General features: G+C 68.3%; 65 protein-coding genes (1 of these 65 cut by a window edge). 21 read left to right on the top strand and 44 right to left on the bottom strand.

The window, feature by feature from the left end:
- Positions 1-640: the 5' portion of a VIT family protein gene (locus NDR87_RS31970; RefSeq protein WP_251917572.1), read on the bottom strand. Its footprint begins 77 nt before the window's first position; the window shows 640 of its 717 coding nt (coding positions 1-640); its start codon is at positions 638-640; its stop codon lies off the left edge, out of view.
- 64 nt (positions 641-704) lie between these two features.
- Here NDR87_RS31970 and NDR87_RS31975 point away from each other — a divergent pair, with 64 nt between their 5' ends.
- The 4 genes from NDR87_RS31975 (at position 705) to NDR87_RS31990 (ending at position 2,719) form a co-directional block, all read left to right on the top strand.
- On the top strand, positions 705-950 hold the full coding sequence (locus NDR87_RS31975; protein ID WP_251917573.1) for a hypothetical protein: 246 nt from the start codon (positions 705-707) through the stop codon (positions 948-950).
- Positions 951-1,070: 120 nt separating this feature from the next.
- Complete coding sequence (locus NDR87_RS31980; protein WP_251917574.1) at positions 1,071-1,253, top strand: hypothetical protein; 183 nt, start codon at positions 1,071-1,073, stop codon at positions 1,251-1,253.
- 12 nt (positions 1,254-1,265) lie between these two features.
- Complete coding sequence (locus NDR87_RS31985) at positions 1,266-2,183, top strand: helix-turn-helix domain-containing protein (RefSeq protein ID WP_251917575.1); 918 nt, start codon at positions 1,266-1,268, stop codon at positions 2,181-2,183.
- The gene (locus tag NDR87_RS31990; RefSeq protein ID WP_251917576.1) at positions 2,180-2,719 is read left to right on the top strand and encodes a dihydrofolate reductase family protein; all 540 of its coding nucleotides are present in this window, start codon (positions 2,180-2,182) and stop codon (positions 2,717-2,719) included. The genes NDR87_RS31985 and NDR87_RS31990 overlap by 4 nt, the downstream gene beginning before the upstream one ends.
- A gap of 12 nt (positions 2,720-2,731) precedes the next feature.
- Here the strand turns inward: NDR87_RS31990 and NDR87_RS31995 are convergent, their stop codons facing one another.
- Positions 2,732-3,229, bottom strand: coding sequence for a CGNR zinc finger domain-containing protein (locus tag NDR87_RS31995; protein ID WP_251917577.1), 498 nt, complete (start codon positions 3,227-3,229; stop codon positions 2,732-2,734).
- Between the two features lie 25 nt (positions 3,230-3,254).
- Between NDR87_RS31995 and NDR87_RS32000 the strand changes: the two genes are divergently transcribed.
- The gene (locus NDR87_RS32000; RefSeq protein WP_251917578.1) at positions 3,255-3,428 is read left to right on the top strand and encodes a hypothetical protein; all 174 of its coding nucleotides are present in this window, start codon (positions 3,255-3,257) and stop codon (positions 3,426-3,428) included.
- A gap of 150 nt (positions 3,429-3,578) precedes the next feature.
- On the top strand, positions 3,579-3,971 hold the full coding sequence (locus NDR87_RS32005; protein WP_251917579.1) for a hypothetical protein: 393 nt from the start codon (positions 3,579-3,581) through the stop codon (positions 3,969-3,971).
- On the opposite strand, the gene NDR87_RS32010 is transcribed toward NDR87_RS32005, so the two are convergent.
- From NDR87_RS32010 to NDR87_RS32035, 6 genes are all read right to left on the bottom strand, one after another.
- Complete coding sequence (locus tag NDR87_RS32010; protein WP_251917580.1) at positions 3,968-4,240, bottom strand: Ada metal-binding domain-containing protein; 273 nt, start codon at positions 4,238-4,240, stop codon at positions 3,968-3,970. The two genes, NDR87_RS32005 and NDR87_RS32010, sit on opposite strands and share 4 nt — an antisense overlap.
- Positions 4,237-4,962: a 2OG-Fe(II) oxygenase gene (locus NDR87_RS32015; protein ID WP_251917581.1), complete on the bottom strand. Its 726-nt coding sequence runs from the start codon at positions 4,960-4,962 to the stop codon at positions 4,237-4,239. The genes NDR87_RS32010 and NDR87_RS32015 overlap by 4 nt, the downstream gene beginning before the upstream one ends.
- The gene (locus tag NDR87_RS32020; protein ID WP_251917582.1) at positions 4,952-5,437 is read right to left on the bottom strand and encodes a methylated-DNA--[protein]-cysteine S-methyltransferase; all 486 of its coding nucleotides are present in this window, start codon (positions 5,435-5,437) and stop codon (positions 4,952-4,954) included. The genes NDR87_RS32015 and NDR87_RS32020 overlap by 11 nt, the downstream gene beginning before the upstream one ends.
- Positions 5,438-5,621: 184 nt before the next feature.
- Positions 5,622-6,041, bottom strand: coding sequence for a DUF6098 family protein (locus tag NDR87_RS32025; RefSeq protein ID WP_251917583.1), 420 nt, complete (start codon positions 6,039-6,041; stop codon positions 5,622-5,624).
- Positions 6,038-7,492, bottom strand: a complete 1,455-nt coding sequence (locus tag NDR87_RS32030) for an ornithine decarboxylase (RefSeq protein ID WP_251917584.1) — start codon at positions 7,490-7,492, stop codon at positions 6,038-6,040. The genes NDR87_RS32025 and NDR87_RS32030 overlap by 4 nt, the downstream gene beginning before the upstream one ends.
- A 49-nt stretch (positions 7,493-7,541) precedes the next feature.
- Positions 7,542-9,002, bottom strand: a complete 1,461-nt coding sequence (locus NDR87_RS32035; protein ID WP_251917585.1) for an NAD(P)/FAD-dependent oxidoreductase — start codon at positions 9,000-9,002, stop codon at positions 7,542-7,544.
- A 70-nt stretch (positions 9,003-9,072) separates the two neighbouring features.
- Between NDR87_RS32035 and NDR87_RS32040 the strand changes: the two genes are divergently transcribed.
- On the top strand, positions 9,073-10,083 hold the full coding sequence (locus NDR87_RS32040) for an AraC family transcriptional regulator (RefSeq protein WP_251917587.1): 1,011 nt from the start codon (positions 9,073-9,075) through the stop codon (positions 10,081-10,083).
- On the opposite strand, the gene NDR87_RS32045 is transcribed toward NDR87_RS32040, so the two are convergent.
- A complete protein-coding gene (locus NDR87_RS32045) occupies positions 10,037-11,071 on the bottom strand; it encodes a hypothetical protein (protein ID WP_251917588.1) in 1,035 nt (344 codons plus the stop codon). The genes NDR87_RS32040 and NDR87_RS32045 overlap by 47 nt on opposite strands.
- An 82-nt stretch (positions 11,072-11,153) precedes the next feature.
- On the opposite strand from NDR87_RS32045, the gene NDR87_RS32050 reads away from it, so the two are divergent.
- Positions 11,154-11,759 (top strand): TetR/AcrR family transcriptional regulator, encoded by a 606-nt coding sequence (locus tag NDR87_RS32050; RefSeq protein WP_251917589.1) that lies wholly within the window; start codon positions 11,154-11,156, stop codon positions 11,757-11,759.
- A 16-nt stretch (positions 11,760-11,775) separates the two neighbouring features.
- Here NDR87_RS32050 and NDR87_RS32055 read toward each other — a convergent pair whose 3' ends face one another.
- On the bottom strand, positions 11,776-14,310 hold the full coding sequence (locus NDR87_RS32055) for an ATP-dependent Clp protease ATP-binding subunit (RefSeq protein ID WP_286014279.1): 2,535 nt from the start codon (positions 14,308-14,310) through the stop codon (positions 11,776-11,778).
- 195 nt (positions 14,311-14,505) lie between these two features.
- Between NDR87_RS32055 and ctaD the strand changes: the two genes are divergently transcribed.
- From ctaD to NDR87_RS32075, 4 genes are all read left to right on the top strand, one after another.
- The gene (gene ctaD, locus NDR87_RS32060; protein WP_251917590.1) at positions 14,506-16,251 is read left to right on the top strand and encodes a cytochrome c oxidase subunit I; all 1,746 of its coding nucleotides are present in this window, start codon (positions 14,506-14,508) and stop codon (positions 16,249-16,251) included.
- Between the two features lie 16 nt (positions 16,252-16,267).
- Positions 16,268-16,813 (top strand): YdcF family protein, encoded by a 546-nt coding sequence (locus tag NDR87_RS32065; RefSeq protein WP_251917591.1) that lies wholly within the window; start codon positions 16,268-16,270, stop codon positions 16,811-16,813.
- A 26-nt stretch (positions 16,814-16,839) separates the two neighbouring features.
- Positions 16,840-17,484: a class II aldolase/adducin family protein gene (locus tag NDR87_RS32070; RefSeq protein ID WP_251917655.1), complete on the top strand. Its 645-nt coding sequence runs from the start codon at positions 16,840-16,842 to the stop codon at positions 17,482-17,484.
- A 106-nt stretch (positions 17,485-17,590) separates the two neighbouring features.
- Complete coding sequence (locus tag NDR87_RS32075; RefSeq protein ID WP_251917593.1) at positions 17,591-18,088, top strand: hypothetical protein; 498 nt, start codon at positions 17,591-17,593, stop codon at positions 18,086-18,088.
- Positions 18,089-18,146: 58 nt separating this feature from the next.
- Here the strand turns inward: NDR87_RS32075 and NDR87_RS32080 are convergent, their stop codons facing one another.
- The 3 genes from NDR87_RS32080 to NDR87_RS32090 are packed head-to-tail and all read right to left on the bottom strand — an operon-like array spanning position 18,147 to position 19,835.
- Positions 18,147-19,001: a helix-turn-helix transcriptional regulator gene (locus NDR87_RS32080; RefSeq protein WP_251917594.1), complete on the bottom strand. Its 855-nt coding sequence runs from the start codon at positions 18,999-19,001 to the stop codon at positions 18,147-18,149.
- Positions 18,998-19,504 carry a DUF6879 family protein gene (locus tag NDR87_RS32085; protein ID WP_251917595.1) on the bottom strand — a complete coding sequence of 169 codons (507 nt, stop codon included), beginning with the start codon at positions 19,502-19,504 and terminating at the stop codon, positions 18,998-19,000. The genes NDR87_RS32080 and NDR87_RS32085 overlap by 4 nt, the downstream gene beginning before the upstream one ends.
- Before the next feature lie 4 nt (positions 19,505-19,508).
- Positions 19,509-19,835: a hypothetical protein gene (locus tag NDR87_RS32090; protein ID WP_251917596.1), complete on the bottom strand. Its 327-nt coding sequence runs from the start codon at positions 19,833-19,835 to the stop codon at positions 19,509-19,511.
- Positions 19,836-20,017: 182 nt separating this feature from the next.
- Here NDR87_RS32090 and NDR87_RS32095 point away from each other — a divergent pair, with 182 nt between their 5' ends.
- The gene (locus NDR87_RS32095; RefSeq protein WP_251917597.1) at positions 20,018-20,185 is read left to right on the top strand and encodes a hypothetical protein; all 168 of its coding nucleotides are present in this window, start codon (positions 20,018-20,020) and stop codon (positions 20,183-20,185) included.
- Between the two features lie 98 nt (positions 20,186-20,283).
- Here the strand turns inward: NDR87_RS32095 and yidC are convergent, their stop codons facing one another.
- The 14 genes from yidC to trpS form a co-directional block, all read right to left on the bottom strand.
- On the bottom strand, positions 20,284-21,054 hold the full coding sequence (yidC, locus tag NDR87_RS32100) for a membrane protein insertase YidC (protein WP_251917598.1): 771 nt from the start codon (positions 21,052-21,054) through the stop codon (positions 20,284-20,286).
- Between the two features lie 114 nt (positions 21,055-21,168).
- Positions 21,169-21,771 carry a hypothetical protein gene (locus tag NDR87_RS32105; RefSeq protein WP_251917599.1) on the bottom strand — a complete coding sequence of 201 codons (603 nt, stop codon included), beginning with the start codon at positions 21,769-21,771 and terminating at the stop codon, positions 21,169-21,171.
- A 13-nt stretch (positions 21,772-21,784) separates the two neighbouring features.
- Positions 21,785-22,741: an MlaD family protein gene (locus tag NDR87_RS32110; RefSeq protein ID WP_251917601.1), complete on the bottom strand. Its 957-nt coding sequence runs from the start codon at positions 22,739-22,741 to the stop codon at positions 21,785-21,787.
- Positions 22,738-23,793 (bottom strand): MlaD family protein, encoded by a 1,056-nt coding sequence (locus NDR87_RS32115; protein ID WP_251917602.1) that lies wholly within the window; start codon positions 23,791-23,793, stop codon positions 22,738-22,740. Before NDR87_RS32115 ends, NDR87_RS32110 begins: the two co-directional genes overlap by 4 nt.
- A complete protein-coding gene (locus tag NDR87_RS32120; protein ID WP_251917603.1) occupies positions 23,790-24,875 on the bottom strand; it encodes an MlaD family protein in 1,086 nt (361 codons plus the stop codon). Before NDR87_RS32120 ends, NDR87_RS32115 begins: the two co-directional genes overlap by 4 nt.
- The gene (locus NDR87_RS32125) at positions 24,875-25,891 is read right to left on the bottom strand and encodes an MlaD family protein (protein ID WP_251917604.1); all 1,017 of its coding nucleotides are present in this window, start codon (positions 25,889-25,891) and stop codon (positions 24,875-24,877) included. Before NDR87_RS32125 ends, NDR87_RS32120 begins: the two co-directional genes overlap by 1 nt.
- Positions 25,879-26,880 carry an MlaD family protein gene (locus NDR87_RS32130; RefSeq protein ID WP_251917605.1) on the bottom strand — a complete coding sequence of 334 codons (1,002 nt, stop codon included), beginning with the start codon at positions 26,878-26,880 and terminating at the stop codon, positions 25,879-25,881. The genes NDR87_RS32125 and NDR87_RS32130 overlap by 13 nt, the downstream gene beginning before the upstream one ends.
- On the bottom strand, positions 26,877-27,902 hold the full coding sequence (locus NDR87_RS32135) for an MlaD family protein (protein ID WP_251917606.1): 1,026 nt from the start codon (positions 27,900-27,902) through the stop codon (positions 26,877-26,879). Before NDR87_RS32135 ends, NDR87_RS32130 begins: the two co-directional genes overlap by 4 nt.
- 6 nt (positions 27,903-27,908) lie before the next feature.
- On the bottom strand, positions 27,909-28,778 hold the full coding sequence (locus tag NDR87_RS32140) for an ABC transporter permease (RefSeq protein ID WP_251917607.1): 870 nt from the start codon (positions 28,776-28,778) through the stop codon (positions 27,909-27,911).
- 1 nt (position 28,779) lies between these two features.
- On the bottom strand, positions 28,780-29,625 hold the full coding sequence (locus tag NDR87_RS32145) for an ABC transporter permease (protein ID WP_251917609.1): 846 nt from the start codon (positions 29,623-29,625) through the stop codon (positions 28,780-28,782).
- A gap of 274 nt (positions 29,626-29,899) precedes the next feature.
- A complete protein-coding gene (locus tag NDR87_RS32150; RefSeq protein ID WP_372494356.1) occupies positions 29,900-30,991 on the bottom strand; it encodes a calcium:proton antiporter in 1,092 nt (363 codons plus the stop codon).
- A gap of 47 nt (positions 30,992-31,038) precedes the next feature.
- Positions 31,039-31,476 (bottom strand): MarR family transcriptional regulator, encoded by a 438-nt coding sequence (locus tag NDR87_RS32155; RefSeq protein WP_251917610.1) that lies wholly within the window; start codon positions 31,474-31,476, stop codon positions 31,039-31,041.
- 9 nt (positions 31,477-31,485) lie between these two features.
- Positions 31,486-32,121 (bottom strand): methyltransferase domain-containing protein, encoded by a 636-nt coding sequence (locus NDR87_RS32160; protein WP_251917611.1) that lies wholly within the window; start codon positions 32,119-32,121, stop codon positions 31,486-31,488.
- On the bottom strand, positions 32,118-33,164 hold the full coding sequence (gene trpS / locus NDR87_RS32165; RefSeq protein ID WP_251917612.1) for a tryptophan--tRNA ligase: 1,047 nt from the start codon (positions 33,162-33,164) through the stop codon (positions 32,118-32,120). Before trpS ends, NDR87_RS32160 begins: the two co-directional genes overlap by 4 nt.
- A 262-nt stretch (positions 33,165-33,426) precedes the next feature.
- On the opposite strand from trpS, the gene NDR87_RS32170 reads away from it, so the two are divergent.
- Positions 33,427-34,080 (top strand): YitT family protein, encoded by a 654-nt coding sequence (locus NDR87_RS32170; protein ID WP_251917614.1) that lies wholly within the window; start codon positions 33,427-33,429, stop codon positions 34,078-34,080.
- Here the strand turns inward: NDR87_RS32170 and NDR87_RS32175 are convergent, their stop codons facing one another.
- The 3 genes from NDR87_RS32175 to NDR87_RS32185 are packed head-to-tail and all read right to left on the bottom strand — an operon-like array spanning position 34,081 to position 35,809.
- Positions 34,081-34,728, bottom strand: a complete 648-nt coding sequence (locus NDR87_RS32175) for a pentapeptide repeat-containing protein (RefSeq protein ID WP_251917615.1) — start codon at positions 34,726-34,728, stop codon at positions 34,081-34,083.
- A 35-nt stretch (positions 34,729-34,763) separates the two neighbouring features.
- Positions 34,764-35,162 (bottom strand): nitroreductase/quinone reductase family protein, encoded by a 399-nt coding sequence (locus NDR87_RS32180; protein WP_251917616.1) that lies wholly within the window; start codon positions 35,160-35,162, stop codon positions 34,764-34,766.
- A 26-nt stretch (positions 35,163-35,188) separates the two neighbouring features.
- Complete coding sequence (locus NDR87_RS32185) at positions 35,189-35,809, bottom strand: NAD(P)H-binding protein (RefSeq protein WP_308212176.1); 621 nt, start codon at positions 35,807-35,809, stop codon at positions 35,189-35,191.
- Positions 35,810-35,861: 52 nt separating this feature from the next.
- On the opposite strand from NDR87_RS32185, the gene mmuM reads away from it, so the two are divergent.
- Entirely contained in the window at positions 35,862-36,779 is a 918-nt protein-coding gene (gene mmuM / locus NDR87_RS32190; protein ID WP_251917658.1) for a homocysteine S-methyltransferase, read from the top strand.
- Here mmuM and NDR87_RS37785 read toward each other — a convergent pair.
- The 4 genes from NDR87_RS37785 to NDR87_RS32210 form a co-directional block, all read right to left on the bottom strand.
- A complete protein-coding gene (locus NDR87_RS37785) occupies positions 36,736-37,686 on the bottom strand; it encodes a M56 family metallopeptidase (protein ID WP_251917617.1) in 951 nt (316 codons plus the stop codon). The genes mmuM and NDR87_RS37785 overlap by 44 nt on opposite strands.
- Before the next feature lie 40 nt (positions 37,687-37,726).
- Complete coding sequence (locus NDR87_RS32200) at positions 37,727-38,098, bottom strand: BlaI/MecI/CopY family transcriptional regulator (protein WP_251917618.1); 372 nt, start codon at positions 38,096-38,098, stop codon at positions 37,727-37,729.
- Positions 38,099-38,494: 396 nt separating this feature from the next.
- Positions 38,495-39,409 carry a LysR family transcriptional regulator gene (locus NDR87_RS32205; RefSeq protein WP_251917619.1) on the bottom strand — a complete coding sequence of 305 codons (915 nt, stop codon included), beginning with the start codon at positions 39,407-39,409 and terminating at the stop codon, positions 38,495-38,497.
- Positions 39,410-39,476: 67 nt separating this feature from the next.
- Complete coding sequence (locus NDR87_RS32210) at positions 39,477-41,495, bottom strand: MDR family MFS transporter (protein WP_251917620.1); 2,019 nt, start codon at positions 41,493-41,495, stop codon at positions 39,477-39,479.
- 202 nt (positions 41,496-41,697) lie between these two features.
- Between NDR87_RS32210 and NDR87_RS32215 the strand changes: the two genes are divergently transcribed.
- From NDR87_RS32215 to NDR87_RS32225, 3 genes are read left to right on the top strand one after another with little or no spacing between them, the layout of a single operon-like run.
- Positions 41,698-42,573: an oxidoreductase gene (locus tag NDR87_RS32215; protein WP_251917621.1), complete on the top strand. Its 876-nt coding sequence runs from the start codon at positions 41,698-41,700 to the stop codon at positions 42,571-42,573.
- A gap of 49 nt (positions 42,574-42,622) precedes the next feature.
- Positions 42,623-43,018 (top strand): transcriptional regulator, encoded by a 396-nt coding sequence (locus NDR87_RS32220; protein WP_251917622.1) that lies wholly within the window; start codon positions 42,623-42,625, stop codon positions 43,016-43,018.
- Positions 43,015-43,392 (top strand): DUF3817 domain-containing protein, encoded by a 378-nt coding sequence (locus NDR87_RS32225; RefSeq protein ID WP_251917623.1) that lies wholly within the window; start codon positions 43,015-43,017, stop codon positions 43,390-43,392. Before NDR87_RS32220 ends, NDR87_RS32225 begins: the two co-directional genes overlap by 4 nt.
- Positions 43,393-43,474: 82 nt before the next feature.
- Here the strand turns inward: NDR87_RS32225 and rdgB are convergent, their stop codons facing one another.
- The 9 genes from rdgB to clpS all read right to left on the bottom strand — a co-directional run bounded on the left by rdgB (position 43,475) and on the right by clpS (position 49,629).
- Positions 43,475-44,083, bottom strand: coding sequence for an RdgB/HAM1 family non-canonical purine NTP pyrophosphatase (gene rdgB / locus NDR87_RS32230; protein ID WP_251917624.1), 609 nt, complete (start codon positions 44,081-44,083; stop codon positions 43,475-43,477).
- Complete coding sequence (gene rph, locus NDR87_RS32235) at positions 44,083-44,847, bottom strand: ribonuclease PH (RefSeq protein ID WP_251917625.1); 765 nt, start codon at positions 44,845-44,847, stop codon at positions 44,083-44,085. Before rph ends, rdgB begins: the two co-directional genes overlap by 1 nt.
- Positions 44,848-44,868: 21 nt before the next feature.
- A complete protein-coding gene (locus NDR87_RS32240; RefSeq protein WP_251917626.1) occupies positions 44,869-45,633 on the bottom strand; it encodes a cyclic nucleotide-degrading phosphodiesterase in 765 nt (254 codons plus the stop codon).
- 68 nt (positions 45,634-45,701) lie between these two features.
- Positions 45,702-46,409: a rhomboid family intramembrane serine protease gene (locus tag NDR87_RS32245; protein WP_251917627.1), complete on the bottom strand. Its 708-nt coding sequence runs from the start codon at positions 46,407-46,409 to the stop codon at positions 45,702-45,704.
- Positions 46,410-46,453: 44 nt separating this feature from the next.
- Complete coding sequence (locus tag NDR87_RS32250) at positions 46,454-47,416, bottom strand: cysteine synthase (protein WP_251917628.1); 963 nt, start codon at positions 47,414-47,416, stop codon at positions 46,454-46,456.
- A gap of 4 nt (positions 47,417-47,420) precedes the next feature.
- On the bottom strand, positions 47,421-47,699 hold the full coding sequence (locus NDR87_RS32255) for a MoaD/ThiS family protein (protein ID WP_251917629.1): 279 nt from the start codon (positions 47,697-47,699) through the stop codon (positions 47,421-47,423).
- 45 nt (positions 47,700-47,744) lie between these two features.
- Complete coding sequence (locus NDR87_RS32260) at positions 47,745-48,155, bottom strand: M67 family metallopeptidase (RefSeq protein WP_308212177.1); 411 nt, start codon at positions 48,153-48,155, stop codon at positions 47,745-47,747.
- Positions 48,156-48,692: 537 nt separating this feature from the next.
- Positions 48,693-49,262, bottom strand: a complete 570-nt coding sequence (locus tag NDR87_RS32265; protein WP_251917631.1) for a DUF2017 domain-containing protein — start codon at positions 49,260-49,262, stop codon at positions 48,693-48,695.
- Between the two features lie 22 nt (positions 49,263-49,284).
- Positions 49,285-49,629, bottom strand: coding sequence for an ATP-dependent Clp protease adapter ClpS (gene clpS / locus NDR87_RS32270; RefSeq protein ID WP_251917632.1), 345 nt, complete (start codon positions 49,627-49,629; stop codon positions 49,285-49,287).
- Positions 49,630-49,766: 137 nt separating this feature from the next.
- Here clpS and NDR87_RS32275 point away from each other — a divergent pair, with 137 nt between their 5' ends.
- Both NDR87_RS32275 and NDR87_RS32280 read left to right on the top strand, forming a co-directional pair.
- Positions 49,767-51,080, top strand: coding sequence for a nicotinate phosphoribosyltransferase (locus NDR87_RS32275; protein ID WP_308212178.1), 1,314 nt, complete (start codon positions 49,767-49,769; stop codon positions 51,078-51,080).
- Positions 51,081-51,103: 23 nt separating this feature from the next.
- Positions 51,104-51,670 carry a nicotinamidase gene (locus NDR87_RS32280; protein WP_251917633.1) on the top strand — a complete coding sequence of 189 codons (567 nt, stop codon included), beginning with the start codon at positions 51,104-51,106 and terminating at the stop codon, positions 51,668-51,670.
- Here NDR87_RS32280 and NDR87_RS32285 read toward each other — a convergent pair.
- Positions 51,655-52,533 (bottom strand): alpha/beta fold hydrolase, encoded by an 879-nt coding sequence (locus NDR87_RS32285; protein ID WP_251917635.1) that lies wholly within the window; start codon positions 52,531-52,533, stop codon positions 51,655-51,657. The two genes, NDR87_RS32280 and NDR87_RS32285, sit on opposite strands and share 16 nt — an antisense overlap.
- A 112-nt stretch (positions 52,534-52,645) precedes the next feature.
- Between NDR87_RS32285 and NDR87_RS32290 the strand changes: the two genes are divergently transcribed.
- A complete protein-coding gene (locus NDR87_RS32290; protein WP_251917637.1) occupies positions 52,646-54,697 on the top strand; it encodes an ATP-dependent DNA helicase in 2,052 nt (683 codons plus the stop codon).
- Positions 54,698-54,798 lie beyond the last annotated feature (101 nt).

The raw sequence follows: 54,798 nt of genomic DNA on the forward strand, positions 1-54,798 counted from the left end.
TCGTCGCGCGCCACACCGGCGCCTCGCCCAGTCGGGCCCCCACGGCACCGGTGACCGCCAGCGCCGCCAGCACCGCGGCGACGGTCACCGGAACCCGCACCGCGGGCGGGGCCAGAATCGCCAACAGCGGAAGTAGCGCCCCGAGCGTGAACGACAGCGCCGAGGACAGTGCCGCCTGCCACGGATTGGTCAGATCGCTCGGGTCGATGCCCAATTCGGCCTCGGCGTGCGCGGTGAACGCGTCGTTCTCGGTGAGCTCCTCGGCGACCTTCCACGCCGTCGCGGGCGAAAGCCCCTTGCCCTCGTAGATCGCCGCCAGCTCGGCCAGCTCCTGCTCCGGCATCTCCGCGAGCTCGCGCCGCTCCACCGCCAGCACCGCCCGCTCGCTGTCGCGCTGTGTACTCACCGATACGTACTCCCCCAGTGCCATCGACACCGCCCCCGCGGCCAGCCCCGCCACCCCCGCGGTCGCGATCACCCCCGCACTCGTCGTGGCCGCCGCCACCCCCACCACGATTCCGGCCACCGACACGATCCCGTCGTTGGCCCCCAGCACCCCCGCCCGCAACCAATTCAACCGCGCCGCAAGTCCATTCCCGTGCGGCTCGGAATGCGCGACAACGCCCTGCTCACTTTGCACGCCCCCCAACCTAACGATTTACGGCGCACACTTCCAGCAAAGCAAGCCTCAGCAAAATAAGGTAATGCATTGCAAGCCAAGGCTTTACAAACCTAACCCGCTCCCCCTCGGCAACGGCAAATCGGTGGCCGAAAGCTGTTATCTCAGGCCATTATTGGCATCCGTGAAGGAAAGACTCGAAGTGATCAGCGCCGCGAACGAGCGGATCGTCGCCGCGGGCGGCAATCGCGATCCGATCGGGCGCGAGGTCCGGATCGGCGATCCGGTGCGGGCCGCCGTGGCCGACCATGCACGCCGAATGCGCCAGTGATCGCGCGGGACCGCCCGGAGTTGGTGGGCGGATACCGGGCGCGGTGGCAACGCGGGCCGAGCGGGTGCTCGAGGTCGCGGGCGGGTATCGGCGGCTCGTGCTGGGGGCCTGGGATGCGGGGTGTTCGGCAATGATCCGACCGTGGTGGCCGGAACCTTCCGGCGGCTGCTGGACGGGCAGTTCGACGAGGTGGGCTTCGCGATTCTGGATCGCGCGCCGGGGGCAGTGCGGGCGACATTCGAGTCCCTCTTCGCCCGATCGGACTGCGCAAGAACTGTCAAGCGGTGCGGCTGTTCGGCGTAGCAGACTCGTCTCGTGACGAACGGACGGGACAGGCTGCGAGAACTGCTGGACGCGGTGCTCGACGAGGGGAATATGACGCTGGGGGAGATGGCGTCGGATGTCTATGCCTCGCCCTATCATTTCGCGCGGCAGGTGGCCAAGGGGGCCGGGGAGGCGCCGGTGGCCATGCGGCGGCGGGTGCTGCTGGAGCGGGCCGCGTGGCAGTTGAGCAACGGCGACAGCGTGACCGACGTGGCGTGGGCGGCGGGGTACGACTCGGTCGAGGGGTTCAGTCGTGCGTACAGCCGGGCGTTCGGGCATCCGCCGAGTGCGACGCCGGCGCGGCCGAAGACCCGATGGTTGCCCGCGGTGAACGGAATCCACTTCCACCCGCCGATGTCGCTGTGGCTGGAGGGGGAACCGCGCGGGCGGCCCGATATGGATCCGACGTCGGTGCTGGTGCACCACGATCTGGACGACACCCGAGAACTGCTGCGGCTGGCAAGGGGGCTCGACGAGCAGAGCTACCGGCGCCGGCGCGGCACCGGCACGGTCCTGGCCTGGGACGGACCCGAGGATTCCATCGCGACGGTGCTCGATCTGCTGATCTGGACCAAGGAGGTCTGGCTGGCCTCGATCGAGGGTTCGGATCAGCCCGAGCGTCAACCGGACGACCTGCCCACGCTCACCCGGCGACTGGACGAGGTGGCCCCGCGCTGGCTGGACACCGTGCGCGAGATCGATCGGCGCCGCGGCTGGGGCGACCGGCTCATCGATGCGCTGTGCGAGCCGCCGGAGAGCTTCGTACTCGGCAGCGTCCTGGCCCACATCCTCACCTATTCGGCGTACCGGCGCCTGCTGGCGCGGCAGTGGCTGCGCGCCGAACTGCCGACCGATGCCGTGGAGCAAGGCGATCCCATCATGTGGCTACGAAGGAGAGAACATCCATGACCCGCACCATCTACTACACCGGCGTCACCCTCGACGGCTTCATCGCCACCCCCGACCACTCCCTGGACTGGCTGGTCACCCGCGACAACGACCCCGACGGCCCGATGGGCGTCAACATCTTCCTGCCCACCATCGGCGCGATCGCCATGGGCGCCAACACCTATCAGTGGATCCTGGACCACCACCCCGACGACCCCTGGTTCTACAGCGTCCCCTCCTGGGTGCTCACCCACCGCACCTTCCCCGAACGCACCGACGCCGACATCCGCTTCACCCAGGAGCCGGTGCCCGCCCTGCACAAGCAGATGACCGAACTCGCGGGCGACCGCGACATCTGGCTGGTCGGTGGCGGCGACCTGGTCGGCCAGTTCGCCGACCACGGCCTGTTGGACGAGGTCTGCGTCAGCATCGCCCCGGTGACCATCGGCGCTGGCGCCCCGCTCCTGCCCCGCCACCTCGAATTGAACCTGACCGAACTCGTCCGCAACGGCGAATTCGCCTGCGCCCGCTACCAGGTCGTCCCCAGCAAGTCCTGACCCACACCCCGCTCACCCCGCCCGCCGCCGATGCTCCGCCACGTGCACCCGGGTCGAGCAGCGGGTGGAGCAGAAGCGGCGGCGGCCGTTGCGGGAGGTGTCGATGAAGACCAGGCGGCAGCCGGGGCGGGCGCAGCGGCCGATGCGGGTGGGGGCCTCGCAGAACAGGGTTGCCAGACCAGCGGCGGTGTAGGCCCGGACGCGCTCGTCCATCGGATCGCCCTCCCAGGCGAAGTGCAGGTGGGGAGGGCGGTTGTCGTGGGTGGAAATGTATGGGCGCGAGGTGGTCTCGGACAGCAAGGTGTTCAGGGCCTCGACCGTGGGGGCGGTGAAGATCTCGTCCAGGCGGCGGACCCACTCGCGCAGGCGGGATTCCTGTTCGGCGTCGAGGGTGGTGATGGGGCGGTAACCGAAGTCGTCGAGCAGCCGGATGAGGTCCGCGTCCGGCTCGGCATTGACCAACAGCGCCGCCAGTTCCGCCGCGGCGCCGCCGTAAGGGTTGAAATGCATTGAGCAATTACAGCAGGGTGGATTCATGTCCGCCACCTGTCCCACGTGCTCCTGGTCCACCCCGACGGCGATCTCCGCGCACGGGTCGGTGCGCTATCTGCGCTGCGTCTGCGGGCGGTGGCTGATCGTGGAGAACGACCAGCTGGTCGCGGCCGTGGGCGCCAGCGCCTTCGCGTCGCCGCGGAGACCCCCGCGTTGACGGCTTGTCGCGCCACGTCCGGCGTGGGCTATCCTGCACCTCTACACCGAACCGATTTCAACCGTGGCTTAACGGTTTTGGCTGGATAACGGCGCGGTTGCCAAAGGGAAGCCTAGAATCTGCGGCACTGACTGGAAAGGGCTCCGCAGTATGGACGCGGTCATCACGGAAGTCGCCGTAGAGGGTAAGCGACTCATCGACGAGGCGTGGCTGGGCAAGATCACCCGCGACCAGGCGGTGCATTTGTTCGTCCAGGTCGGCGACGGTCTGGTGGAGTACGAGACCGCCGAGGACATCGTCGACGACGGCCTGGCCTGGCTGGACGCCCATTCCACCCGACTGCGCGTGCTGGGCTGGTGCGCGCTGCTCGAACCGCCGGTCTTCGGCGCACTGGCCATCCTGGGCGTGGTGACCGGCGATTTCGTCGCCGCGGCCGTGGCCCTGGTGCTGCTGGTGGCGCTGCAGTACATCCACCGCCGCTTCACCCCACATCCGACGCCGATCCGGCGCAGGCATCGGGCTCGATCCCCACAAACGGACTAATCACCCGAAACGGATTGCGCCCGTTCTTGTTTCCAGCGCCGATATTCCGCGCGCAGGCAGACCGCGCAGGGACGGTATCCGGCGGCCACGGCCGTGGCCGCGTCCGCGAAGAACACCCGATTCGCCGCATAGCCTCCGCGCGCCAGCGCCCGCAGCGCCGAGGGGCAATCCAGCCGCCCGTAGATCCGCAACCGCCGATGCCCGCCGAGCGCGCCCGGATCCGCGCTGCGATATGGCCTTCCGTCCGCGCCGATCAGGATGTACCTCACGCGTCGTGGAAGACCAGGCCGAGCGTGTGTCGCCGCCCCGAACGCACCGTGCTCACCCCGTGCCGCATCGGCGCCGCCGACCAACCCCGCGCACCGCGCACGGGCCGCTCACGCGTGGTGAAGATCAGGCCGTGCCCCTGCGGCAGCAGCGCCGCCGCACCGCGGGACTGGGCCCGGGGCCGCTGTTCGACCATGAGGAACTCCCCGCCGGTGTAGTCGACGCCCGGTACATCGAGCCCGACGACCACCTGCAGCGGGAAGATCATCTCCCCGAACAGGTCCCGGTGCAGCGCGTTCCAGTCGCCGGTCCCGTAGCGCAGCAGGATCTGCGCCGATTTCACCTGCCCGGCCCGATGGCACAGCTCGATCCACTCCGCCAGCCGCTCCGGCCACGATCCGGGCCGCCCCAGCCGCCCGGCCCAATCCCGGGCGATGGGAAGCAGTTTCGGATAGAACGCCGCCCGCAGCTCACCCACGATCGCGGGCAGGTCGTGGGTGAAGTAGCGGTACTCGCCCGAACCGAAGCGGTGCCGTGCCATGTCGACCGTGGTGCGGAACAGCTCGTCGCGGCCGTACAGCCCGGCCAGCCGACGGCATTGGTCCGCGTCGAGCAGCGGGCCGGTCAGGGCGTGGCCGTGGTCGTCGAGTTCGGCGCCCAACCGGTCCCAGTCCTGTTCGGCGACCCGGGCCGCGACACCGGCGGGGGCGGTCTCACGCGACATGTTCCAGCTCCAGCAGCTGCCGCTTGCGCTCCACTCCCCCGGCGTAGCCGGTGAGCGAACCGTTGGCGCCGATCACCCGGTGGCACGGGCGCACGATCAGCAGCGGATTCGCGCCGATCGCCGCGCCGACCGCCCGCACGGCCGCGCGCGGCGCGCCGATGCGCGCGGCGATCTGGCCGTAGGTGACGGTGCTGCCGTAGGGGATCTCGTCGAGCGCCTGCCACACCTGGCGCTGGAAATCGCTTCCGACGCCATCGTATTCGATATCGAAGCGGGTGCGCTCCCCGGCGAAGTACGCGCGCAGCTGCTCGACGATCCCGGTGAACGCCTCCGGCCGCTCGACCCATTCCGCGCGCACCGCCCGCCCCTTCCCCCCGGCCATCGACAGCGCGGTCAGCACCACCGCGTCCCCGGCCTGCTCCCCGACCAGCAACAGCTCACCGAGGGGGCTATCGATCGTGGTGTACACGCTCATCACGAATCCTTCCGTCGCTCTCGTCGCGTTTCCACCACCCAATCTGCCCCACCCCCACCCGCACCACCGGCGGAAATCCGCCATCACGCTCGGGCCTGCCGAAGCCACGCACCCCTTCCCGCCCTTCGCACCCGTTCCGGGCGGCCGGAACGGGTGCGAAGGGCGGGAAGGGGTGCGGCTGGGGTCAGTCGCGGGAGTCCCGGCCCACCTGGAAGCGGTCGTGGTAGACGCGCTGGGCCTCGTCGATCACGCGGTCGGCGATGCGCGCGACCGGTTGGACGTCGGTGACGATCGGCTCGTGATCGGGTCCGTGGCCGACCTCGCGCCCGGCGAGCAGCCAGCCGAACCGGCCGCGCTCGACGGCGAGTTCGGCGTACTTGCACAGCCGCCGCGCCACCCAGTCGCGCGCCGGGCGCGGCCACCACGGTTCGGGGCCGAGCGTGGTGACCGACAGGCCGGGCAGATCCACCTCGGCCTCGTAGTCGCGGCTGGGCCCGGCTTCGGCATCGGCCTCCGGTCCGTGCGAATACCGAAGGTAGAGCGGTTGTTCGGTGACGACCTCGGTCAATTCGTCCAATGTCTCGACGACGGGCAGATCACTCATCGCGCCACGACTCGCAGGGTGTTCAGCTTCGGATCGGCGGGGTCGGGCACATTGAGCCCGGCCTCGAGACCCGTTCTCAGATAATCGATTACGGCCCGATCGATCAGCTCGCCGGGCACGATCACCGGGATGCCGGGCGGATACGGCGTCACCTGTTCGGCGGCGATGCGCCCCGGCGCCTGCTCGATCGGCACCGCCTCGCACGGGCCGAAGAACGCCTCGCGCGGCAGCATCACGGTCTCGAGTTCCAGATCGCGTGGCGAGGGCAGCGCGATCTCGTGCGGCGCAGGCTCTTTCAGCTGGGTTCGCCAGGCGATGAGCGCGTCGACCAAGGCATCCACCGTGGACTTGTCGTCGGCCATCGACAGCGTGGCCAGGGTGCGCCGATGGTCGCTGTGCCCCATATCGATGTGCCGGTGCTCGCGCAGCCAGTCCGCGACTTCGTAACCCGATGCGCCGGTGGCGGATACATCCATCAGCACCTGCAGCCGGTCCAGATCGTGGGAGGCCTCCACACCGAGCAGCTGATCTTCCATCACCTCGATGCCGGGTATGCGCGAGAGCGCCGTGCGTGCGTGCCGCGCGGTTTCCAGTGCGGCGCTGAGCAATTCGGCGCCGTGCTCGACCATCTGCCGCCGCCAGCCGTCGATCGCGGCGTACAGCAGCACATTCGGACTCGTCGTCATGAGCAGATCCGCGCACAGCTTCAACTTGCCGCGGTCCACCAGATCGCCCTGCACGTGGAACACCGACCCCTGTTCGAATCCGGCGCCCATCTTGTGCACGCTCACCACGCAGACATCCGCGCCCGCGTCCATCGCCCAGGTCGGCAGGTCGGAGTGGAACGGCAGATGCGCGCCCCACGCCTCGTCCACGATGAGCGGCTTCCCGCGCTCATGACAGATCTCGGCGATGGCCTCGATATCGGCGCAGGTGCCGTACGGACTCGGGCTCACGATCAGCGCACCCGCCGCATCGGGATGACGCTCCCAGGCCTCGCGCACCTGCTGCGGCGAGGGCGGATGGGAGAAGTGCCGCTCGGCGTCCCAGCGCGGTGGCACCCAGTGCGGCTGGACGCCGGAGAAGATGAGCCCGGCGGTTACCGATTTGTGGCTGTCGCGGCCGAGAATCAGCCCGCCGTCGTGCCCGGCCACGGCCATCATGGCCGCCTTCACCGACAGCGAGCTGCCGCAGGTGGAGAAGAAGGCCATCTCCGCGCCGACCGCATCGGCCATCAACTCCTCGGCGTCACCGAGGTAGTTGCCGCGCGCCAGCCGGTCGTCCAGGCCCGGACCGGCGAGAACGTCTACTGCCAGCGCGCCCCCGAGCACGTCGAGTACGCGCGGATCCGCACCGCGACCCTGCCGGTGCCCGGGCGGGGTGAACCCGTACCGCCCGAGGCGCTGGTAGTCGGCCAGTGCTTCCAGTACCGGTGCACGTGAATGGTCCACACAGCGCGCGTACCCCGAATCGCGCTCAGCACACCTCCGGCATCCGAAATCAGACGCGCTCGAGCACCGCCGCGCGCCGCACCGGCCGCAGCGTCCGGTCCAGATTGGTGCGCAGGGCGGTGGCGGAGTCGAGCAGATAGTTCTGCCGGACCTTCCACGGGTGACGCCCGCCCTGGCGCGGGAAGTCACCGATCGAACGCTGGATATAACCGGAGGCCAGATCCAGCAGCGGCCGCTCGTCGAGGCGGCCCTCGGGTTGCGGGGCCACGGCCGGATAGCCGCGGCGGTCCAGGTGGGCGAGCACCTTGCAGACCAGTCGCGAGGTCAGATCGGCGCGCAGCGTCCAGGAGGCGTTGGTGTAGCCGATGCAGATCGCGAAGTTGGGCACCCCGGACAGCATCGTGCCCTGCCAGACGAAGCGCTCGGACAACTTGACCGGCTCGCCGTCCACCGTGAGCGAAATGCCGCCGAAGGCAAGCAGTTTCAGTCCGGTCGCGGAGACGACGATATCGGCGGGCAGCACCCGGCCGGACCGCAGCCGGATCCCCTCCGGCACGAAGGTGTCGATGTGATCGGTGACCACCTCGGCCTTCCCCTTGCGCATCGCCTTGAAGAAGTCGGCGTCCGGCACGGCGCACAGCCGCTGATCCCACGGGTTGTAGTCGGGGGTGAAGTGCTCGGCGACCAGCGCCTCGTCCTTCAGGATGCGGGTGGTGAGCCCGGTCAGCAGCCTGCGGGCGGCCTCGGGGCGACGGCGGCAGTACTGGTAGAAACCGACGCTGAACAGGATGTTCTTGGTGCGGATCACCCGATGCGCGAGCGCGGGCGGCAGCAGTTCCCGGATGCGATCGGCGTATTTGTCCCGGCCGGGGACCGCCGAGATCCAGGTGGGGCTGCGCTGCAGCATGGTCACCCGCTCGGCATCGGCGGCCATGGCCGGAACCAGGGTGACCGCGGTCGCGCCACTGCCGATCACCACGACCCGCTTGCCCGCGTAGTCCAGATCCTCCGGCCAGAACTGCGGATGCACCATCCGGCCCGAAAACGATTCCACCCCGGGAAATTCCGGTGCGTGCCCCTGGTCGTAGTCGTAGTAGCCGGTGCAGCTGTACAGGAATCCGCAGGTGAGGGTGCGCCGCTCACCGCCCTGGTCGACGGTCAGCGTCCAGCACGCGTCGGCGCTGGACCACTCGGCGCCGATCACCTTGGCGCCGAACCGGATGCGCTTGTCGATCCCGTGTTCGGCGGCCGTCTCGGTGATATAGCGCAGAATCGAGGGCCCATCGGCGATGGATTTGGCGTCACGCCACGGCTGAAACGGATAGCCGAGGGTGAACATATCGGAGTCGGAACGAATTCCGGGGTAGCGGAACAGATCCCACGTGCCGCCGATCGAATCGCGGGCCTCCAGGACGGCATAGCTCTTGCCGGGCAACTCCGTCTGCAACCGGTAGGCGGCGCCGATTCCGGACAGTCCGGCGCCCACGATGACGACGTCGAGATGTTCCATGGCTTCCAGTGTGCTGGGTCACCCTCGGCGCTTCTTGACTTCACGCGACAAGTATTTGACTCTGGACGACATGTCGGTGATTCGCTCGGCCGGGCTGCGGGGCTTTCGGGCCGCCGTGGCCGAACTGGGCGGCAATGCCGACGAATTCGCCGCGCTGGCCGGGCTCCCGGCCGCGGCGCTGGACGCCGACGATCTGCTGGTCTCCGATCAGGCCGTGGCCACCGTGCTGGAGATCGCGGCCGATCGGCTGGGGTGCCCGGATCTGGGCCTGCGCATCGGGGCCCGGCAGGACCTCGGCATGCTGGGGCCGCTGGCGCTGGCCATCCGCACCTCGCCCACCCTGGCCGACGCACTGGAGTGCACCTCCCGCTACCTGTTCGTCCACGCCCGATCGCTGAGCCTGACCCTGGAACCCGATCCGGACGGCGATCCCCGATTGATCGCGCTGCACTACGGCGTGCCGCCGCCCCCGCCGGTGCAGGGCACCGATCTGGGCCTGGCGTTCCTGCACCGGGCGATTCAGCGCCTGGTGGACGGCCCGTACGCGCTGCGTTCGGTGGATCTGCCCTACCGGCCGCCCGCGCCCGCGGAGGTGTACGAGGAATTCTTCGGCGCCCCGGTGCGTTTCGAGCGCCCGGGCGCACTGCTGCGGGTGCCGCGCACGCTCGCCGCGCACACGCTGGCGGGCGGGGACGAGACGCTGCGGCGGCTGGCGATGGCATTCCTCGCCGAGCAGTCCGCGGACGCGGGCGCGTCCATCGTGCCCCGGGTCAGCGCCGCGGTGCGCCAGCTGCTCGGCACCACCGCTCCCGAAATCGCCGCCGTGGCAAGGCTGCTCGCACTGCACCCGCGCACCCTGCAGCGCCGGTTGGCCGCGGCGGGCACCTCGTTCGCGGGGATCCTGGACGAGGTACGTCGCAGCGAGGCCCGCCGCTACCTCACCTCGACCGACCTGCCGATGAGCCAGGTCGCCTCGCTCATCGGCCTGTCCGAGCAGTCCACCTTCACCCGATGCTGCCGCCGCTGGTGGGGCGTCACACCGTCGACCGTGCGACGCGATCCGAGTCGCGTCCGGACCTGATCCCGGCCAGCGCGGCGAAGGCCGCCTTCGGCTCCTGCCGTCCGACCGCGACATCCAGCACCTTCATCAGACCCGGGCTCGCCAGATCCAAGTCCTCGCGCGGGGCGTCGCGATGCGGCAGGTCGTAGCGGGCGAAGCAGTACCAGAACGCGGTGTCGACGCCCGTGGCGTCGAAGATGGCGAGCAGTTCGGTCAGATGGGCGGCCTGTGCGGCCTCGTCCCGCTCGTAGTCGGCGTCCAGGCGCACCGGGTCCGCATCCCATTCGACGACATCGAAGCCGCGCGGTCCGCGATCGGCCGCACCGCGGTAGGTGGCGCAGCCGAATTCGGTGATGGCCACCGGCTTTCCCTGCTTCGCCCCCTGTGCGACGAAGGCCGCGATCTGGTCCCGGTAGTTCGACGCCAGCTCCGGGGATCGGTATCCGGCGTCAGTGGCGAGGATGTCGAACGGAGTCCAGTCGACCTGTTCGTGGGGCAGGCACGCATAGGTCACCCTGCCGCCGAAGTGACTGCGCACCAGTTCGGCGGCGCGGTTTAGAAAGTCGTTGAGGCGCTGTGGGATTCGCTCCCGAATCGGCGCACCGTCCGGTCCGAACAGCCGCGCGGCGCGCTCGGGAAGCGTCGCACCGGGCACGTAGCCGAGCAGGAACAGGCTCAGCTCCGCGCCCACCGCCAGCACCACCTCCGCACCCCGAATCCGCAGCGCCTCCGCATGTTTCGCGCAGTCGGCGAGCAACTCGAGCAGCTGCTCCTCGGTGATCTCGTTCACGAACGGGCACAGCCACACCTCCAGGCCCGCCTCCGCCGCCAGCGAGGCGGCCAGTTTCAGCCGGTCGACATGGCCACCGGTGATCCGGACCGCGTCGCAGCGCAGCTCGTTCGCGATGATCTCCAGCTCCCGGCGCACGATCTCGGGCCGGAACGGCTCATGGGTGCTGGTGCCCTGGTTGATGTAGCCGGTGTCGTAACAAACGCCGATCGCTCGCATCGGCCGCCTCCTTCGTCCTTAAGGTACCTCCCGTACCTTATGGACGACGATAAACGAACCGGAACGGTACCCACAAGGTACGATGAGTACCCTGATGAGCGAGACGAGAAGGCCGCGGCGACGCGGCGCGATCCTGGAACAGGCCATCCTGCGCGCGGCGGTGGACGAACTGCTCGCCTCCGGCTACCCGGGCATGACCATGGACGGCGTGGCCCGCCGCGCGGGGACCAACAAGAACGCCATCTATCGTCGCTGGCCCAGCCGCGCTGCCCTGGGTGTGGCCGCCTACCGCCAGCTGACCAGCACCGAGCTGCGCATCCCGGATACCGGTGCGCTGCGCACGGACGCCCTGGAGTTGTTGCGGCGGGCCAACTCCCACCTGGCCTCACCGCTCGGCGAGATCCTGCGCGGACTGCTGGCACACGCCGCCGACGATCCCGAACTGCTCGATCGCCTCCGGGACCGGTCCGGCGATGCGGAAATCCGGCCCTGGCTGACGATCCTGGAGCGCGCGGTCGGCCGCGGCGAGGTCGCCGCGGCCGCGGTGCGTCCGCGCGTCGCCGCCGTGCCGATTGCCCTGCTGCGCAACGAATTCGCGAGCCACGGCGTCACCAGCGTGCGCGAGGAGGTGCTCGTCGAGATCATCGACGCCGTCTACCTGCCCCTGCTGCGCGGCTACGGTTCGTGAATCGGCGAGCGGCGCGTCAGTTCTTCGTCTTCCCGGATTTGGCGGTGGCGGACTTCTTTGCGGCCTTCCGGGCGGGTTTGCTGCCGTTGGTCGACAGCGCCTCGGTCTTGCCGGACTTGGTCACCGCCTCGACGAGCAGACCGTTGGCGTCGGCGTCGACGCGCACCGTGTCCCCGGGATTCAGCTCGCCGCCGAGCACCAGCTTGGAGACCCGATTCTCCAGCTCCCGCTGCACCGTCCGGCGCAGCGGGCGGGCGCCGAACTCGGGCTGATAACCGTTGTCCGCCAGCCAGTCCCGCGCGGTATCGGTGACGTCGAGGACGATGTCCTGGGCGTGCAGGCGGCGGCGCGGGCCGTCCAGCACCAGATCCACGATCCGCCGCAGCTGCTGTTGGTCGAGGCGGTGGAAGACGATGGTCTCGTCGATGCGGTTGAGGAATTCGGGTCGGAAGTGCTGTTGCAGCCGCTCCATCAGGCGCGGGGTGATGGCGTCCACGTCACCGGCGGGGGCGCTCAGGATCAGATCCGAGCCGATATTGCTGGTCATGATGACGATCGTGTTCTTGAAATCGACCGTGCGCCCCTTGGCATCGGTGACCCGGCCGTCGTCGAGCAGTTGCAACAGCACGTTGAACACGTCCGGATGGGCCTTCTCGACCTCGTCGAACAGGATCACCGAATACGGTTGGCGGCGCACCCGATCGGTGAGCTGGGCGGCGTCGTCGTAGCCGACGTAGCCGGGCGGCGCGCCGACCAGCCGGGACACCGTGTGCTTCTCCTGAAACTCGCTCATGTCGAAGCGGATCATCCGGTCCTCGTCGCCGAAGACCGCCTCGGCCAGCGCCTTGGCCAGCTCGGTCTTGCCGACGCCGGTCGGACCGAGGAACAGGAACGAGCCGATCGGTCGATTCGGATCCTTCAGGCCCGCCCGCGCCCGGCGCACCGCCTCCGCCACCGCGACGATGGCCTCCTCCTGCCCGATGACCCGCCGGTGCAGCACGTCTTCCAGCTGCAGCAGCCGCTGCTTCTCCTCGACGGTCAGCTCCGACACCGGAATTCCGGTCTGCCGCGACACCACCTCGGCGATATCGTCGACCAGCACCGTGGGCGACTCGTCGTCCTCGACGTGGTCGACCCGCTCCTGCGCCGCGCCGATCTGCGCCTTGAGCCCGTCGGCGCGGGCGTAGTCCTCGGCGGCCACCGCGGCGTCCTTCTCCCGCTCCAGCCGCGCCAGCTCCTCCCTGGCCTCGCGCAGCTGCGGTCCGGGCATGCGGGCGCGCAGACGCACCCGCGCTCCGGCCTGATCGATCAGATCGATGGCCTTGTCCGGCATGAAGCGGTCGGTGATGTAGCGATCGGACAGTTCGGCCGCGGCCACCAGCGCCTCGTCCGGGTAGTGCACCTGGTGATGCTCCTCGTAGGTGTCGACCAGCCCGCGCAGGATCTCGATGGTGTCCTCGACCGACGGTTCGGGCACCAGCACCGGCTGGAAGCGCCGTTCCAGCGCCGCGTCCTTCTCGATGTAGCGGCGGTATTCGTCGATGGTGGTGGCCCCGATGGCGTGTAGCTCGCCGCGGGCCAGCGCGGGCTTGAGCAGATTGCCCGCGTCCATCGAGCCCTCGCCGCCGGATCCCGCGCCGACGATGGTGTGCAGTTCATCGATGAACAGGATCAGCTCATCGGAGTGCGCGCGCACCTCGTCGAGGATCTTGGTGAGCCGCTCCTCGAACTCACCGCGATACTTGCTGCCCGCCACCAGCGAGCCGACATCCAGGGCGACGACCCGGCGACCCGCGAGGGTGCTCGGCACGTCGTCGTTGACGATCCGCTGCGCCAGCCCCTCCACGATCGCGGTCTTGCCCACGCCCGGATCGCCGATCAGCACCGGATTGTTCTTGCGCCGCCGGGACAGGATCTCGATGGTCTGCTCGATCTCCTCGGCCCGCCCGACCACGGGATCGACCTTGCCCGCGCGGGCGTCGGCGGTGAGGTCGCGGCCGTATTCGTCGAGGGTGGGGGTGTCGCTCGGCTTCTTCGCCCCCTCGCCGACCGGCAGCTTCGCACCCGAGAGCGCCTGCGCCGCGGGGCTGTCGGAGTTCGCGGCGATGCCGAGCAGGATGTGCTCGGGACCGATATAGCTCGCCCCCGACTCCGCGGCGCTGCGCTGGGCGTTGCGCAGCGTCAGCTTGGCGGCGGGGCTGAGCGCGAGACCGCCGTCGGCGGCCCGGCCGGGGGCCTGCTTGGCGGCGTGTTTGGCGGCCGCGCGCATCTGGTCGGCGATCTTGTCCGGATCGAGCTCGAGCTGGGCGACCACACCGCGCGAGGGCTCGACCTTGCTGGCCGCGTAGAGCAGATGCTCGGGGGTGATCTCGGCGCTGCCCCACTTCTGGGCGGCCGCGCGGGCCTCGGCGATCAGGCTCTTGGCGTTGTCGCTGAGCAACCGGCCCAGATCGGTGCGCTGCACCGGCGGCTGCGCGGTCATGCCGGGACCGAAGAAGCGAGTGAAGATATCGTCGAACGTCCCGAACGAATTGGGCCAAGCTGCGGTCATGGACACCACCTCGTCTGGTCTGCGTCGCTGCTGCGGCGCGCTGGCAGGTTCAGGTTGTGGGGCTCGCGGACACGCTGGTTTGCACGCTACCCCCTGGGGCATCCGGGCGGCGTGAGCGAGTCGAAGATCGCGGTTTTCCGCAGTTGATCTTCCACCGGTGCCACACTCGAAAGTGATTGGGCTCGAGGAGGATCTGTGACCACAGCACCATCTCGCGGGGCCGCCGAGATCGACGCCGTCCGGCCGTTCCCTCGGCGGGTCGCCCCCAAGGGTTCCCGTATCTGGGACATCGTCACCACTACCGACCCCAAGCTGCTGGGGATCATGTACATCGTCTCGGCGACGGCGTTCTTCTTGATCGGCGGGTTGATGGCGTTGCTGATGCGCGCCGAGCTGGCGCGACCGGGGCTGCAGTTCCTCTCGCCCGAGCAGTACAACCAGCTGTTCACCATGCACGGCACGATCATGCTGCTGTTCTACGCGACGCCGATCGTGTTCGGCTTCGCCAACTGCATCCTGCCGTTGCAGATCGGCGCGCCCGATGTGGCGTTTCCGCGGTTGAACGCGCTCAGCTACTGGCTGTATCTGTTCGGCGCGACCATGGCCACCGCGGGGTTCATCACCCCGAACGGCGCGGCGGACTTCGGGTGGACCGCCTACACCCCGCTGAGCCTGTCCGAACACGCGCCCGGTGTCGGCGCGGATCTGTGGATCATGGGCCTGGCGGTGTCGGGTCTGGGCACCATTCTCGGCGGGGTCAACATGATCACCACGGTGATCTGCCTGCGCTGTCCGGGCATGACCATGTTCCGGCTGCCGATCTTCACCTGGAACATCCTGGTGACCAGCGTGCTGGTGCTGCTCGCGTTCCCGATCCTCACCGCGGCGCTGATGGCCCTGGCCTACGACCGGCATCTCGGCGGGCACATCTACGATCCGGCCACCGGCGGGGCCATTCTGTGGCAGCACCTGTTCTGGTTCTTCGGCCACCCCGAGGTCTACATCGTCGCGCTGCCGTTCTTCGGCATCATCACCGAGATCATTCCGGTGTTCAGTCGCAAGCCCGTATTCGGTTACACCGCACTGGTTTACGCCACCCTTGCCATCGGCGGGCTGTCGGTGGCGGTGTGGGCGCACCACATGTTCGCCACCGGAGCCGTGCTGCTGCCCTTCTTCGCCATCATGACGTTCCTGATCGCCGTGCCCACCGGGGTGAAGTTCTTCAACTGGATCGGCACCATGTGGCGCGGCACCCTCACCTTCGAAACGCCCATGCTGTGGGCCATCGGATTCATCGTGACCTTCCTGTTCGGTGGGCTGTCCGGCATCATCCTGGCCAGTCCGCCGCTGGACTTCCACGTCACCGACTCGTATTTCGTTGTGGCGCATTTCCATTACGTGCTGTTCGGTACCATCGTGTTCGCCACCTTCGGCGGGATCTACTTCTGGTTCCCGAAGATGACCGGGCGCTTCCTGGACGAGCGGCTGGGCCGAATCCACTTCTGGAGTACGTTCTTCGGCTTCCACCTGACCTTCCTGGTGCAGCACTGGGTGGGCGCGGAGGGTATGCCGCGCCGCTATGCCGACTACCGTTTCGAGGACGGCTTCACGGCGTTGAACATGATCTCCACCATCGGCTCGTTCGTGCTGGGACTGTCGATGATCACGTTCGTGTGGAACGTCTTCAAGAGCTACCGGTACGGGCAGGTGGTCGCCGTGGACGATCCGTGGGGCTACGGGAATTCGCTGGAATGGGCCACCAGCTGTCCGCCGCCGCGGCACAACTTCTACGAACTGCCCCGGATCCGTTCCGAGCGACCGGCTTTCGAATTGCACTATCCGCATATGGTGCATCGGATGCGCGCCGAATCGTCGGTGGGCTGGGGCGGGTCGGCGCATACCCGCACCAGCGAACCGCTGGCGAAGGAGGCCCCGCAGTAGCCGGTATCGTCGCGGTGTGCGTGCGCTGCGACGGGCCGTGGTCACCCTCGTCGGATTCGCCGTGCTGGTCGCGGGGCTCGCGGTCGCGGGCCTGCCGGTGTTCGTGCACCCGCAGATCGATCCGCTGCGCCCGGCCGACGCCGTCGTCGTGCTGGGCGGAACGGCCTACGAGCGCTTCGACATGGGCCTGGACCTGGCCGGGCGCGGATACGCGCCCGAGCTGCTGATCTCCCGCTCCACCGGGACCGACGACCATGTGATGGACCGGTACTGCGACGGCGGATATTCCTTCCACGTCGACTGTTTCGTACCCGATCCGTGGACCACGCAGGGCGAGGCACGGGAAATCGCTAGGCGGGCAGCGCGATTCGGGTGGCGGCACCTCATCGTGATCACCAATACCCCGCACGTCTCCCGGGCGCGCTACATCGTCGGCACATGCTTTTCCGGGGAGATCACCATGGTCGCCAGTCCCGCCGAATCCGGGTGGCGGTACTGGGCGTGGATGTACGTCCGCCAGTCCGGCGGATATCTTCGGGCCTTCCTGTCCCCCGGCTGCTGAGCCGCGGGACCTAGGCTGATCGGGTGATGTCGACCGAACGCGCGCAGATCGCCGCGGCCTGCCAGCGGCTGGCCGCGGCCGGATTGTTCATCGGGACCGCGGGCAACGTGAGTGTGCGCGTGGCGGATCGGGTGGCGGTCACCGCGACGGGGACGGCGCTGGGGCTGCTCACCGCGGACGAGGTGACGGTCGTCGATCTCGATGGCGCGGTACTCGCCGGTCGGCTGGCCCCGACCTCGGAACTGCAACTGCACCTGGGCATCTACCGGTCCCTCGAGGCGCGGGCCGTGGTGCACACCCATGCGCCCCGGGCGATCGCCCTCGGACTGGTGCGCGACGAGCTGCCGGTGATCCACTATCAGCAGTTGCCGCTGGGCGGCGCGACGCCGGTGGTGCCCTTCCATCCGTTCGGCACCGCGGAGCTGGCCGGGGCCGTTCGGGATTCCCTGGACGGCAGGCAGGCGGCCCTGCTGGCCAATCACGGCGCGGTGACGGTGGGCGAGACGCTCGAGCTGGCGGTCGAACACGCGCTGCTGCTGGAGTGGGCGTGCGGAATCTATCTCGACGCCGCGTCCGCCGGTAACCCCCGCCCGCTGTCCGCGGCCCAGCAGCAGGCGGTCGCCGACGTCTCGGCCCGCCTCGCCTACGGCACCCCCAAACCGATCCGCTGAACCGCGCCCACCGAAACTTGTCGGACCCCTCCGGCATACTCATCTCCATCGGACGCCGAACCGGTTGCACCGCAAAGTTATCCGCAACCCGAGGAGAGGCGTATCCATGTCCGACCCGTACCCGTCGACGTCCGATGCCGGTGACACTCGGCTGCATGCCGAGGCCGAGCGACACCGGCAGTTGTTGCGCAGACCCGTCGACGAGTACCGCCGACGGGTGGCGCAACGCGCGCACCACCTGGACCCGGCGGCGGCCGCGGTCCTGACCGACCAGGCGGAACGACTCATCGCCGACCTCCTGATCGACCCCACCCGCCACCGAGCCCTGAACATCGACGCCTACCGAGCCATCCGCGACGGCCTCCCCGTCCGCTACGACGCCCGCCACCACCAGTTCGTGGCCCGAACCTCCCGCCGCGAAATCCACATCCACCCCAACGGCCCGGAACGCCGCCTGGGAATAATCGCCCGGTTGGCAACCGCGGGCGTGGATCTCGACCAGATCCTCACCGTGGCGGCGGTGGTGATCACCCACCCCGGCAGCCCGGGCGAGGCGAGCGACCCACCCAGCCGGGAGGGGGAGCCTGAGCGATATTTCGCGTAGGGGCAACAGGTCGGTCCCTCGATCCACGGCGATAAAGCGCCCCGAGGGACCGAGCTACCTAGGCTTCCGGACCGTTTCGGAGCGGTTCCCGACGCTGCGCCATGGCCGTTCGGATCAAGACCCGGGCACGGTCCCCGACCAGGGCCTGCCTGGCGAGTGTTTGAAATGTCTTCTCGTACAAAACCAGCTCGCCGGGCTGCGTGATCGTCAACTCGGCGGTGATCGTCTCGACCAGCACCCGCTTGGTGTCGAACATGCAGAAATTGGAAAGCGGCACGATGAACTGGGCGTCGGACGGGATTACCCCGATCACTACCCGAGGCAGCGACATCGCGATCAGGAGCCGATCCAATTGCCCAAACATGATGTCGTCGTTTCCGACCGTTGTGTGCAGGGCCTGCTCGGCGAGTATGAAATGAAACCGGTGGTCTCCTCGGTAAAGAACCTGCTGTCGCTCCAGACGAGCGGCCAGTCCGTCCGGGAGGTCATCGCGGGACCCATGGTAGAAGTCCTGCACCCGGCCGAGAACCGCCTCCGCGTACTCGGGGGTTTGCAGCAGACCTGGCACGAGGACTGGCTCGTACCAGCGCATCAGCTTGGTTCCGGACTCCCAGGCGATGGACTGACGCTGCCGGTGCGGAAGGCGCATCCGCCGCCACTCGAGATAGGCGGCTTCGATATTCCTCAGCGATGCGATGAGATCGGCGGTCTGGTTCTCGGCGCGGCACTGTCGGCACCACGTTCGTATGTCGCTTTCGGTTGGTGTCTGGCGCCCGCGCTCGAGCTTCGACACCTTCGACGGGACCCAGTTGACCGCGCGAGCAAACGCTCGCGCGGTCAACCCCGACTCTTTGCGAAGATCACGAAGACGGCTGCCGAGAGCCTCCCGCGACTGCTGTACCGCGTAGGTCACCGCTCCACGGACGCCGCGACGTACTCGGTATACGGAATAGCCAACGGCCACAAGCGATCACGAACATTGCGAATGTGTGCCGCGATCACCGGGTCGGTGGTGGTCGCCAGGCCAGCGCCCGCACCCTCCGGGGTGAACACGCTGAAGGCGACCAGGTCGTCGTCGAAGATCCACCAGTCGTCACCGGCCACCAACGCGGGATCGACCGTATGCCGGGGTATGTATCGGACGTCCTCCCCGGCTGCCTCGTTCCGAGCGGCCACGACCAAACTCCATCTCGTATAGTCCACGTGCGGAACGGTGACCACACGGACGCGGCGCATCGTCCGTCCATTGGTGGTCAAGTCTCGAACGAGATCCGCCCAGTCGGAGAACCAGGCGTAATCATCGGGCTCTCCCTCCAGAAACTTCCGAAACGGTTCTGCCTCTTCCGGAGTCGTGTAGGTGTCCTCCAATTCCAGATGGACCGCTACCTGCCAATCGGAGCGGAACAGCCTCGTCATGTCCTCACCGTAGTGGAGTCGCATCCGGCCGAACCTCCTGTCCCATCGGGATCTCCACACTCATCTCATGATCGGGAATGTTCATCTGCGCCAACACTTCCGGATCAATAACGGGCTCACCCCGCAGGATGAACGTACCGCGCCCCGTGTCCTGCAACACAGTACCCAGGCACGTGCCCGGCTCGAGGTACTGGAGAAGCCTGTGCGGTATCTCGATGCGATCGGCTTCGCCGGTCCGCCACCCCTGGCACACATAGGTACTCCGGTCGCTCGCGTACAAGGTGGGCGATTGACCACCAGCGGTGCTCTTACCCAAGAACTTCAATTGCATTGCCAACCCCCTTTGTGCAGTGAGTTTCTCAATGTTTCTCGCTTCTCTATCGTCGCTCCCACACATCCCCCGGTCAATGAATTAAGACTTGCGGAGAAACCTCGAGAAACTTCCTGGCTTCAGCAACGCCGCAGCGCCTAACGTCGATCCGACAGACCCCTCCAACCCAAGGCAGAAACGAAATGGCCTGGCGCACAAAACTTCTCGTGTTCGACGGCGGCGTGCTGGAGCTCATGGCCGATGAGGACGACACCGACGACGGCAACCTCGGCGTCTGGCTGGAGCTGTACCGCCCCCACCGGGGCACCGTCACCCGGGCCGATGACGAGACCGGGCGGGAGGCGATATGAACGGCTGGCAGCTAGGGCTCGTCGTCGCTATCGGAATTCCGTCGATCGTTCTGGCGCTCGCTCTGTTCTGGCCTCGCCGCTAGATCCCCGCTTCGGGGTTATTCCTCCCCCGCGACCACACCGGCCGGCTCGATCGGTCCCAGCTTCCGGTGAATATAAAGCTGCTGCAGGAATGTCCAGCTGCTGGTGGTGGCGAAATAGATCAGGATGCCCAGGGGCATGATCAGCCCGGCCAGCAGGGAGCACACCGGGAGCAGCCAGAGCATGATCGGGTTGATCACCCGGGTTTGGGGGGTGGATTCGAGTTGGCGGGCGATGGCGGCGCGGGCGGTGAAATGGGTTGCGGTGGCGGAGATCAGGACCAGGGGGATGGTGAGGGTGAGGATGGTGGCGAGGGCGCCGGCGGGGTTGAGCAGGGTGGCCGAGAGTTGGGCGCCGAACAGGTCGGCGTGCAGGAACGAGTGGACTCGATCGGCCGAGAAGACGTAGTTGCTGCCTTCGTGATCGAAGCATCGCAGCACGTGGTACAGGCCGAGGAAGACAACCAGCTGGCCGAGGATCGGCAGGAAGCCGGTCAGCAGATTGAACTTGTGCTCACGCTGTAAACCGCGCATCTCCTGCGCCAGCCGCATGCGATCGTCGGCGAACCGGGTCTGCAACTGGCGGATCTGCGGTTGCAGCACCGCCATGGTCCGGGCGAAGCGCACCTGCGCGACGAACGGCCGGTACAGCACCAACCGCACCGTCACGACGAGAAAGACGATCGCCAACGTCCACGACACGCCGCTGGCCGCGCCGAACAGCACGGCGAAGCCGGTGTGCCAGACCCACAGCACGGCCGATACGGGGTAGTACACGAAATCGAGCATGCGCGAAACACCTCACCGTGTGACACCCGAGCGGGTGGACGTGAACGCCAGTCGACGACCGTGTGGGAGGTTACCGTCGACCCCGCGGTGAGTGGCTCCGGCGCGCGGCGCGTGTCACTGCTTGGGCAGTGCGCCCGCCATTCCGCCCACGTCGGCGACCTTCCAGCCATTGTTCGGATCCACGTTCACGGTGTAGGTGACGGTGGTCTGCGCGCCCTCGGGGGTCTGGGCGCTGGTCGAGGTGACGTTGAGGAAGACGTTCACCTTGTAGATCCCGTTGTCGGAACTCATCACCTTCGCGGTGATCGGGGTCGCGGTGGAGGTCCACTTCAGCGGAACCAGGATGTCCTGCAGCTTCGGCGCGGTGGCGTCGAACTTGTTGGCCAGCTGCGGGGTGGTGTTGGCCTTGAGCTTGGCCACCCAGGCGTTGACGTCCTGGAAGTTGATATTGGAGGCGCCCACCGCGTAATCGGTCGCGACCTGCTCGGCGTGCTTGTCGGCGGCGGCCGCGGCATCGCGATCGCTCACCTTGCCGCGCTCGGACACCCACAGCGAGGCGAACACCGCGGTCGTGACGGCCAGCGCCACCAGCGCGACCGCCAGGGCCACCGTGGACAGGCGGATCGAGACGGTGCGCGGATTACGCGCCGCCGATGCGGCCACCGCGGTGTCCTCCTCGACGGCCTGCTTCGGTTCGGTCACAACGTCGTTCGACATCGCGTCCTCCTTCCTATTTGATACCGACCCGCACCTTGACGGCGCCGTCGGCGTCGACATCGGCGAGGGCCTGGGAGATCAGGGCGGAAATATCGATGCGCGGCGCCGCGGCGACGATCGCGTCGACCAGCGGGCGCAGCACCGGGGCCAGCGAGCTCAGCTCCGGCTGCAGCTCGCGCAACGCCTGGATGTTCTTCTCGGTGAACGGGGCGATGCCGTTGCCGGTGGTGTACTTGTCGATCGGCTCGCTGTCGACCATGCGACCGACATGGGCGACCAGATTGTTCAGCGCCTCGGTGAACTTGACCCATTCCGGGGCGGCGGCGCTGAAGGACGGGCCAACCCAGTCCATATTGGTCGCCGTGTTCTGGAAGCTGTTGAGCAGCGAGACGATCTGCGGATTGCGGCTCATGATCGCCGCCGCGAGCAGATCGCCCGACCGCGCGAGATTGGGGATCGCGCCGTCGGTGTCGGCCAGGGACTTCTCGGCGGTATCCACCAGCGAGCCGACGACCTGCGGATCGAGCTGATTGAGGGTCTTGGTGGCCAGCCGGGCGACCTCCGGAATCGACAGCGGCATGCGCACATTCGACGTCGTCAGCTGCTGACCGTCCCGAATGTAGGGTCCCCCGTCGCCATTCGGCCGGAACTCGACATACGGTTCGCCCAGCGCGGACAGATGTTCGATGGTGACCACGCTGTCGGTGGGCACATGCCGATCGGCGGCCAGCTTCAGGCCCACCTCCACCCCACCGGCGCTGTTGGCGACCGAGCTGACCCGCCCCACCTCGATGCCGGTGAGCAGCACCGGCGAGCCCACGGCGAGCCCACCGGAATTGGTCAGCACCATCGTCGCGTGGGTGTAGTCGGCCAGCGGATCGACCCGCACCACACCGAAGGTCAGATAGCCCGCGCCGAGCACGGTGATGGCGGCGATACCGCCCAGCGAGGCCAGCGGCCCGAGCTTCATCGCACGACTCCGATCATGCGCAGGGTCTGGACGATTCGGTCGGTCTGTTCCTGAACCGGCACCGGCGCATCGGTTTTCACGCCGGTGATGTTCACCTTGGGACCGTGCTGCGCGAACGGAATGATCTTGTCGCGGATGAGGGCGACCACCGCCTGCAGATTCGACGGCTGGCTCAGATCCAGCGGCCGGGCCGAGGCCAGTAGCGGCAGGAATGCCTGCACCGTGCCGTCGGCATTGGTCAGCAGCGGACCCAGCCAGGTCAGCGAGGTGCCGATCGGGCCGAGCTGTTTGAAGATCTGGAACACCCCGACGATGGACGGGGCGATGCCGTTCATCTGATCCACCGAGGTCTGGTTGAGCAGGTCGGCCAGCACCGGCCGAATCCCGTGCAGCACATTGGTGTTGTTGTCGATGCCGTCGAGCAGCGAGTCCAGCCGGTCCAGGTGGTTACCCAGGTCGACGGCGTCGGCGGCCATGGTCTTGCCGATCTGCGCGGTCCGCGCGGTGTCGGCGGGCAGCACGTCGTTGATCTGGCGGATGGTGTCCTGCACCTGCTGGACCGCCCCGCCCTGGGTGAAGGTGGCCAGCGCGGCCATGGTGTCCTCGAGCTGGACCGGCGGTTTCGTCTGGGCCAGCGGAATCGTGCCGCCGCTGGGCAGCAGCTTGTCGAATCCATTGGGCGGGGTGATCAGCGCGACGTGGATGTCTCCGAGCACCGTGTTCTGGCGCAGTTCGGCGCGGGTGGCCGCCGGCAACCGCACCGAGCGCGAGATCTTGGCGGTCACCTCGACGTAGCCGCCGCGCCCGCCGGTCTTGCCCGAATCCACCACCGACACACCGGACACCGTGCCGACCTGGGCGCCGTTGGCCATGATCTTGGCCCGCGCCGGGAGATTCAGCACATTCGCGAACTGGATGCGGATGTCGTAGGTGTCCCCGGACACCTCCGCTCCCGGCACCGGAACCGACGACGGATCGAAGGCGCAGCCGGTGACGGGCAGCGCCGCGGCCACCACCACCGCGAGCCCCGCCGCGAAACGTCCAATTCTCATCGCGCACCTGCCAATCCGAACACCAGCGCCGCCATATCGACCTTGACCAGCCCGCCGTCGGCGGTGCACCGCCCCGGCGCCATCGCGTTCACCGCTGCGCAGATCTGCTCGGCATTCGGCTGCGGCAGCGCCACCTTCGGTGGGGCATAAGCGATTCCGTGCTGTCCCACCGACCGGAACGCATCGGTCAGCACCGGCGTCATCGCGACGATCTGGGCCAGCGAGCCGACCCGGGCCCGCAGGAACTTCACCAGCGGCACGGTCACGTCGAGACCCTTCAGGATCGGATCACCGAAGGCGGTGGTGAGATCGTTGAGCACCGGCAGCAGCGCCGCGAGACCGTCGATCACCTGCGCACCCGGTTCCAGCAGATCGGTTCGCGAGGCGATGAGCACCGGTGCCAACCGGGTGAACATCGATTCGATATCGCCCCAGTGCTCCTCGACCTTCTTGCCGACCGAGGCGAAGGCGTCGAAGACCCCGACCAGATGGCCGATATCGGCGTCCGGCGAGGCCATGGCCCCGCTCAGCTTCTTGATGATCTGGTTGATCTGCGGCCCGGTTCCGGCAGTCGCCTCGTTCAGCTCCGACAGGCCGTGCGCGAGTGCGTTGGGCGTCTTGGAGTCCGCGCCGTCGATCTCCTTGGACAGCTGCGCGACCGCGTTCAACGTCTCGGTGACGCTCTTGGGCGTCAACGTCTTGGTGATGCACTGCGCGGGATTCCAGCGCGCGGTGTTCTTACCGCTGGACACCACCGCCAGTTCGCGCGCCGCGACGATGCTCTCCGACAGCGTGGTCGCGCCCGCGTCGGCGTACACCGGTTTGTCGGCCTCGACGGCGAATTCCACCTTCACCGATTTGCCCTGATTGGCGATCGAGGTGACCTTGCCGACCGGAATGCCGCGCATGGTCACCTGATTGCCGACATACAGCCCGACGCTGTCGGGCATGATCGCGCAGTAGCTCTGGGTCTTCTTCGCCGGATCGAAGGCGATGAAATAGCCCACGACGACGAGGATCACGGCCACGGCCGCACCCGCCACCGACATGAACGCCCGCGATCCCAGGATCTTGTGCAGCATCAGCAATCCCTTCCCGGCACCGGCACGCACACTCTGGCGGTGATGGTCTGACCGGACTGGTCGACCCGCACGCCGTCGTCGGGGATCGCCAGCTGCGACAGCTTCTGCTGCAGGCTCTGCACCGAACCGATGACCGGATCGAGCTTGTTGAGCAGCTCCTCCATCCGCGGCACCGCGTCGAACAGCGGCTGCAGCTTGGGCTTGATCTCGTTGTAGATGGGCGCGATCGCCGCCGCCTTGCTGATCACCGCGTTCAATTCCCGCAGGCCCTCGCGCAATTCGGCGCGCTTGCTCAGCACCAGGTCCTCCATGAGGTTGGTGGCCTGCACCAGCCTGCCCAGCGAACCCTTGGCGGTGTCGTAGAGGGTTACGTATTCGTCGGCGTTGGCGATCGCCTTGGAGATCATCACGTGCTGGCGATCGAGATCGTCGACGAAGCTGGCGAGGCTGTCCAGCGTGGTGCGCAGCGTGTCCGGCGCCTGCGCGACGGAGTTGCCCAGGGCGGCCAGATTGCGCCGCAGGGTGTCGCCGTCGATCTTGGCCAGGGGTTCGGCCGCGTCCTGGAAGGTCTGCACCAGGCTGTAGGGCAGTCGCACCCGGTCCATCGGAATGTGCTGGCCGCCCAGGGGGTTGGTGCCCGAGGGAAACAGCGCGACGTAGTGGCCGCCGACGACGGTCAGCATCCGCACGTCCAGGGTGGATCGATCGCCGACGAACACCGAGGAGTCGACGGTGAACCGCATGACCACCCGATCCGGTTTCAGCTCCAGCGATTTCACCTTGCCGACGCTGATCCCGGCGACGCGGATATCGTCACCGGCCTGCACCGACTGCGCCTCGGCCAGGTCGGCGGAATAGGTCTTCTTGCCGATGGGGACGACGTACAGCACCCCCGCCGCGACCGCCAGGGCCGCCACCAGCACGACGCCGACGATGCCCAGCCGGACCTCGCGCCGCACCTTCTCCGGCTCACCGACGACCCGACGCTCCCCGAACAACCCGCTCACCCAGCGCATACCGCCACCTGCTGTCCCGCGATCAGTACGCCCAGCACCTGCGGCACGTCGGCCTTCCCCTTGGAGCACTGCGGCTTCCAGCCCGAGGCGCCGGATTTGGGGATGGCCGAATCGAATCCGGCCAGCAGACCGGGCAGCTTGTCGAACACCTCGAGCGCCTGCTGCGGATCGGGGAAGATCTTGCGGATCAACGCCTCCACGTCGTCCGGGCTCTGCAGCCCGAGGGCGGTGAACAGATTGTCCAGCGGTCCCAGCACCGAGGGCGCGGCCGCCGCGAAGTCGGCCAGCCCGGCCATATTGGTCTGCAGGCCGGAGAAGATGTCGGCGAGCCGGGCCAGCAGCGGCGCCATGTAGTGGATCTTCCCGCCCGCCGTATCGTGCAGGTCGGACAGGTTCTGCAGCACCTTGTCGATCACCACCTGACGGTCCTTGACGTGCGCGGCGAGCTTGTCGATCGCCTCCACCGCGGGTCCGACGCCGTTGCCGTCGCCCTCGATGAGGGCGACCATGCTGGCGCTGAACTGGTTGATCTCCTCCGGAGAGACTGTGGCCAGCACCGGCTTCAGGCCGTTGAACATGCTGGTGACATCGAACGAGGGCACGGTGTGGTCGGTGCCGACGGTGGCCCCACTCGCGATGCGCCGACCGGGCTGCGGCTGCTGCTGCAGGTCGATGTAGCGCTGGCCGGTGAGGTTCTGGTAGCGGATGGCCAGCTTCGAATTGTCGTAGATCGGCGCATCGGTCTTCAGCGACAACCGGACCCGGGCCTGCGCGCCGTCGAGAGTGACGGCGTCGACCTTGCCGACCTGCACGCCGTACATGCGCACGTCGTCGCCGACCTTGAGGCCGTTGGCATCGGTGAACAGCGCGTCGTGCTGTTCGGTGGGCCCCGGCACGGGGCGCTTGATGGCCGTGCAGACGATCGCGAGCACCACGATCATCACCGCGGCGAACAATCCCAGCCGCCACGCGGCGGCACTCACCTTCATCGGTGGCCTCCCAGCAACGGTGCCAGCACGGGCATTCCGCTCAGATCGATCTCGGTGTTGAGCACCGGCCCGTTCGGGGTGTCGGGCATCGCCGCCCGCAACCTGCGCAGGAACTCGGTCAGATCGGCGCCGGACTGCTGCGGCGTCGGCACCATCTGCGCGAGCAGCCGCAGCACCGGCACGAGCATGTCGGTGGTGCCGGACAGATCGTCGCCGAGGACGGCGCCCAGGCGCGCGATGCCCGGCAGCAGGGTCTGGGTATGCATCCGCACCCCGGCATCGAAGGAGTCCCGATTGGTCTGCAGCCGTGGGATGTTGCGGATCATGTCCACCATCACCTCGTTGGCCCCGGCGAAATTGCCCGCGCCGTAGAACGCGGGGCCGAGCCGACCGGCCAGTTCGGAGGGGGGCATGCGCTGGGTGTCGGTCACGATCTGGGCGACCTGGATGATCGACTGCGCCAGCGGCGTGAACGCCTTCATATCGTGGGAGACCTGGCTGATCACCGTCGCCATCTGCGGGGTGAGCACCGCGTCGCCGGTCTGCGACAAGCTGCGCAGCATGCTGCCCATGGTGGCGTCGAAGATCGCGTCGGAATTGGCGCCGGTCAGGTCGAGCACCGCGCCGTTGCGCAGGGCCGCGCCGCCGGAGCCGCGGCGCAGTTCGATCTCGCTGATGCCGAACAGGTTGGCGGGGGCGTAGTCGACCCGCAGGCTGTCGTCGATGCCGTGCAGCTGGGAGCGGTCCAGCCGCAGCGAAATTCGCTGGGTGCCCCGCTCGGCCGGGTCGATCTCGGTGACCTCGCCGACCTGCACGCCGTCCACCCGCACCGGGGTCCCCGCCAGCACGCCGTCACCGATCTGCTCGGTGTGCAGCGCGATGTGCAAACCGTCGTCGGTGCGCAATTCCCGCTGCAGCGCGACGACCGCCACCACGGCCAGGATCAGGCCCACCGCGATCAAGCCGACCAGGCGGGATTTTCCGCTGTCGACCGCCACACCGGGCATTCCGTACTTCGGCATCGCTGGCTACCCCGTGAAACTGATCGTCGCGTTGAAACCCCAGAGCAGGATCGTGAGCACCATGTCGATGCCGACGATCGCCACCGACGACGCCCGCACCGCACGCCCGGAGGCGATGCCGACCCCTTCGGGGCCGCCGGTGGCGAAGAAGCCGTAGTAGCTGTGGATCAGGATCACGACGGTGGCGAAGATGGCCACCTTGATCACCGCGGCGATCACGTCGAATCCGGCCACGAATTGGAAGAAGTAGTGGTCGTACACGCCCGCGGACTGACCGTGCACCAGTGTGATCAGCCCGCGGCAGGACAGATACGCCAGGATCAGGCCGATCAGGAAGGTCGGCACGATCGAGATCGCCCCGGCGATCACCCGGGTGGTCACCACGAACGGCACCGAGCGCAGCCCCATCGCCTCGAGCGCGTCGATCTCCTCGGAGATGCGCATCGAGCCGATCTCGGCGGTGATGCGGCATCCGGCCTGCGCGGCGAAACCGATGGCGGCGGCGATCGGCGCGAGCTCGCGGGTGGTCGCATAGGCGGAGACGATGCCGGTGACCGGGCCCATGCCCAGCATATTCAGCATGGTGAACGATTCGACGGCCACCGACATGCCCATGACCAGGCCGAGCACGATCATCATCGGCACCGTGCCACCGCCGACGATGACCGAGCCGCGGCCCCAGGTCATATCGGAGATGATGCGCAGCGTCTCGTCGCGGTAGTGCTTCAGCGTCGACGGGATCGACGACAGCACCTGCCAGATGAACGACAGAACGAAGCCCAGCGATTCGACCGACCGCGCGACCGCCAGGCCGCGGCGCTGATAGAAGCGGGAGATCCAGCCCAATCCCTTGGGCACATAAGTAGAGGCGGCCACGTCACACCAACCTGGTCGGCAGGAACATCTCGACGACCTGGGTGACGCCGAGGTTGACGATCGCGATCGACACCACCGACAGCACCACGGCCGCGTTCACCGCATCGGCCACACCCCGCGGCCCGCCCTTGGCCTCGAGCCCGCGCTGGCAGGCGATGACCACCACCAGGAAGCCGAACAGCGCCGCCTTCAGCAGAGACACCCACACGTCGGCGACAGTGGTGAAGGAGCCGAAAGTGGCCCAGTAGCTGCCCGGAGTGACGTTCTGCCCGCCCACCGCGACCGCATAGCCCGCGACGATGCCGACGAAGATGATGAGGATGTTCAGCAGCGGCGCGACGAGGATCATCGCGACCAGCCGCGGAATCACCAGCCGCGGAATCGGGCTGATGCCCATGGTGTTGAGCGCGTCGATCTCCTCGCGGATCGTGCGCGCGCCCAGATCGGCCGCGATCGCCGCCGCACCCGCGCCACCCAGGAGAAAGCCGGTGGCCAGCGGGGCGCCCTGCTTGATCACACCCAGGCCGCCGGTCGCGCCGAGCAGCGAATCCGCGCCCAGGGTGTGAATGAGGTTGCCGACCTGGACCGAGACGATGACGCCGAACGGAATCGCGATCAGGATCGCCGGAATCGCGGTGACCGTCACCAGTCGCCAGGCCTGCAGCACGGCCTCGCGCCACTGGAACTGTCCGCGCGCGATCCCGGTGACCGTGCCGGTCACCGATTCGCGTGCGATATCCACGGCGCGGCCGAAGGTCCGCAGGGACGAGACGACAGTGTCGGAGAAGTTCTTGCGGACGATTCGGACGGCGGTGGCGCTCGAGCGGGCCCGGGTCACCGACGCCATGCGCGGCTCCGGCAAGGGCGATGTGTCTCGGGTTTCAAAATCGTTCTCTCCGTGATCGGCGCGACACTGCCAACACGAAGCTATCGGTGACATCTGGTTACAGTAAAGACAGTTAAGCTGTGACCATCGCCTCTAAATCGGTTGCCGCGGACTAGCCTCACAGCCTGGTCAAATGCACAAAATGGAAGTAAATGCGCATTCTGCAACAGGTTATCAGTGCAAATCGGCTATCAAAGTGATGTAGGTCATAGATTTCGGCTAATTCGGAGCAAGATCACGGGCTAACCGCCAGGAACACGAAAGCCGCGAAAAGGACGAGGTGGACGCCGCCCTGCAACAAAGTGGCACGTCCCGGGACAACTGTCAGCACACCGACCACCACGGTCAGCGCCAACAGCACCATCTGCGTCGCGCCGAGACCGAGGGTCAGCGGGGTCGACACCCAGACGGTGGCCAGCGCGATGGCCGGAATGGTGAGGCCGATGCTGGCCATGGCCGACCCCAGGGCCAGGTTCAGGCTGGTTTGGACGCGGTCGCGCCGCGCCGCGCGCACAGCGGCCAGCGTCTCGGGCAGCAGGACCAGCATCGCGATCACCACACCGACCGCCGAACGCGGCAGCCCCGCCGCGTGCACACCGTGCTCGATCGACGGTGACACCATCTTCGCCAATCCGACCACGCCGACGAGCGCGACCAGCAGCAGCGCCATACTCAGCAGGGTCGAGCGGGTCGACGGCGGTTCGTGCTGCTCGTCGTCGGAGTCCTCCTCCTCGACCGGGAGGAAGTCATCGGGGTGGCGGACGGTCTGCACGGTGACGAACAATCCGTACAGCAGCAGCGACGCCACCGCCGCGAACGCCAGCTGCGATCCGGAGAACTCCGGCCCCGGCTTGCTCGTGGTGAACGTCGGTAACACCAGACTCAGCGTGGCCAGCGTCGCCACGGTCGCCAGCGCCGCGCCGGTGCCCTCGGCATTGAATACCGCCACCCGCCGCCGCACCGCCCCGACGAGTAACGACAGGCCGAAGATGCCGTTGCAGGTGATCATCACCGCCGCGAAGACGGTGTCGCGGGCCAACGAGGAGGCGTCGTCACCCCCGGACGCCATCAGGGTCAGGATCAGCCCGACCTCGATCACGGTGACGGCCACCGCCAGCACCAGCGATCCGAACGGCTCCCCCACCCGATGTGCCACGACCTCCGCATGTTGCACGGCAGACAGCACCGCCCCGACCAGCGCCAGCACCACCACGATCACCGCCGGTCCCGAGGGGTGGGTCACCCAGGCGACCGCCAGGACCACGGCGGCCAGCAATGGAACAACGGTCGTCCAGTGTCGGGTCAGCGCGCGCATCATGATCTCCATCGTCCCAGCGAATCGGCAGCGTCCGGGCAAAAGAGACAGGGATCGCGTCAGCCGATCTCGGTCGCGGACTGCTCGAGGGCCGCGGCCGCACGGGCGAAGTAGTCGAGGAGGATGCGCTGCTCCTGCGGTTCGTAGGAGGCGATGAGCTCGGCGAGGCGGCGGCGGGCCGGGGTCAGTTTCCGGTCCAGATCGGCGGGCTCACCCGTCGGCTGGACGGTCACCTTGCGGCGGTCGGACGGATCGGGGACGCGGCGGACATAACCGGCGTGTTCGAGGCGGTCGACGAGTCTGGTGGTCGGGCCCGTGGTCAGTCCGATGCGGGCGCCCAACTCGCCGGGGGTCATCGCGCCCGCGAGGGCGAGGATGGTGAGGGCGTGGAGGTCGCTGGCCCCGAGGCCGCAGGCGCGGGCCCCGGCCTGGGCATGCAGGACGACCGCGCTCTGGTAGCGACGGTAGGTCTCCCCGGGGTCCGGCTGGCCTGTCATCGGGCAGGGTTAGCGGCGCGCGATGAGCAGATGCCCGGTGATCGGGCGGTTCGCCACGGCGCGCTGCTCCACCGTCAGACCCGCCCGTTCGAGGGCCGCGGCGATCGAATCCGGCGGGCGCAGCTGGAAACCACTGCGCGTGAACGGCATTCGAGCCATATCCGCGGGGTCGCCGATGCCGATCACCGCTCGCCCACCGGGGCGCAGCACCCGGGCGAGTTCGGCCGCGACCGGGCCGAGGTCGGAGACGAAATAGAGCGTATTGACCGTTATCACCGCGTCCAGCGCGGCATCGGCCAGCGGGAGATCGGCGAGCGAGCCCGCCAGCAGGCGCAGGCGGGCGGTGCCGATCTCGGGGGCCAGCCGGGAACGGGCGCGCGCCAACATATCCGGAGAGATCTCCACCCCGTACACCGTTCCCTGCGCACCGACCCGATCGAGCAGCAGCGAAAGCCCCACTCCCCCACCGAAACCGATATCGGCCGCCGCCTGTCCGGCGCCCACCTCGGCGGCGGCCACCGCGGCCTCGATGAGCCCGCGGTTGGACCGGTTCAGCAACAGCGCCACGCCCTTACCCAGCACCCCGTGCGGATTGCCCAGCTGACCGGCCAGGGTGGACATGACGCGCGCGGCAACGGGATTCACGCCCTGGATGCTACCGACGGTCCAGACTTCCCGCCGTGGGCGTGGCCTCCGCGATCGTCGCGGGGGGTGTGGGCGGCCGGGAGCAGGCCGATCGCCTCCTTGGCGGCCAGCACCGTCGGACGCGCGAGTTCCCGGGCCGCGGCGGCCCCGGCGGCCAGCAGCTCGTGCAGATCCGCGCGGACCAGTTCGGTGTAGCGGCACTGGATCGGCTCCACCACGGCGACAACGGCATCGGCGACCGCACGCTTCAACTCACCGTAGCCGCGGAAGGTTTCGGCGAGCCGAGCGGGCGCTACGCCGGTGCAGGCCGACAGGATGGTGAGCAGATTCGCCACCCCCGGGCCGCGCTCGGGGTCGTAGCACACCTCGGTGCCGCCGTCGGTGGTCGCGCGCATCACCTTGTGCCGCAGGGTATCCGGCGAATCCAGCAGCCGCAGCACGCCGGGGGACGCGATCGATTTGCTCATCTTCGCGGTCGGGGTGGCGAGATCCATGATCCGCGCCGCCACCGGCGGGTTCACCGCCCGCGGCACCGTGAACACCGGGCGGTAGGACGCATTGAATCGGGTGGCGATATCGCGGGCCAGTTCGACGTGCTGGCGCTGATCCTCCCCGACCGGCACCTCGTCGGTTCGATACAGCAGGATATCGGCCGCCATCAGCACCGGATAGCTCAGCAGCGACAGCCGAACCTGCTGTCCGCGCGCGGATTTCTCCTTGAACTGGATCATCCGCCGCGCCTGTCCGTAGCCGGTCGCGCATTCGAGCAGGTAGTGCAGCTCGGTGTGCTCGGGCACCTGCGATTGCACCGCGAACAGGCTGCGCGTCGGATCGACACCGCAGGCCAGCAGCAGCGCCGCGAAGCGTACGGTGCGCCGGTGCACCTCGGCCGGATCGTGCGGCAGGGTCAGGGCGTGCAGATCGGAGACGAAGACGACGGTCTCGCCCGGAAGCTGCTGCCGCACCAGGGGTTCGATCGCGCCGAAATAGTTGCCGAGATGCAGCTCGCCGGACGGGGTGAAGGCGGTGAGACGCCGGGGCATGAGTGGTCCTTTCGAATCGGGCCACCCGGCGCGAACGGCCCGCTCGAACGCGAGACGGCCGCCCGATCCGGGCGGCCGTGGGTAATTGTCGATGCGCGTGGGTGAGCCGCCCTCAGGGCAGCCACCACTGGTGTCGCACATCGATACGCATGATTCGACGCTACCGCCGTGGGACCGGATGTCGCCACCGCTTTTTCGAATCGGTCCAGCAATTGATCACTGGCTCTGTTTTCCAAGGCCAGTTCCCCGACATGCTGGCCCAATGCTGCTTCGCCGCCTGTGTGCCCTGTATTTCGGACTCTGGCTCTACGGCCTGTCGATGGCGGTGATGATCCGCGCCGCACTCGGTCTCGATCCGTGGGACGTGTTCCATCAGGGCGTGGCCCGGCACGTGCCGCTCAGTTTCGGCACTGTCACCGCGCTGACCGGGGTGGCCGTGCTGCTGGCCTGGATTCCGTTGCGGCAGCGGCCCGGCCTGGGCACCGTCAGCAATGTGGTGGTGATCGCGATCTCCGTCGACGCCGGTCTCTGGCTGCTACCGGAGTTGCACGCGCTCTTCCCGCGCGTTCTCGCGATGGCCGCGGCCGTCCTGCTCAATGCCGTGGCGACCGTGCTCTACATCGGCGCGGGCATGGGCCCCGGCCCGCGCGACGGCCTGATGACCGGCCTGGTCGGCCGCACCGGATGGCCGGTGTGGGCGGTGCGCACCGGTATCGAGGCGACCGTGCTGATCACCGGCTTCCTGATGGGCGGCAGCGTGGGCGTCGGAACCGTGGTGTACGCCTTCGGCATCGGCCCGCTGATCCATCTGCTGATCCCCGTGGTCGACCGCTGGCTGCCCGGATTCCACACCCGGCCCGAGCCCGAGCCGGTACCCGCCGCAGCCATCGACGGCGGTCAGACCGCGCATGCGTGATCAGTTGTCGCGCACCGTGATTCCCGCCGCCCGCGCGAAGGCCGGGGCAAGGTCCATCAGCTGCGGGGTGCTGATGGTGGCGCCCTTCAGGGCCTCGATCCCGGCGGTGAGATCGAGGGCGACCGCGCCGCGCAGATCGACATCGTGCAGCGCGGCGCGGTGCAGCGCGACCCCGTCGAGCCGCGAGCCCGGAAAGCTCACCCGCCGCAGCGTCGCCTCGCCGAAATCGGTGTCGCGCAGCACACAATCGACGAAACCGACGTCCTGCAGCACCGAGTTGCGCAGGTTCACCGAATCGAATTTGCAGCCCTCGAACCGGATGCGGCGCAGCTGCGAGCCGACCGCCTCCACCCCGGACAGCGCCGAATCCACGAATTCGGTGTTGAGCCAACTGGATTGGCCGAGATTGGTGCCGATGAAGCGCACATTGCGCAGCCAGACGTCGTCGAACCGCGCATACCGCAGCACCCCACCGGCGAATTCGACCCCGGTGAAGGCCGACTCGGTGAACCGGATCCCACTGGCCTCGAGGCCGTCGAACGTCACGGCGTCGACGTGCTCGGTCTCGTAGTCCATATCGGATTCCGGCTCGCCGGAGAAGGCGCGCAGGTGACGGGCATAGGACAGTTCGGCAAGGTCGCGGGGCACACCTGCACCTTAGGCCAGGCCGCCGACAGGTCCGTTCACCGCGGATCGAGATCGATGCGCACGGTGAGCAGGTCGGTGCCGAACGCGCGCACGACGGCGCTGTTGTAGCGCGGCAGCTGCTTCAGGCGCGCGAGCGCGTCGTCCTCGGGCAGCAGCCGCGCGGTGCCGGTGTACCAGCGGCCGCGCAGCCGCAGCCGAACCCGGTTGTCGGCCTTGATATTGCGCACATACTGCGAGCGCTCACCGAATTCGGAGACCAGCCAGAACGAATCACCGATGCGCCGCCCGCCGATCGGGGTGATGCGCGGCTCGCCGCTCTTGCGCCCGGTGGTCTCCAGCAGGGTCTGGTCCGGCAGCCGGCGCAGGATCGGATTGCCGAGGTGCCGCTGGAAGGTGGTCACGACGCGATGCTGGATATCGCTGCGGTTGGCCATGCCGCGACGCTAGCACCGCCGGGCGGTCACTGCACCGGCTCGAAGTCGGTCTTGCCGTTGTCGGTCACCGCGTAGACCCCGGAGGTCAGATCGAGGGCGATCACCGTGCGGGCGGCCGCCTCGTCGATGTGGATGCGCGGCGGGTCGGGCAGCTCGGCCGGGTCGGGGTAATAGGTGTCCGGACCGTAGAACTGGCCGTAGCGCAGGACGATGCCGCCCGCGTCGAGCACGGCGGACTCCAGGAAGTCCTTGGCATCCTTGTTCTCTCCGCTCAGGTCCCAGGCGACGCTCTGGGCGAGCACCCGCCCGACACCGGCCGCCCGCGCGGCGGCGAGCAGATTGGCGGTGCCCTCCCGGCGGATGCGGGCGTTGGCCGGGCGGCCCGCGGCCAGGTGCTCACGCAGGTCGGGAAGGTCGGTGAGCTGATGCATCACCAGATCGGGGGCGAAGGCGCGGACGGCCTGTTCGAGCGCGGCAGCGTCGTAGACGTCACACACCACCGGTTCGGCGCCGAGCCCGGCGAGCAGTTCCGCCTTGTCCGGCGAGCGGGTCATACCCGCCACCTCGCATCCGGTCGCGACCAGCAGGGGCGTCAATCTGGTGCCCAGCACACCGCTGGCACCGGCCAAAAAGATCCGCACGCTCACCCACACTATCGAACCGCGCCGCGACGCCGCACGGCCCTAGAGTGGACCGGTGGTGTTCGATGCCGCGGCGGGCACGCTGATCTCCGACGGCGGGCTGGCGACCGAATTGGAGGCGCGCGGACACGATCTGTCCGATGCGCTGTGGTCGGCGCGACTGCTGCTGGACGATCCCGCGGCGATCCGGGAGGTGCACGCGGCGTATTTCCGGGCGGGCGCGGTGATCGCGACAACGGCCAGTTATCAGGCGTCGTTCGACGGTTTCGCCGCGCGCGGACTCGATCACGCGCGGACGACCCGGCTGCTGCACCGCAGTGTCGAACTCGCCCACGCGGCCCGGGACGAGGTCGCCGGCGACGGGCGACGGCGCTGGATCGCCGCCTCGATCGGGCCCTACGGCGCGGCGCTGGCCGACGGCTCGGAGTACCGCGGCCGCTACGGGCTCGGCGTCGGCGAACTACGCGCCTGGCATCGGCCCCGGCTCGAGGCGCTGACCGCGGCCGAGCCGGATGTGTTCGCGCTGGAGACGATTCCCGATATCGACGAGGCCGTGGCGCTGGTCGAACTCGTCACGGAATTGCGGCGGCCCGCCTGGCTGAGCTACACGATCGACGGTGACCGCACGCGCGCCGGTCAGCCGCTCGCCGACGCCTTCGCCGTCGCGGCCGACTCCCCGTGGATCGTCGCGGTCGGTGTGAACTGCTGCCGCCCGGCCGATGTCGCCCCCGCGCTGGTCCGCGCCCGCCGCGGCACCGCCAAACCCGCCGTCGCCTATCCCAACAGCGGCGAGGGCTGGGACCCCGCCCGGCACACCTGGACCGGTCCCGCCACCTTCGCCGAAGAGCTGCTCCCCCACTGGATTTCGCTCGGCGCCACGGTCATCGGCGGCTGCTGCCGAGTCGGCCCCGCGCAGATCGCGCGCCTGGCGGCTACAGCAGGCAGATCAACACCCCCGAGGCCGCGCCGACGATGAGCAGCGGGCCCATGACGGCCACGCCGATTCCGGTCAGCAGGCCCATGCGGGTGCGGCGCAGACGGCGCGCGCGACGCGGGGCGACGAGGCGTTCGGCGCGCGCCAGGACATCGGCGCCGCTGGCCGCGAGCGCACCCGCCGGGGCGACACCGGACAGGGCGAGCAGCCCCGACAGCAGCGGCGCGCGGCCGTGGCGGCGGACCGCCGCGTCGTCGGCGCACATCTCGAGCAGCCGGGCGACCTCGCGCGCACCGACGGTGAACAACCGCAGCCGCCCGAAGGTGGTCGCGAGGCCGCGGGTCACGGTGAGCAGCAACGGATGTCGACGTTCGAGGTGGGCGTGTTCGTGGGCCAGTACCGCGGCCAGTTCCGGACCGCGCAGCGCCGCGACCGCGCCGCTGGTCACCACCACGACACTGGGCGATCCGGCCACGCAGTAGGCGGCGCGTTCCTCGGATTCGAGCAGCACCAGATCGGCCACGGCATCGCGGTGCACCTTCCGACCCGTCAGTCGCAGCGCGTCGGCGTGTTCGCGCGCCCGCAGTCGCATGCGCAGTTGCAGCCGGGCCAGCCGCACGCCCAGCACCACGGCCAGCAGCGCCAGCGCCGCGGTCACCACCAGCAGCGCCACCTGCGCACCCAGGCCCTCGTGCCCGCTCGCGATCACCTCGGCCTCGTGCAGTCCGTCGGCGACCAGCCGATCCGCGTGCAGCCAGCTGTGCGCGGCATCGGCCACCCCGAGCCCGACCGCCACCGCCCACGAACCCAGCACGCTGGCCATCAGGGTCAGCCACGCCACCACACCCAGATGCGGCACCAATCCGTGCCGGGTCAGCCGGGGCAACGCCCGCGGCGCGACGACCGCCACGACAACCCCGTAAACGAAAAGCCCGACGGCGACGCTCACGGCGTCCCGCGCTGTGTCGATGGTTCGCTCGCAAGCTCGCTCACGCGCCCTCCGCCAATCTGCTCAGTGCGGCCCGTAGGCGCTCCGACTCCTCGGGGCCGATCTGTTCGACGAAGTGGGCGAGCACCAATTCGGAGCGGCCGCCGTCGTCCAGCGCCTCGCGCATCAGGCGGGCGCTGTGCTGTTCGCGGGTGAGCGTGGGCCAGTAGCGGAACGCCTTACCCTCGCGGCGACGCTCCAGCCACCCCTTGCGGTGCAGGTTGTCCATCGTCGACATGACCGTGGTGTAAGCGATCTCACGCTCATCGGCCAGCTCGGCGAACAGCTCCCGCACCGTTGTCGGATCGCCGTTCCGGTTCCAGAGGCGGTCCATCACCACCGCCTCGAGTTCCCCGAATCCGCGTGTGCGCACTGCACCTCCTCGTCGTGCGGCCGGTCCGAATGCGGACGGCTCGGACGCCATAGTATCTACGTAGCCCGGCAGTAGGTCGGTTCACCCAGCGGGTCGGCCACTTGACCCGACACCTGCCGGTAATCTACTGTCTACGTACGTAGATAGTAGTCAGTTTTCGGCGCCCGCGTTCCCTCACGCGACGCGCCGACTGTCACGACGCGACCGGCCGATCGCGTTCCGGCACCCGGGGTCTCCCTCATCGATCCTTGGGAGCCGATCGGCGCAAGGGGACGAGAGCGCCACACGATCGACCCGCGACGCGCGTGACAGCACCACCCCCGCATCGGGCGCCGGCACGCCCGATCGGGGGTGGTTGTCGTTCAGGCCACGAACCGACGCAAGCGCGCCGGATGGTCACCATCCGCGCCCCGCGGCGATCAGTGTGTCGTGCACCAGATCGACGTGGGCGAGCGCGGGCGCGCCGACGCGACGGGCGAGGAAGACCGTATCGACCGGCGGCTGCGCGGGCTCCAGCAGCGGCACCAGCGCACCCGAATCGAGCTGTGCGGCAATCAGATAGCGGGGCAGCACACCGATACCGCCACCCGCGACCACCACCGCCGCCACCGACCGCAGATCCGCGACCACCACGGCCGGTTCGGCATCCAGGCGCACACCGAAGACCTGTCGCCAGTAGCGGCGCGGCAGCGGTAGCTCTTCGGCATCGCCCACCAGTGCGACGCCACCGAAACCCGTTCCGGACCCGCGTAATTCGATCGGATCGATCCGCGACGCCACCTCGGGCGCGCCGACCAGCAGAAATTCCATGTGCAGCAGCGGTTCGGCGCGGACGGTCCGCCCGCGCGGGCGCACGGTGGTTATCACCAGGTCGTACCGTCCTGCCCGCAGTCCGGTGAGCAGTGCCTCACCCGGCCCGGCGTCCACCGTGAGCCGCACGCCGCGCGCGATCGTCGGGGCCAGCGCCGGAAGTGCCAGTGCGCCCAGCATTTCCGCGGGCCCGGCCAGGCGCACCGACGGCTGCGCGGCGGGTGCCCCCGCCACCCCACCCGCGATCTCCTCCAGCGCGTCCATCGGACCGGCCAGCCGCATCGCCAGTTCGTCGGCCGTCGCCGTCGGGGCCACCCCGCGCGGCAAGCGCTCGAAAAGCTGGCTGCCCAAGCGCTTTTCCAGCTCCTGCAGCTGCGTGGTCACCGTCGGCTGGGACAGCCCGACCAGTCGCGCGGCCGCCGTCACCGAGCCCGCGCGATAGACGGCCAGAAAGGTCCGCAGCTGCGCCAGATCGAGCCCGTCGCCACCCCTGCCACTCACCCTGCCGAGTCTAAATCGGGCTCGTTCCCGACCAGGTCATCGTCCATTTCGCCCGGACCGACGAGCCTCAGTAGTCCGCACGTTCCGCCTCGTCCAGCAGTTTGGCGGCGATATTGGCCATGGCCTGGTCCAGCAATGCCCGATCCTGGGGATCACGGCAGTCCCAGTCCTTGAGCTGACTGGACAACCAGCGCCGCAGCGCCTCCTTGACGCGGTCGAGTTCCGCCTGGCCGGAGTCGGTGAGATCGATCTGGTCCCCGCGGTATTCGATGTAGCCGTTGTCGACCGCACGGTCGTACACCGGCTGCAGGACCTCCGGCGGCACACGATGCGCGCGGGCGATCGACTCGAGGGTCGCTCGACCGCGCAGCCGCTGCAGCGTGCGCACCTGCCCCAGCGCCCAGGCCTGATCCTTGTCCAGCGGGCTGTCGGCCGCTGCCAGCAGGCGCGCGGCGGGCAACTCGTCCTCGTGCAGTTTGCGCATCAGCGCGGCCACCGAATGTTCCAGCCGGGCAAAGCGGTCGGAGGAGTCGGGGATGGAGAATCCGGCGCCCACATCACCCGCATCCGCGCGGGCGGCATCGCGCAGGGGGACCTGTTTGAGCAACCACGCCACCACGAATCCCAGCAGCGCGAACGGCACCGCCCAGCGGAACATGTACCCGATGGTGTCGGCGTAGGCGTCGATGATCGGGATGGCCTGGGCATGCGGAAGTTTGTGCAGCAGTTGCGGATTCTGGGCCGGCGCGGGTGCGACGCCGGGATCGTTCGCCAGGGCGGTCTGCAGATTCGGGCCGAGCCGATTGCTGTACAGCGTCCCGAAGATCGAGGCCCCGAAGGTACTGCCGATCGTCCGGAAGAAGGTGACCCCCGAGGTCGCGGTGCCAAGATCGGTGTAGGACACGGTGTTCTGGACCACGATCGTCAGCACCTGCATGGCCAGACCGAGGCCCAGACCCAGCACGAACATATAGAGCGACTGCTCCCAGAAACCGGTGTGGCGGTCCATCGTCGACATCAGGAACAGGCCCAGTGCGGTCACCGCGGTCCCGACGATCGGGAAGTACCTGTACTTCCCGGTCTGGCCGACCACCTGTCCGGAGATGATCGAGGTGATGAACAGCCCCGCCACCATGGGCAGGGTCCGAAAGCCCGACGCGGTCGCCGACAGTCCGTTGACGTACTGCATATACGCGGGCAGATATGTCATCGCACCCATCATGGCGAAGCCGACGATGAAGCTGAGCACCGAGCACACGGTGAACGCGTTGCTGCGGAACAGATGCATCGGCAGCATCGGCTCCTTCGCCCGGAACTCGGCGACGACGAAGCCCGCCAACAGGATCACCGCCGCCCCGAACAGTCCGATGATCATCGTCGAATCCCAGGCGTATTCCTGCCCACCCCATTCCAGGGCCAGCACAAGGCAACTCACGCCGACCGCGACCAATGCGATTCCGGCGTAATCGATCACCGGCCGCACGCTGCTACGGATGCTCGGAATCGCCCGCGCCGCAACCGCGATCATGAGAATCGCCAGCGGCACGTTCACATAGAAACACCATCGCCAGCTGGCATGATCGGTGAACAGACCGCCCAGGGTGGGCCCGATGACGGTGGTGACACCGAAGACCGCGCCCAGCGCGCCCTGATATTTGCCGCGCTCGCGCAGCGGGATGACATCGGCGATCAGCGCCATCGCGGTCACCATGAGCCCGCCCGCGCCCAGGCCCTGAATGCCGCGCGCGGCGACGAGCAATGTCATGCCACCGGCCAGCCCGGCGATCATCGAACCCGCGATGAAGATCAGTCCGCTGATCTGGAAAACCAGTTTGCGGCCGAACAGATCACCGAATTTGCCCGCGAGCGCGGTGGCGACCGCCTCGGCCAGCAGATAGGAGGTGACGACCCAGGCCAGATGATTGGCGCCGCCCAGTTCGGCGACGATCGTGGGCAGGGCGGCGGAGACGATGGTCTGGTCCAGCGCGGCCATCAGCATGCCGAGCACGACGGTGACGAAGACCACGTTGGCCCGGGCCCGGCTCACGGGCGCGGGGGAATCGGCGACTTCCAGGGCACCGGTCATTAGCTCAGTATGTGCCGAACACGCCCGTTTCGCCGGGATAGACGGCTACTCGGCGTTTGACCGGGGTGAACCTTGATTAGCTGGAGCTAATGCCAGCGTTTAGATCCGTCACACAACTACCGCCCGCAACTTACTCTGAAGTAGGGTCGGAGGTGCACCCGACAGCCACAGACTTTTCCACAACGGTAGTGAGGTCTCGACCATGGCGTGGAATCCCAGCCAAATTCCCGATCTGACCGGCCGCACGTTCGTCGTCACCGGCGCCAACGGCGGTATCGGCAAGCACACCACCAAACGACTGGCCGCCAAGGGCGCCAAGGTGATCATGGCCTGCCGCAATACCGCCACCGCCCAGGAGGTGGCCGATCGGATCGAGGGTGATGTCGAGGTGTCGGCGCTGGATCTGGCCGATCTGGCCTCGATCCGCGCATTCGCCGACCGGACCGGCGAGGTCGACGTGCTGATCAACAACGCCGGGCTGATGAACCTGCCGTTCTCGCGGACCAAGGACGGCTTCGAGACCCAGTGGGGCGTCAACCATCTCGGCCACTTCGCGCTGACCGGCCTGCTGCTCGACCGGATCGGCGACCGGGTGGTGACCCTGGCCAGCATCGCGCACAAGCAGATGGGCAGGCTGCAGATCGACGACCTGAATTACGAGCACCGTCGCTACCAGCGCAATCTGGCCTATGCGCAGTCCAAGCTGTCCAATCTGATGTTCGCGCGCGAATTGCAGCGCCGCCTGACCGAGGCCGGGTCGACCAAGCGGTCCTATGCCGTACATCCGGGTGTGTCGGCCACCGATCTGTTCACTCGGACCCAGACCCCGATGGACTACATCGCCAAGCCGTTCGTGGCCATCATCGGCCACTCCCCCGCCAAGGCCGCCGAATCGAGCCTGTTCGCGGCGACCGTGCCGGATGCCGATCCGACCGTCTACTGGGGTCCGACCCGGCTGTTCGGCTCGCAGGGCCCGGTCAAACCCTCGCCGTCGACCAAGCAATCGCAGAACCGCGAGCTGTGGCGGCGGCTGTGGGAGGAGTCCGAGCGTCTGACCGGAGTCACCTACAAGTTCTAGGCGGACCTACTCTCTACGGCTCGTGTAGTAGACGAGTACCGTAGTAGGCGTGTCCGCTCCACACCGCCGCCCGGTCCTGATCGTGTTCGTGATCGTGGCCGCGCTCGCCTGCCTGGGGCTCGGGTGGTGGCAGTGGGGCCGGTTCGAATCGGCGAGCGGGACCGCGCAGAACCTCGGTTACGCCTTGCAGTGGCCGCTGTTCGCGGGCTTCGTGGTGTTCGCCTATTTCCGCTTCGTGCGCCTGGAGCGGGAATCTCGGGCGGCCGAGGGCGACGAACCATCGACACCGGCCGAACCCGCCGCGCCGCGCGAGATTCCGCCGGGCATCCTGCCCGAGCGGCCGACCGCGGTGCGCGACGAGGATCCGGTGCTCGCCGAATACAACAGGTACCTGGCCGAATTGAACGCGCGCGATGCGCGCGACGCCGAGAGGAGCGCCGGTTGAGCGCCGACAACCCGACCGCCACCGCACCGGAGTCCGCCACGCGCGACACCGCCCGCATCCGCTCCGCGCTGACCCGCTACCGGGTGCTGGCCTACATCACCGGTGTCTGGCTGCTGCTGCTGTGCGCCGAGATGATCTACAAGTACCTGCTGCTCGACGACAGCAGCACGGCGCCGCACTGGCTGTTCTACGTCGGCCAGATCCACGGCATCTTCTACATGATCTACCTGGTCTTCACCATCGACCTGGCAATCAAGGCCCGCTGGAAGCCAGCGACCACCATCGTCACCGCCCTGGCCGGAACCATCCCGTTCCTGTCCTTCGTCTGCGAGCACTACCGTACCCGCGAGGTCCGCTCCACCTTCGCCCTCTGACCGCGCCTCGCACCCTTTGTCGCGCTTCGCACCCGTTGCGGGCGGCCGCAGCGGGTGCGAAGCGCTGGAAAGGGTGCGAGGTTCAGGCCTTGGCCAGGTCGACGAGTGCGGGCAGCAGCGCGCGCAGGGCGCGGCCGCGGTGCGAGGCGGCGTCCTTCTCGGCGGGGGCGAGCTGAGCCGAGGTGCGGGTGTCGCCGTCCGGGACGAACAGCGGGTCGTAGCCGAAGCCGTTGTCGCCCACCGGTTTACGCATGATGCGACCGGGCCATTCGCCGATCGCGACCATCTCGCGGCCGTCGGCGACCAGCGCGCAGGCGGAGACGAATCGCGCGCCGCGGCGCTCGTCGGGGACGTCGGCGAGCTGGGCCAGCAGCAGTTCGTTGTTGGCGGCGTCGTCGCCGTGGCGGCCGGACCAGCGGGCCGAGAGCACCCCCGGCATGCCGTTCAACGCGTCCACCGCGAGACCGGAATCATCAGCGACACAGGGCAACCCGGTCGCCGCGGCCCCGTCGCGAGCCTTGGCGAGGGCGTTCTCCTCGAACGTCGCCCCGGTCTCGGGGGCCTCGTCGTAGGGCGGCACCTCGTCCAAGCCCACGATCTCGAGCCCCTCGACCCCGGCCTCGGCCAGGATGCGGCGCAATTCGTTCAGCTTCTTGGCATTACGGCTGGCGACCAGGACGCGGCGCGACATCACTTCTTCTTCTCGGGCTCGGGCAGCACGCCGGGATAGGGCAGCGCCAGCGCCTCCTTCTGGATGGCGAACAGCTGCTCGCATCCGGCCAGCGCGGAATCGAGCAGCTTGTCCAGCGTCGAGCGCGGGAAGGTCGCGCCCTCACCGGTGCCCTGGATCTCGACCAGGGTGCCGGTGTCGGTGGCGACCACGTTCATATCGACCTCGGCGCGCGAATCCTCCTCGTAGGGCAGATCCAGCCGCACCCGGCCGTCGACCACACCCACGCTGACCGCGGCGATCATGCACGAAATGGGCTGCGGATCGTTGAGCTGCCCGGCCGCGCCCAGATAGGTGATCGCGTCGGCCAGCGCCACGTACGCGCCCGTGATGGCCGCGGTGCGGGTGCCGCCGTCGGCCTGCAGCACATCGCAGTCGATGGCAATGGTGTTCTCGCCGATCGCGGCCAAGTCGATGCAGGCCCGCAGCGAGCGGCCGACCAGGCGGCTGATCTCCTGCGTGCGGCCGCCGACCCGGCCCTTCACCGACTCCCGGCCGCTGCGGGTGTGGGTGGCGGCGGGCAGCATCGCGTATTCGGCTGTCAGCCAGCCCAATCCGGAGTCGCGCCGCCAGGCGGGCACCCCCTCGCTCACGCTCGCGGTGCACATCACCCGCGTCTGCCCGAATTCCACCAGCACCGACCCCGCCGGATGCGTGGTGAAGCCCCGGGTGATCCTTACCTCACGGAGTTCGTCGTCCGCCCTGCCATCGGCTCGTCTAGACACATGAGCAGCCTAATGGTGCCCTCAGATGTCGATGACCTCACCCGGCGACACGGCGTGCACCGGCCCGCTGAATTCGGTCTTGGCCTCGGCGATCACATCCTCGCGGGAGGTCCACGGCGGAATGTGGGTGAGCAGCAGCTCACCGACACCGGCTCGGGCGGCGATCATTCCGGCCTCGGTGCCCGAAAGGTGAATGCCGGGCGGCCGATTGGCGGGATCGTGCGTCCAGGACGCCTCGGACAGCAACACATCCGCACCCTCGGCGAGTTCGAATACCGCATCGCACACGGCGGTATCGCCGGTGTAGACCAGCGTGCGGCCGGCCGCGGTCGTGATGCGCAGGCCGTAGGACTCTGGCGGATGGAACATGCGCCGCGCGACCACGGTATGGCCCGGGCCGAAGGTGATTTCACGCCCCTCCTCCCACGGCCGCATATCGATGACATCGGACCAGTCGTCGCATTCGCCACCGATCTCGGCCGATGCGTTGCCGATTCGCAGCGCGGTATCCGAGGGCCCCTGCACGATCGCGCGCCCGGTCGGCGGATTCGGGTGATAACGCCGCCATACCAGCAGGCCCGGCAAATCCAGGCAATGGTCGGCATGCAGATGGGTGAGGAAGATGTCGACCTCACCGGGATCCAGATGGCGCTGCAATGCACCCAATATGCCGGGACCGAAATCGATGACCGTCGGAGTCATGTCCGGACCGGTGAGCAGATAACCCGACGCAGGGGAATCCGGGCCGGACACACTGCCCGAACACCCGAGGACGGTGAGGCGCATTCCCCCATGCTGCCACGCTGCATTTTCAGTCACGAGGGGATCCCCCAAACATCAGCCGGGCTCCGCAGTCACCCCGACGACGCGAGGCGGCCGACATTATCCCCGCGACGATGACGACGTTCATTGCCTGAGAGTACCCAGGCGGCAACCACTCCACCCAACGCCCCGAAAAGATGGCCTTGCCAAGATATTCCGGGCTGTCCGGGCAGCACGCCCCACAGAATGGAGCCGTACAGCAATCCCACCACGACCCCGAGCAGAATCTGCCACGGATTGCGGGCGAACCAGCCGCGCGAGATCAGATACGTCAGCCAGCCGAACACCAGGACCGAGGCGCCCAGATGCACCGATCCGGTATCGCCGGTGAGCCACTGGCCCGCGCCGCCGAGAATCCAGATGATGGCCGTCGCCGCGAGGCCGCGGCCGATGCCCGTCAACAGGGTGAGCAGGCCCAGGACCAGGACCGGCACGGTGTTTCCGATCAGATGCGCCCAGTCGCCGTGCAACACCGGCGCGAACGCGATGCCCTCCAGGCCGTCCAGCTTGCGCGGCTGCACCCCGGCATTGTCGAGCTGATGATTCGCGAGGGTGTCGACGCCCTCGATGCCGTAGAGCAGCGCGACGAAACCGAGGGTCAGCGCGATGGCGCGCTGCCACAGCAGTTTCACGGCCGATGAGGAACCCGGCGGTCGGGGAACCGCGGACCTACCCGTCCGCCCCCGCAGAGCCGCGATCCGATCCGGGTCGAACGAACCCATCCCGGCGGTCACCGCCATCACCTCCTCGCGAGGGAGTACCGACCTCGCCCCTACGAGGGTACCTAGGCCCAGAGCTGGCCCTCCAGTTTGTCCTCGGCCTCGTCCAGCGTGCCCTCGTAGGCGCCGGTCGACAGGTATTTCCAGCCGCCGTCGGCGACCACGAACGCGATGTCGGCCCGCCTGCCCGCCTTCAGCGCCTTGGCGCCCGCGCCGAGGGCCGCGTGCAGGATCGCGCCGGTCGAGATGCCCGCGAAGATGCCCTCCTCGCCGACCAGCTCGCGGGTGCGGCGCACGGCGTCATACGGGCCGACCGAGAAGCGGGAGGTGAGCACGGCTTCGTCGTACAGCTCGGGGATGAAGCCCTCGTCGAGGTTGCGCAGGCCGTAGACCAGTTCGCCGTAGCGCGGCTCGGCGGCGACGATCTCGATGTCCGGAACGTTTTCGCGCAGGTAGCGGCCGGTTCCCATGAGGGTGCCCGTGGTGCCCAGACCCGCCACGAAATGGGTGATCTCCGGCAGGTCGGCGAGGATCTCCGGGCCGGTGCCCTCGTAGTGGGCCAGCGCGTTGGCCGGATTGCCGTACTGGTAGAGCATCACCCAGTCCGGGTGTTCCGCGGCGATCTTCTTCGCCAGCGCCACGGCCTGATTGGAACCGCCCGCGGCCGGGGAGTCGATGATCTCCGCGCCGAACATGGTCAGCAGCTGACGGCGCTCGACGGAGGTGTTCTCCGGCATCACGCACACCAACCGATAGCCCTTCAGCTTGGCGGCCATGGCCAGCGAGATGCCGGTGTTGCCGCTGGTCGGCTCGAGGATCGTGCAGCCGGGCCGCAGGGCGCCCTCGGCCTCGGCCTGTTCGATCATCCGCAGCGCGGGGCGGTCCTTGATGGAGCCGGTCGGATTGTGATCCTCGAGTTTGGCCCACAGCCGCACATGGTCGTCACCGTCCCACTTCGGGGACAACCGGCGCAGGCCGACCAGCGGTGTATTGCCCAGGGTCTCGATCAGCGAGTCGTACCGTGCCACGGAATTACCGCGCGCCCCCGGCCACGGCCGGGAGAATCGTCACGGTGCCGCCCTCGGGCACCTCCGCCTCGAGGCCGCCCGCGAAGCGCACGTCCTCGTCATCGATGTAGATGTTGACGTAGCGATTCAGCTTGCCGTCGGAGAGCAGTCGATCCTTGAGTCCGCCGTAGTTGGCCTCGAGATCATCGATCACCGCCGCGAGCGTGGCGCCGGAGGCCTGCACCCGCTTCTCCCCTCCGGTGAGGGTGCGCATGATGGTCGGAATGGACACGGTTACCGGCATTGCTGCTCCTGCTTCTCGTGGAATTGACGACATTCCCGGCATGCTTCACGCCGGAACGATTTCGACGGGTTCCTCGGTGACCACACCGTCGACGATCCGATAACTGCGCAGCTCGTGCTGCTCCGGATCGCGAGTCGAGATCAGCACATAGTGGGCATTGGGCTCCGACGCATAGGAGATATCGGTCCGGCTCGGATACGCCTCGGTCGCGGTATGCGAGTGATAGATGACCACTGGCTCCTCGTCCCGCTCGTCCATCTCCCGCCACACCCGCAACTGCTCCCCCGAATCGAAGCGATAGAACGTCGGCGACCGCTCGGCATTGACCATGGCCACGAACCGCTCCGGCCGATCCGCCCCCTCCGGCCCCGCGATCACCCCACAGGCCTCGTCCGGATGATCGGCACGAGCATGCGCCACCATCGCATCGACAAGATCGGCCCTGATCACCAGCACAGTCGAATCCTTCCGCCACACCGCTGACGTCAACGGCCCACAATATTCACCTATTCCCACCTCCCCACCGCTGGGCCTGCAATTCCCGCCCGCCCCCGGAAAACCCCAGCACCAGTCCCCACGCCAGGCGCTCTCCGCCTCCAGCGCGGCACCACGCTCCCCGCCTCCAGCGCGGCACCACGCTCCCCCTTCAGCGCGACCCGCCTCCAGCGCGGCACCATGTTCCCCGCCTCCAGGCGCCCCAGCGCCTGGAGGCGGGGATACGCGGGCGTATTCGAAACGGACCCGACGCGGGGGGCTATGGACTAATCGGTGCCGAAAAGGTCTGTGTACGAAGGTATTCCGGCTATCGAATGGGCCGTCAGGATGGCGTCTACCACCGCGCGCTCGACGCATGTCGCGGCCGCTGTGCGCAGGGTGTCCAGGAGGGGGAGGTTGGGGTGGGAAGGCCGCGCGACATCTCGTCGAGGGCGTGATGGTGCCCGGCCAGCACGCCGCTCACCTCGGTGATCGAATCGCGCGGTCCCGGCTTCCCGGTCACGGAGCCAATGCCTGCAGCAGCGAATCCTGCATCCAGGTCAGCCAGTGATAGACGTCCAGATGCGGTGCGCGCGGATCACCCGGATCCAGGTGATCAGGGGTATTGGCATCGACCCCGAGCGCGGTGCCCAGGGCCAGGCGGACATCGTTGAGCGCGGTCAGCCACGCATCGGCCTGCTCGGGGGTGAGCACGATCTTGCCGCCCTCGGCGGGCAGGGTGTCCAGCACGACCGACCCGGCCGCCACCTTGGCGTCGATGATGTCGGGCTCGTGCAGGCTGCGCAGCGCGTTGTTGAGGCCCGCGCGTTCGGCATCGGGCGAACCGGGCTCGGCCCGATGGAAGTCGGGCAACAGCCGGGCCAGCCGCGGATCGTCGGGCGGGGCGCTGTTGCCGGTACGTAGCCCGGTCAAGGCCGCCAGATCGTCCTCGGGGGCCGAACGGGCACGGTCGGTGAGCAGACCGGTGACCGCGCCCACCAACGAGCGCAAAACCTCGGCCTCACGTGCATCCATTTCCGACCGAAGCTTGAGCCCGCTCAGTGAGTTCTTCCTGCTCCACTTGCGCACGGGCACTACGGTAGTCGTCGCCTCACTCGTCGCGCTGCATGGTGGCCCAGAGCCCGGCGGCATGCAGTCGTTGGACGTCGTGCTCCATCTTGTCGCGCGACCCGGATGACACCACCGCCTTGCCCTCGTTGTGCACCTTCAACATCAGCTCGGTTGCCTTGGCTTTGCTGTATCCGAACAGCTTCTGAAAGATGTAGGTGACGTAGTGCATCAGGTTGACCGGGTCGTCCCAGACCACGGTTACCCAGGGACGATCTTCCGCCTCGAGGATCTCGGTGACCTCGATCGTCTCGGGGGTCGCCTGCGCCGCCGACATTGTCACGTGGACGCCGACCGGACCGGCGGCGACCCGGACAGCGTCTTCCATGCACAGACCCATAACCTTCAGGGTACGACTCGACTCCGAATACACAACACCCGCCGGATGTCGTTTTGCCGGACTCGCGGCGGCGCCCCCGGCGAGCGCGGCGGACCGACACGCCGTGAGCTGTCTACAGTGGCGACGTGACCACAACGGACGCCGGTGCCAGCACCGCGCTGCTGACCGACCAATATGAACTGACCATGCTCGCGGCCGCGCTGACCGACGGTTCGGCCGAGCGGCATTGCACCTTCGAGGTATTCGCCCGGCGCTTGCCGCACGGTCGACGCTACGGGGTGGTCGCGGGCACCGGCCGCCTCCTGGATGCCTTGGCGGAGTTCCGGTTCGGTGCGGCCGAACTCGAGGTAGCGGCCGGATTCCTGGACTCCCGCACCCTGGAGTGGCTGCGGGACTACCGCTTCGGCGGCGATATCGACGGTTACCGCGAGGGCGAACTGTACTTCCCCGGTTCACCGATCCTGTCGGTGCGCGGCAGCTTCGCCGAATGCGTCGTGCTCGAGACCCTGATTCTGTCGATCCTCAATCACGACAGCGCCATCGCCTCGGCCGCGGCGCGCATGGTCAGCGCCGCGGGCAACCGCCGCCTGATCGAGATGGGCTCGCGGCGCACCCACGAGCTGGCCGCCCCGGCCAGCGCCCGTGCCGCCTACCTGGCCGGATTCGACGCCACCTCCAATCTGGAAGCCGTGCGCCGCTATGGAATTCCGGGTGCGGGCACCAGCGCGCACGCCTTCACCCTGCTGCACAGCGGCGCCGACGGCCAGCACGAGGCGGCCGCCTTCCGCAGCCAGATCGAGGCACTCGGCGTCGGCACCACCCTGCTGGTCGACACCTTCGACATCACCCAGGGCGTCGCTACCGCGATCGAGGTGGCCGGACCCGAATTGGGCGGTGTCCGTATCGATTCCGGCGATCTGGGCGTACTGGCCCATCAGGTGCGCGAACAGCTCGACGCGCTCGGCGCCACCCGCACCCGCATCGTCGTGTCCGGGGATCTGGACGAGTACGCCATCGCCGCGCTGCGGGCCGAACCGGTGGACGCATACGGCGTGGGCACCTCCCTGGTCACCGGGTCGGGCGCGCCGACCGCGGGCATGGTCTACAAGCTGGTCGAGGTCGACGGCCTGCCGGTCGCCAAGCGCAGCAGCCACAAGGAATCGCGCGGTGGCACCAAACGCGCGGTGCGCCTGTCCCGCCCGACCGGCACGATCGTCGAGGAGATCGTGTACCCCGCGACCGCCGACCGCCCGCCCGCCAACGGCTTCCAATCCCGTGACCTGCTCGTACCGCTGGTCCGCAAGGGCGAGACCGTCGCGGATCTGCCCACCCTGGCCGATAGCCGCGAGCTGGTGGCCAAGGGCCTGGTGAGCCTGCCCTGGGAGGGACTCAAGCTCTCCGCGGGCGAGCCCGCGATCCCCACCACGTTCCTACAATGAGTCCGAACGCGGAGGTGCGGGATATGAGCAGGGCACTGATCGTCGTCGACGTACAGAACGATTTCTGCGAGGGCGGTTCGCTGGCCGTCCAGGGCGGTGCGGCGGTGGCCGAACGCATCAGCGACTACCTGGCCGTCTCCGACTACTCCGCCATCGTCGCGACCCGCGACTACCACATCGACCCCGGGCCGCACTTCTCCGACCAGCCCGACTACGTCGACACCTGGCCACCACACTGCCGGGCGGGCACAGCGGGCGCGGACTTCCATCCCAACCTCGACACCGCCACCATCGAGCAGGTCTTCAGCAAGGGCGCCTACACCGCGGCCTACTCGGGCTTCGAGGGCAGCACCGAGGACGGCGTACCACTCGCGGAGTGGTTGCGCGCCAAGGGCATCGATACCGTCGACATCTGCGGTATCGCCACCGACCACTGCGTGCGCGCCACCGCACTGGACGCGCGGTCGGCGGGCTTCGACGCGCGGGTCCTGCTGGGACTCACCGCGGGTGTCTCACCCATCACCGTCGAGAAGGCCCTCGGCCAGCTGCGCGACGCGGGTGTGGAGCTCGCCGGTCAGCTGGAGTCCTGAGCATCCTCGGCGAGGAATCCGGCCAGCGCCGCGGCGACCGCGTCGGGATGCTCCAGCTGCGGCCAGTGCCCGACGGCCGGAGGTTCGTCGAGTACGACGAACCGCGCGTGCGCAAAGCGTTCCCGCAACCGCGGCAGCTGGGTCGCACCACTGATCGGATCGGCCGGGCCCCAGACGAACAGTGTTGGCCCCGAATAACTTTCCAGCGCCCGCTGCCACCGCTCGGCATGACGATGCCGCTCGGCGTGATAGCGGTTGAGATCCCATTGAATGTGCTTGCCACCGTCGCTGGAGGTGGCCAGCCACATCTCGTGCACGACATCCTTCGGCAGCGAGCGACCCAGGATCTTGCGAATCGACATCCGGTAGGAACTCTCGGACATCAACGGGCCCAGCAACTTCCCCAACGGGGAGATCATCAGCTTCTGAATCGCCGTGGGCCGGTACAGATCGATGTAGAGCCCGCCGTTCAGCCAGGCCATGCGGGTGATCCGCGCCGGATCACGAGCCAGCAGCTCCTGGGCCACGCTCACGCCGTAGTCGTGAGCGACCAGTGCGGTCTCCCCGATATCCAGCTGCTTCCACAACGCCTCGACCAGGTCGGCCTGTTCGGTAATCCGATACTCGTGCCCGCGCGGCTTCGCACTCGCCCCGAAGCCCAGAAAGTCGAGAACCGTTACCCGGCAACCCGATTCGGCCAGCTCCGGCAAGACCGGCGCCCAGTCGTGCGACGACGTCGGATATCCGTGCAGCAGCGTCACCGCCCGCCCGTCCGTCGGGCCGTCCTGCCGATGGAACAGCAGATGACCGCCGACTTCGACCCGCGCTCCCCCGGTGATCCACTCCGTCAGCGTCGGCTGCATCGTGCTCCCTCTCGCTCGTCGACTCCCGAACAACCTAGCGCAGCCCACCGACAAAAAGGTCCGGCCGCGACCGATCGGCACGGCTGTCGGAGCGGGGAGCTAATCTGCCTTGGTGCCCGAACTTCCGCCCGTCCCCACCCTGCTGGCGACCGCCGTCGAGGCCCTCGGCGGCAAGGCGCGCAAGGGCCAGCAGACGATGGCGGCCGCCGTCGCACATTCCATCGACACCAAGGAGCACCTGGCCGTGCAGGCCGGGACCGGCACCGGAAAATCGCTGGCCTATCTGGTACCGAGCCTGCGGCACGCGGTGCAGACCGGCCGCACGGTCGTGGTGTCCACCGCCACCATCGCGCTGCAGCGCCAGCTGGTCGACCGCGATCTGCCGCGCCTGGCCGAGGCGCTGGCCGGACCGCTGGGCCGACGGCCCCAGTTCGCGATTCTCAAGGGCCGCAACAACTATCTGTGCCTGAACAAGATCAATAGCGTCATCCCGGACGAGTCGCCGGAGACCGAGCTGTTCGACGCCTTCGCCATCTCCCGGCTCGGCCGGGAGGTGCAGCGACTCAACGAATGGGCCTCCGATACCGAGACCGGCGACCGCGACGAGCTGGTCCCCGGCGTCACCGATCGCGCGTGGCGGCAGGTCAGCGTCTCCTCCCGGGAATGTCTGGGCAAGACGCGCTGCCCGTTCGGCACCGACTGCTTCGCCGAGCGCGCCCGCGCCGAATCCGGTCAGGCCGATGTCGTGGTCACCAATCACGCTCTGCTGGCCATCGACGCCATCAGCGGCGTGCAGGTGCTGCCCGAACACGATGTGGTCGTCATCGACGAGGCCCACGAACTGGTCGACCGCGTCACCGGCGTGGCCACCGCGGAACTGTCCACCGCCGCGATCAGCGCCGCCGCCAAGCGCTGCGCGAAACTGGTCGACGAACAGGAGGTCGACCGCCTCGAGGGTGCGGCCGAGGCCTGGCACGAGCTGCTCGAAGACATCCCGCCCGGGCGCTGGGACGAACTGCCGGGCGGCGCGGCCGGAGTGCTCGCGCTGATCCGCGACGCGGCCTGGAATGTGCGCACCGCGCTGGCCCCGCAGGGTTCGAACACCCCGCAGGGCGATCCGGAGGCCGCCGCCGCCCGCAATATGGCGCTGGCCGCGGTGGAGGAGGTCCACGACGCGGCCGTGCGCGCGCTGACCACCTTCGAGGAGTCCGATCCGGCGGCGCGCCGCGATGTGATCTGGCTGTCGGCGGAGGATGTCCGTGGCGTCCCGCGCCGCACGGTGCACATGGCCCCGCTGTCGGTCGGCGGACTGTTGCGCAGTCGCCTGTTCGGCACGGCCACGGTGATCTTGACCTCGGCCACGCTGCAGATCGGCGGATCCTTCGACAATTTGGCGGTCACCTGGGGCCTGCCGCCGCAGTCGGCCAATCGCGTCGATCCCGCGCTCGCCAACGGCGGTGAGGCGCCGTCGGATTCGGCCTCGATGCGCTGGAACTCCCTGGACGTGGGTTCGCCGTTCGATCACGCGAAATCCGGAATCCTCTATGTCGCAAGGCATCTGCCCACGCCGGGCCGCGACGGCCTGGCCCCGGCCTATCTGGACGAGATCGAGCGCCTGATCCGCGCCGCGGGCGGGCGCACCCTCGGCCTGTTCTCCTCCATGCGCGCGGCCAAGGCGGCCACCGAGATTCTGCGGGAGCGGCTGGACACCCCCGTGCTGTGCCAGGGCGACGATGCCACCGGCACCCTCGTCAAGCGGTTCGCCGAGGATCCGGCGACCTCCCTGTTCGGCACGCTGTCGCTGTGGCAGGGCGTCGATGTGCCCGGACCGTCGCTGAGCCTGGTGATCCTGGACCGCATCCCCTTTCCCCGCCCGGACGATCCGCTGCTGGTCGCCCGACAGAAGGCGGTCGAATCGCGCGGCGGCAACGGATTTCTGACCGTGGCCGCCAATCACGCGGCCCTGCTGCTGGCCCAGGGCACCGGTCGACTGCTGCGCAGCGTGGACGATCGCGGCGTGGTGGCGGTTCTCGATCCACGCCTGGTGACCGCGCGCTACGGGTCGTATCTGCGCGCGTCGCTGCCACCGTATTGGGAAACGTCGGATCCGCAGGTGGTCGTCAAGGCCTTGCAACGACTTACCGCGACCCCGGTGGCAAAGTAAAAAAGATTCAATTGTGAAAACGCTCACAAGTATGGTGTTAACTTCTGGCCGGAAGTAAGTTGGAAATCGGTACTCCGGTGACCCCCAATTCCCACATCGGA

Source organism: Nocardia sp. CDC159, from assembly GCF_023740735.1.
Classification (GTDB): domain Bacteria; phylum Actinomycetota; class Actinomycetes; order Mycobacteriales; family Mycobacteriaceae; genus Nocardia; species Nocardia pulmonis.

Excerpts from the sequence above, each read along its gene's own strand:
- NDR87_RS31975 (WP_251917573.1), top strand. The coding sequence starts at position 705 with ATGCATTGCAAGCCAAGGCTTTACAAACCTAACCCGCTCCCCCTCGGC.
- NDR87_RS31990 (WP_251917576.1), top strand. The coding sequence starts at position 2,180 with ATGACCCGCACCATCTACTACACCGGCGTCACCCTCGACGGCTTCATC.
- NDR87_RS31995 (WP_251917577.1), bottom strand. The coding sequence starts at position 3,229 with ATGCATTTCAACCCTTACGGCGGCGCCGCGGCGGAACTGGCGGCGCTG.
- NDR87_RS32000 (WP_251917578.1), top strand. The coding sequence starts at position 3,255 with ATGTCCGCCACCTGTCCCACGTGCTCCTGGTCCACCCCGACGGCGATC.
- NDR87_RS32005 (WP_251917579.1), top strand. The coding sequence starts at position 3,579 with ATGGACGCGGTCATCACGGAAGTCGCCGTAGAGGGTAAGCGACTCATC.
- NDR87_RS32015 (WP_251917581.1), bottom strand. The coding sequence starts at position 4,962 with ATGTCGCGTGAGACCGCCCCCGCCGGTGTCGCGGCCCGGGTCGCCGAA.
- NDR87_RS32020 (WP_251917582.1), bottom strand. The coding sequence starts at position 5,437 with ATGAGCGTGTACACCACGATCGATAGCCCCCTCGGTGAGCTGTTGCTG.
- NDR87_RS32025 (WP_251917583.1), bottom strand. The coding sequence starts at position 6,041 with ATGAGTGATCTGCCCGTCGTCGAGACATTGGACGAATTGACCGAGGTC.
- NDR87_RS32035 (WP_251917585.1), bottom strand. The coding sequence starts at position 9,002 with ATGGAACATCTCGACGTCGTCATCGTGGGCGCCGGACTGTCCGGAATC.
- NDR87_RS32040 (WP_251917587.1), top strand. The coding sequence starts at position 9,073 with ATGTCGGTGATTCGCTCGGCCGGGCTGCGGGGCTTTCGGGCCGCCGTG.
- NDR87_RS32045 (WP_251917588.1), bottom strand. The coding sequence starts at position 11,071 with ATGCGAGCGATCGGCGTTTGTTACGACACCGGCTACATCAACCAGGGC.
- NDR87_RS32050 (WP_251917589.1), top strand. The coding sequence starts at position 11,154 with ATGAGTACCCTGATGAGCGAGACGAGAAGGCCGCGGCGACGCGGCGCG.
- NDR87_RS32055 (WP_286014279.1), bottom strand. The coding sequence starts at position 14,310 with ATGACCGCAGCTTGGCCCAATTCGTTCGGGACGTTCGACGATATCTTC.
- NDR87_RS32070 (WP_251917655.1), top strand. The coding sequence starts at position 16,840 with ATGTCGACCGAACGCGCGCAGATCGCCGCGGCCTGCCAGCGGCTGGCC.
- NDR87_RS32075 (WP_251917593.1), top strand. The coding sequence starts at position 17,591 with ATGTCCGACCCGTACCCGTCGACGTCCGATGCCGGTGACACTCGGCTG.
- NDR87_RS32085 (WP_251917595.1), bottom strand. The coding sequence starts at position 19,504 with ATGACGAGGCTGTTCCGCTCCGATTGGCAGGTAGCGGTCCATCTGGAA.
- NDR87_RS32090 (WP_251917596.1), bottom strand. The coding sequence starts at position 19,835 with ATGCAATTGAAGTTCTTGGGTAAGAGCACCGCTGGTGGTCAATCGCCC.
- NDR87_RS32095 (WP_251917597.1), top strand. The coding sequence starts at position 20,018 with ATGGCCTGGCGCACAAAACTTCTCGTGTTCGACGGCGGCGTGCTGGAG.
- yidC (WP_251917598.1), bottom strand. The coding sequence starts at position 21,054 with ATGCTCGATTTCGTGTACTACCCCGTATCGGCCGTGCTGTGGGTCTGG.
- NDR87_RS32105 (WP_251917599.1), bottom strand. The coding sequence starts at position 21,771 with ATGTCGAACGACGTTGTGACCGAACCGAAGCAGGCCGTCGAGGAGGAC.
- NDR87_RS32110 (WP_251917601.1), bottom strand. The coding sequence starts at position 22,741 with ATGAAGCTCGGGCCGCTGGCCTCGCTGGGCGGTATCGCCGCCATCACC.
- NDR87_RS32115 (WP_251917602.1), bottom strand. The coding sequence starts at position 23,793 with ATGAGAATTGGACGTTTCGCGGCGGGGCTCGCGGTGGTGGTGGCCGCG.
- NDR87_RS32120 (WP_251917603.1), bottom strand. The coding sequence starts at position 24,875 with ATGCTGCACAAGATCCTGGGATCGCGGGCGTTCATGTCGGTGGCGGGT.
- NDR87_RS32125 (WP_251917604.1), bottom strand. The coding sequence starts at position 25,891 with ATGCGCTGGGTGAGCGGGTTGTTCGGGGAGCGTCGGGTCGTCGGTGAG.
- NDR87_RS32130 (WP_251917605.1), bottom strand. The coding sequence starts at position 26,880 with ATGAAGGTGAGTGCCGCCGCGTGGCGGCTGGGATTGTTCGCCGCGGTG.
- NDR87_RS32135 (WP_251917606.1), bottom strand. The coding sequence starts at position 27,902 with ATGCCGAAGTACGGAATGCCCGGTGTGGCGGTCGACAGCGGAAAATCC.
- NDR87_RS32145 (WP_251917609.1), bottom strand. The coding sequence starts at position 29,625 with ATGGCGTCGGTGACCCGGGCCCGCTCGAGCGCCACCGCCGTCCGAATC.
- NDR87_RS32150 (WP_372494356.1), bottom strand. The coding sequence starts at position 30,991 with ATGGAGATCATGATGCGCGCGCTGACCCGACACTGGACGACCGTTGTT.
- NDR87_RS32155 (WP_251917610.1), bottom strand. The coding sequence starts at position 31,476 with ATGACAGGCCAGCCGGACCCCGGGGAGACCTACCGTCGCTACCAGAGC.
- trpS (WP_251917612.1), bottom strand. The coding sequence starts at position 33,164 with ATGCCCCGGCGTCTCACCGCCTTCACCCCGTCCGGCGAGCTGCATCTC.
- NDR87_RS32170 (WP_251917614.1), top strand. The coding sequence starts at position 33,427 with ATGCTGCTTCGCCGCCTGTGTGCCCTGTATTTCGGACTCTGGCTCTAC.
- NDR87_RS32180 (WP_251917616.1), bottom strand. The coding sequence starts at position 35,162 with ATGGCCAACCGCAGCGATATCCAGCATCGCGTCGTGACCACCTTCCAG.
- NDR87_RS32210 (WP_251917620.1), bottom strand. The coding sequence starts at position 41,495 with ATGACCGGTGCCCTGGAAGTCGCCGATTCCCCCGCGCCCGTGAGCCGG.
- NDR87_RS32215 (WP_251917621.1), top strand. The coding sequence starts at position 41,698 with ATGGCGTGGAATCCCAGCCAAATTCCCGATCTGACCGGCCGCACGTTC.
- rdgB (WP_251917624.1), bottom strand. The coding sequence starts at position 44,083 with ATGTCGCGCCGCGTCCTGGTCGCCAGCCGTAATGCCAAGAAGCTGAAC.
- NDR87_RS32240 (WP_251917626.1), bottom strand. The coding sequence starts at position 45,633 with ATGCGCCTCACCGTCCTCGGGTGTTCGGGCAGTGTGTCCGGCCCGGAT.
- NDR87_RS32245 (WP_251917627.1), bottom strand. The coding sequence starts at position 46,409 with ATGGCGGTGACCGCCGGGATGGGTTCGTTCGACCCGGATCGGATCGCG.
- NDR87_RS32255 (WP_251917629.1), bottom strand. The coding sequence starts at position 47,699 with ATGCCGGTAACCGTGTCCATTCCGACCATCATGCGCACCCTCACCGGA.
- clpS (WP_251917632.1), bottom strand. The coding sequence starts at position 49,629 with ATGGAAGACGCTGTCCGGGTCGCCGCCGGTCCGGTCGGCGTCCACGTG.
- NDR87_RS32280 (WP_251917633.1), top strand. The coding sequence starts at position 51,104 with ATGAGCAGGGCACTGATCGTCGTCGACGTACAGAACGATTTCTGCGAG.
- NDR87_RS32285 (WP_251917635.1), bottom strand. The coding sequence starts at position 52,533 with ATGCAGCCGACGCTGACGGAGTGGATCACCGGGGGAGCGCGGGTCGAA.